Genomic DNA, 42,474 nt, shown 5'->3' on the forward strand with positions numbered 1-42,474 from the left:
GGGGTCGGTGGCCGCCCCGACGACGGCGGTGAGCACGTCGTCCAGGGTGACCACCCCCATCGGCACCCGCCCGTCGCTGACCAGCACCATGTGCCGGCGCTCCCGGCGCATCGACAGCAGCAGGTCGGCGAGGCTGCGCTCCGGCGGCACCACGGCCAGCGGCCGGAGCAGCTCCGTCGGCACCGGCGCCCGGCGGGCCGCACCGGAGTACCCGAGGACGTCCTTGACGTGCACGAAGCCCAGCACCCGGCGGGTGGCCCGCTGCACCACCGGGAACCGGGACCGGCCGGTACGCGTCGCCAGCACCTCCAGGGAGGCCGGGGAGACGTCCTCGGCCACCGTGGTGACCGTGGCCCAGGGCCGCAGCGCGTCGGCGGCGGTACGCCGGTTCAGCGCCAGCGCGCCGGTGATCCGGGCGTGCTCCTCGGAGCCGAGCAACCCCTCGGTCCGCGCCTGCGAGACCAGCCCGGCCAGCTCCTCGGCCGTGAAGACCGTCTTGACCGCGTCGGCGGCCTCGATCCGCCACAGCCGCAGGATCCGGGCCGACGCCCACTTCATCGCCAGCAGCAGCGGCTTGGTCGCCACGCAGAACGCCAGCATCGCCGGCCCGAGCCAGAGCGCGGACGGCTCCGGCCCGGCCAGGGTGATGTTCTTCGGCACCATCTCGCCGATCACGGTGTGCAGGAAGACCACCACGCCGAGCGCGATCACGAAGGCGACCGGATGCACCGCGCCGTCCGGCAGCCCGACGGCGTGGATCGGCTCCTCCAGCAGGTGCGCCAGGGCCGGCTCGGCTATGGCGCCGAGGCCGAGGGAGCAGATGGTGATGCCGAGCTGGGCACCCGCGATCATCAGCGGGATCTGGTTCATCGCCGACAGCGCCCACCGGGCCCGCTTCGACCCCGCCGCCAGCGGTTCGAGCACGGTACGCCGGGACGCGATCAGCGCGAACTCGCTGCCCACGAAGAAGGCGTTGCCGAGCAGCAGCCCCAGGGTGATCAGCAGGTTCATTCGGCGGCCTCCTCGGGCCGGACCACCCGGACCTGCTCGATCCGGTGCCGGACCACCTCGACCACGGTGAACTCGAAGCCCTGCTCCTGCACGGTCTCGCCGGCCACCGGGATGTGGCCGAGCCGGGCCAGCAGGAACCCGGCCAGCGTCTCGTACGGACCCTCGGGCAGCCGGAAGCCGACCTGCTCGACCAGCTCGTCCTCGCGCAGCACCCCGTCGACCAGCACGGTGCGTTCGCCGCCAGGCACCGTCAACTCGACCGCGCTCTCCTCGGCGGCCTCCTCGACCGGCCCCGCCGCGTACCGGGTGGAGCCGTCGGCGACCGGGTCGAACTCGTCGGCGATCTCCCCGACCAGCTCCTCGACCAGGTCCTCCACCGTGACCACGCCGTCGGTGCCGCCGTACTCGTCGACCACGATCGCCAGGTCCGCACCGGCGCCGCGCAGCGCCGCGAGCACCCCGTCCAGGTCCAGGCTCTCCGGCACGTACACCGGCTCCCGGGCCACCGCGGCCACCGTGGTGAAGGCCCGCCGGTTCAGCGGTACGCCGAGCGCGTCGACGACCCCGGCCACCCCGGTGACCAGGTCGACGGTCTCCTCGTAGACCGGGAACCGGGTCCGGCCGGTCTGCTGGGCCAGCGCCAGCAACTCGGCGACCGAGGCGGTGGCCCGCAGCGCGACCACGTCGACCCGGGGCGTCATCGCCTCGGCGGCCCGCTTGTCACCGAACCGGATCGTCCGTTGCAGCAGCATCGCGGTCTCCCGGGGCAGCGCCCCGGCCTGTGCGGAGATCGCCGCCAGCAGACCGAGTTCCTCCGGCGACCGGGCACTGGCCAGCTCCTCCTGCGGTTCGACGCCGAGCCGGCGGACCAGCCAGTTGGCCGAATTGTTCAGGGCCCGGATCAGCCAGCCGAAGATCCGGGAGAAGCCCCGCATCGGCCCGGCGGTGGCCAGCGCGGCCGGCATCGGCCGGGCCAGCGCGGCGTTCTTCGGCACCAGCTCGCCGAAGAGCATCGAGAGGAGCGTAGCCAGGGCCAGCGCGAGCAGCGGGGTCACCCGCCCGGTGGCCTCTCCGGCGAGTGGCCGGAGCAGCGGGCTGAAGAGCTTCGCCAGCGCCGGCTCGGCCAGATAGCCGGTGAGCAGGGCGGTGATGGTGATCCCGAGCTGCGCGCCGGAAAGCTGGAAGGAGAGTTCCCGCAACGCCTTGCGGACCGTACCGGCCCGCCGGTCGCCGCCGGCCACCCGCCGGTCGAGTTCCGCCCGGTCGACGGTGACCAGCGCGAACTCGGCCGCGACGAAGAACGCGTTCCCGCCGGTCAACAGGACGAAGCCGACCAACGGCAACAGGGTGCTGAGGAGTAGGGCGTCGATGATGCGTTCACCTCGACCGTGGTTGCGTCCCGCCCGCGAATATCGAGCACAGTACCGGCCCGACCAGGCGCCGGCTGCCCGGTGCGCGGGGCGGTCCGGCCACCGGGATCGCCGCCGTCACGGCTCCCCGGACCCGCCTCCCGGACGATCCGGTCCAGGCCAGGAACGCGATGTTCAGCGCCGGAAGCAGCGCCAACCGAACGGATCCCGGCCCTCCCGGTTCTCCGCGAACGCGCCGTCGCCGTAGGTGTCCCGACAGGCCCGGTCGATGTCGATCGTCCGGGACGACAGCAGCAGCCGCTCGCACTCCCAACCGCCGTCGCCACGGGTGTCCGCCCAGCTCGCCCCGCCCACGTGCTCGTCGCAGTAGCGGTCCATCATCCGGGCCAGCCCGTCCCGGTCGTCCGGACCGAGCAGTACGGGCTGCGCGGGCGGTGGGGGCGGCGGCGGAGCGGCCGGCGAGGAGGGTGGGGCGGTGGTCGCGGGCGGCGTCGGTACCGCCGCACCCGCTCCGTGCAGCGGTGGCCGCGACGGCGTCGTCGGGGGCGACGCCGGAGCATCGCTGGCCCGGGGGGTCGGGCTCGGAGTCGCCGTCGGGGTCGCGTCGGGCGTACCGGTCGGCAGCGCGGCGTCCGGAGTCGGCCCGGCCACCGGCGACTCCGATGCCGGCGGGTCGGCCACCGCCACCGGTACCCCGACCTCCGGCTCGGTCCCGCCACCCCACAGCGTCGTCCGGAGCGTCTCCGCCCCGAACGGGATGGCGAGGAGCAGCAGCCCAACTCCGAGGCCGACGGTGGAGATCAGCCGGAGCCGGCGTCCCGACCGGTCCCGCCGGTCGACCGGTCGGGCCTTCCGGTGCCGTCCGCTCGACTCCACCGCCATCCGGTCTGGTGCGCTTTCCGCCACGCGGCGCCCGCCTCCTCGCGGTCTGAGGGGCCGTCGCCGGCCACCATCGCCTGGTTGGAGACCGCCACGGCGGTCCAACATCGACAGGTACGAACGAACGCCGTATGTGGTTCACCGCAGTCCGTGACTGTGGCCGCCCGTGGCTGATCGGGCGCCGCTCCACAGGGTTTGGACAGGTGGCACCGGCTAGCGTCGGATTCATGATCGATGATACGGCTCCGACGGCCGCCGAGCCCACCCCGCTGAGCGGGATCGCCGAGTGGGCGACCGACCTGATGGACACGCTCGGCGCCCCCGGAGCGGGCCTGGCGGTGGCGCTGGAGAACCTCTTCCCGCCGCTACCCAGCGAGATCATCCTGCCGCTCGCCGGCTTCGCCGCCAGCCGGGGCGAGATGAGCCTCTGGTCGGCGATCTTCTGGACCACCCTCGGCTCGGTGGTCGGCGCGCTCGCGCTCTACTACGTCGGCGCGCTGCTCGGCCGGGAACGTACCCGGGCCATCGCCGCCCGGCTGCCGCTGGTCAAGCTCGCCGACGTGGACCGTACCGAGGCGTGGTTCGTCCGGCACGGCGTCAAGACGGTCCTCCTCGGCCGGATGATCCCGATCTTCCGCAGCCTGATCTCCATCCCGGCCGGCATCGAACGGATGCGACTGGGCACCTTCCTGCTCTGCACCGCCCTCGGCAGCCTGATCTGGAACACCGTCTTCGTGCTGGCCGGCTATCTGCTCGGCGAGAACTGGCACCTGGTCGAGGAGTACGCCAGCCTCTTCCAGAAGGTGGTGATCGTGGCCGTGGCGCTCGCGGTCGGCTGGTTCGTACTCTCCCGGCTCTCCCGGCGCGACCGGCCGCGCAGCCGCCACCGGATGTGACGAGGTGTAAGGAAGGGCCCCTTCTTATCGTTTTCTGTTGTAGAAGGGGCCCTTCCTTACACCTCAGCCGCCCAGGTAGCGGAGTACCGCGAGCACCCGCCGGCTGTACCCGGTGACGTGCGCCAGGTCGAGTTTGTCGAAGATGGCGTTCACGTGCTTCTCGACGGCGCTCTGCGAGACGTGCAACTGCCCGGCGATGGCGGCGTTGGTGTGCCCCTGCGCCATCAGGTCCAGCACCGCCCGCTCCCGTACGGTCAACCGGCTCAGCGGGTCGGTGTGGCTGGTCCGGGCGAGCAGTTGGCGTACCACCTCCGGATCGAAGGCGGCACCGCCGTCGCCCACCCGGGTCAGCGCGTCGAGGAACTCGCCGACCTGGGCCACCCGGTCCTTGAGCAGGTAGCCGACCCCGCCGCTCTGGCTGGTCAGCAGCTCCACGGCGTAACGCTTCTCGACGTACTGGGAGAGCACCAGGACCCCGACGGCGGGCCAGCGGCGGCGGATCTCCAGTGCGGCGCGCAGCCCCTCGTCGGTGTGGGTCGGCGGCATCCGTACGTCGACCACCACCGCCTCCGGCGGATCGGCCCCGACGGCCGCGACCAGGGCGGTCGCGTCCCCGACGGCGGCCGCGACCTGGTGCCCCTCCTCGGCCAGCAGCCGAACCAGCCCCTCCCGGAGCAGGATCGAGTCCTCGGCCAACATCACCCGCATGGAAGCTCCGCGACGACGGTGGTGGGGCCGCCGACCGGGCTCGCCACCCGGAGTCGGCCGTCCAGGGCGGCGACCCGGCGGGCCAGCCCGGAAAGACCGCCCCCGGTCGGGTCGGCCCCGCCGACGCCGTCGTCGACGACCGTCACGACCAGCCGGCCGTCCCGGACCGCGACCTCGACGTCGACCCGGCTGGCCCGGGCGTGCTTGGCGGCATTCGTGACCGCCTCCGAGACCACGAAGTACGCGGCCGTCTCGACCGCCCGCGCCGGCCGCGCGGTCAGCCGGTGGTCGATCCGGACCGGCAGCCCGGCGTGCTCGGCGACCCGGGCCAGCGCGTCGGCCAGCCCCAGGTTGTCCAGCGCGGTCGGATAGACCCGCCAGGCCACCTCGCGGAGGTCTTCGAGGACCCGGCCGGACTCCTCGTGCGCCTGCCGCAGCAGCTCCGCCGCCCTGGCGGGGTCGGTGGCCCGGCGCGCCCGGCCGACCAGCATGCCGAGCGCGACCAGCCGCTGCTGGACGCCGTCGTGCAGGTCCCGCTCGATCCGACGCCGCTCCGCGTCGACCGCCGCCACCACCCCGGCCCGGCTGGTGGACAGCTCGGTGATCCGGCGTTCGAGCGCCTCCCGGCCGTTCGGCCCGAGGAACCGCCGGGCCAGCCGGCGGTCCAGCGCCGCGACGCCGAGCACCCCCTGCACGGCGAGGAAGAGCAGTACCAGGGCGAACACGGCGAAGTACGCCACGATCAGCGGCGTGGCCTCGATCTCGTCGACCGGGCGTCCGATCACCCAGCCGACCACCACGGCGCAGACCACGACCGCGCCGTACAGCATCATCCCCAGCACGATCCCGCCGAGTACCCCGACCGGCAGCCGGGCGGCCAGGTAGCTCATCGCGCGGGCGTCGGTGACCACGCCTGCCGGGCTGTCGCCGAGGAACCGCTCGACCCGTCGCCGGTCGTACTCGGCGAGCCGGCGGGCCAGCCCACCCAGCCACCGCCGAGCCTGCGGGAAGCGGGCCAGTACGGCGTAGCCGAGCAGCGCGCCGACCAGGTAGCCCAGGCCGGCCGTCGCGGTGGCGGCGCCGAGCAGCACCCCGGTGGCAAGCCGCAGACCGGTACGGAACGACCACCAGGGTGGGCGGCTCTCCGGACGGTCCCATGGCGGCACCCGGCCGGCGGTCTCGTCCGGCCCGCCCGGCACCGCGTCGGTCGTCCCGATCCCCTGCTGTGGCACGTGTCGAAGGCTACCGTTGTGGTTTTCCACAGCCTGCCGGCGACGGAACTCCGCACCGCCCGCCCGACCCCGGGGATGGTCGGGCCGGCGGTCGTCCGGTCGGGCCGGCAGTCGTCCGGTCGGGCGGGTGGTCAGGCGCCCGGCTTGACCGAGCGGAGCAGCACGGTGGCGACGTCGACCACCTCGACCTGGTCCCCGGCCTCCTTGCCGTTGACGCCGTCGCTCAGCATCGTCGAGCAGAACGGGCAGCCGACCGCGATCGTCTTCGCGCCGGTCGACATCGCCTCCTCGACCCGGTCGACGTTGATCCGCTTGCCGATCCGCTCCTCCATCCACATCCGGGCACCGCCGGCGCCACAGCAGAAGGAGCGCTCCTGGTTGCGGGGCATCTCGGTGATCCCGTCGGCCGCCGCCGCGCCGAGCACCTCACGGGGCGGGGTGAAGACCCGGTTGTGCCGGCCCAGGTAGCACGGGTCGTGGTAGGTCAGCCCGCCGTCGACCGGCTGTACCGGGGTGAGTCGTCCCTCGGCGACCAGGTGGGCCAGCAACTGGGTGTGGTGCACGACCTCGAACTGGCCGCCGAGTTCGCCGTACTCGTTGCCGAGGGTGTTGAAGCAGTGCGGACAGGTGGCGACGATCTTGCGCTTCGCCGGCTCGCGGTCGCCGAAGGCCTCGTTGAGGGTCTCGACGTTCTGCTGCGCGAGCATCTGGAAGACGAACTCGTTGCCGATCCGCCTGGCCGGGTCACCGCTACAGGTCTCGCCCTCGCCGAGGATGGCGAAGTTCACCCCGGCCTGGTTCAGCAGGGTGGCCACCGCCCGGGTGGTCTTCTTGGCCCGGTCCTCGAACGCACCGGCACAGCCGACCCAGAAGAGGTACTCGAAGTCGTCGACCTCGCCGACCCGGGGTACCTCGAAGTCGAGGCCCTTGGTCCAGTCCTCCCGGGTGTTCGGCGGGGCGCCCCACGGGTTGCCCTTGTTCTCCAGGTTGCGCAGCATCACGCCGGCCTCGGAGGGGAAGCTCGACTCGATCAGCACCTGGTAGCGACGCATGTCCACGATGTGGTCGACGTGCTCGATGTCGACCGGGCACTGCTCGACGCAGGCGCCGCAGGTGGTACAGGACCAGAGCACGTCCGGGTCGATCACGCCGAGTTCCTCGGCGCCGCCGATCAGCGGCCGGTTCGCCTCGGCCAGCGCCAGCACGTCCAGGTGCGCCAACTGGGCCTCGGTCGCCTTCTCCTCGCCGGTCAGGTCCTTGCCGCCACCGGCGAGCAGGTACGGCGCCTTGGCGTACGCGTGGTCGCGCAGCGACAGCACCAGCAGCTTCGGTGAGAGCGGCTTGCCGGTGTTCCAGGCCGGGCACTGCGACTGGCACCGCCCGCACTCGGTGCAGGTGGTGAAGTCCAGCAGCCCCTTCCAGCTGAACTGCTCGACCTGGGCCACCCCGAACTGGTCTTTCTCGGGGTCGGCCTCCTCGAAGTCGAGCGGCTTGCCGTTGCTGGTCATCGGGCGCAGCGCGCCGAGTCCGGAGCCGGTCCGGCCGGGGTCGCGCTTGAAGAAGATGTTGGGGAAGGCGGCGAACCGGTGCCAGGCAACCCCCATGGTGACGTTCAGCGAGATGACGATGACCCAGGTCATCGAGATCGCGATCTTCACCAGTGCGGTGACGCTGGTGCCCGCGTCCCAGGCCGGCAGCACCGCGCCGACGGCGTGGCTGACCGGGGTGGCCCAGGCCGGGAACTCGAAGTGGTCGGTGGCGACCTTGAAGCCGCGGATCAGGAAGCCGCAGACCAGTACGGCCAGCACCACGGCCTCGACGAAGTAGCCCTGCCACATGGTCGAGCCGGTGAACCGGGAGCGGCGGGCCGGGTTGCTCGGCCGGTTGGCCAGCCGGATGCCGATCAGCACCAGGATCCCGACCACCCCGAGGATCCCGATCAGCTCGGTGACCAGTCCGTAGCCGACCCAGTGCCCGATCAGCGGCAGTCCCCCGGTCGGGGTGACCACCTCGAAGTACGCCTCCAGCACCAGCAGCGAGAGGACGAGGAAGGCGACCATCACGAACCAGTGCGCGGCGCCCACCACGCTCCAGCGCAGCATCCGGGTGTGGCCGAGCGTCTCGACCAGCATGTTCCGGGCCCGGAGACCCCGGTCGCTGAAGCGCGTCGGGTCGGGCTGGCCGAGCCGGATCACCGCGGTCATCCGCAGCACCGCGCGCGTCGCCAGCCACACCGCGACCGCGGTGATGCCGGCGGCGAGGATCGTGGTGACGATCTGGATGCTGCCCATGCCTGTTGGCCCTCCCCGTCCTGCTGTCTGACCTCGTCCGCCGCCGGCCGACCGGCGGCGCCGACGTACGAAGCCTACGCGGAGAGGTTACTCGTTGGTAACGTGACTATCCTCGCAGCGACGGTCAACAGGGCCGAGATGGGCAGCGAGGCGTTCGGCACCGGCAGCCCCGGACGGGACCGCCGGGGCGGGATGTCGGACCGGAGTCAGCGCCAGCGGGAGAGCAGGCCCAGCGAACCGACCATCGCGCCGAAGCCGATGGCGAGGTTCCAGTACCGCCAGGTGGCGACGGGGTACTCCATGTCGGACAGGTAGAAGACCACCAGCCAGCCGATGCCGAAGACGATCAACCCGACCGCCGTGGCCGGCAGCCACACCGGGCTAGGCTTACGGGTCGCCGCGGTGGACGTGGGACGAACGTCCGTCGGCGGGGTGTACACCTTCTTCTTACGTACCTGTGACTTGGGCACGGCGCTCTCCTGAGGGGGTGGTGATCCTCGTCCGGCCTGACAACCGGACGCAAGGGCGACGGTCCATGGCCAATAATGTTCGACAGCTAGCGTAGTCGCGAGAACCCGTTCAGGCCACGGACCCGGGCATCTGGGTACGGACGGTTGAACGCCCGGATCGCCTCGGTAATTCCCGCGATTAGGACATAATTAGCAGATCGGCATGATCGTGAGGGAGAAGGCTCGATGGAGTACACCTCCGGCGTCGCCTCCTGGCGGAAGGTGCTCCGCCGCGCCGCCGTGGGGCTGCTGCCCCGGCGGTCGGCCGAGCGCCGCCCCGGATGGTCGGTGGGCGTACCCCTGATCGCGCTCGCCGCCGGGCTGCTCTTCACCACCACGGCCACCACCGCCGGCGGCACCTCGCTGCGCGAGGACCGCCGTCCGGAACTCGCCCAACTCATCGAGGACCGCCGCGACCAGGTCGCCTCCGGGCAGGAGCGGGCCGCCGCGCTCCGCGACGAGGTGGAGAGCCAGGCCGAGGCGCTCGGCGGCTCCGACGGCCGGGTGGCGGCCCAGCGGGACCGGGCCACCGGCAGCCGGGAGGCGGCCGGGTTCACCGGGCTGACCGGTCCCGGCCTCACGGTCGAACTCGACGACGCGCCACAGCAGGGCGACGGCAAGCTGCCGGCCGACGTCAGCAACGACGATCTCGTGGTGCACCAGGGCGACGTACAGGCCGTGGTCAACGCGCTCTGGGCCGGCGGTGCCGAGGCCATGACAATCATGGGTGTCCGGGTCCTCTCCACCAGCGCGGTACGCTGCGTGGGGAACACCCTGCTCCTGCACGGCCGGGTGTACTCACCACCATTCGAGATCACCGCCATCGGCAATCCCGCCGCACTACAGCGAGCGCTCGCCGCGTCCGAGGGGGTCCGGTTGTTCAGGGACGCGGTCACCCACTACCACCTCGGATACCGCGAAACAGTGGAGCCCAGCGTGACGGTTCCCGCGTACGACGGTCCCGGCGGACTCCGGTCGGCCAAGGTTCCGGGGTGACTCCGGTGGCCGGCGACCCGAACTCCGCCCGCAACGGTCGGCACCGCGCCCCGGACGGCGACGACCCGACCATGTTCATCCCCCGACTGCCCGAGGCCGGCGAGCCACCGGCGGCGGACCGGGCACCCCGTCCGTCCCGCCCCGAGCCGGCGGAGCCAGTCGGCCGACGCCCCCGGATCACGGTCGACCACGTCGTACCGGCGCCGCCGGGCCGGAGACCACGCACGCCCGAGCCGCCCCCGCCGGCCGCCCACGACACCGTCGACCTGCCCGCACCGGAGAGCGTCGTTCCGCCGCCCGCCGCAGGCTCCGGCCGCCATCCGGCCGCCGGCCCGGTCGGGCACGGCCCGGACCTTGGAGCGCCGGAACCCCGCCCGGGGTTCGGACCGCCGGAACCGCGTCCGGGAGAGCACGGCCGGTCCGGTGACCGCCGCGGCCCGGCCGACGGCTACCGCCCGCAGCCGTACTCGCCGGCCGAGCCGGAGTTCCGGCAGCCGTACCCACCGGTCGAGCCCGAGTTCCGGGTCGCCCGTCCGCCGTCGGAGCGCCGGGAACCGGCGCCGGCCCTCCGACCGGGCGCCTGGGAGCCCTCCCGGGCCACCGCCGAGTCCGAAGGCTGGGAACCCGCTGAGCCCGGCCTCCGGCAGCCGTCTCCGGGCGACCTCGGCCGACGGGCCAACGGGGCGGGTCAGGTCGACAGCCCGACCGCGCTCATCCCGACCGTCCCCCCGGCGGACCCCGAGGCAACCGCGCCGATCCCGCCGATGTCGCAGCGGGCCGCCGACGCCGGCACGTCCGCGCCACCGCACCGCGCTGTCGCCGCCGACGCCACCACCGCACTGCCACAGGTCCGGCCCGCGGCAGTAGCCCGGCGGGAGGACATCGACTCGACCGCGCTGATCGGCGCGATCCCGCCCCACCCGGCCACCGACGACGCGGGCGGCTCAGCCGACCCGGACGGCGCAGCGGACGCCGAACAGCGCCCTCGGCGCGGTGAGCGGGTCGTCCAACTCCGTCCCGAGCAGACCGACGAGGGCTACAAGAGCGTCTACTCCGAGCTGACCCGGCCGTCGCTCGGCTCCCGGATCCGGACCGGCATCCGGGCCACCGGCGAGATACTGATCACCTTCGGCCTGGTCGTCCTGCTCTTCGCGGCGTACGAGGTCTGGGGCAAGTCGACCATCGTCAACGCACACCAGGACGACCTCGGCCAGCAGCTGGCACAGCAGTGGGACGAGCCCGACCCGACGGTCGGCCCGACCCCCACCGCCACTCCGAAGCCGACCAAGCCGGTGCAGGGCAAGCCGATCGCCGGGCTCTACATCCCGAAGCTGGACAAGCACTGGGTCGTGGTCGAGGGCGTCACCCAGAAGGACATCCGGTACGCCCCCGGCCACTACCCGACCAGCGCCCTGCCCGGACAGGTCGGCAACTTCTCGGTCGCCGGCCACCGGAACCGGGCCACCTTCTGGCGGCTCGACGAACTCGACGACGGCGACTCGATCGTCGTGGAGTCCAAGGAAGCCTGGTTCGTCTACCACGTGTCGCAGACCCGGATCGTCCGGCCGTCCCAGGTCGAGGTGGTCGCCCCGGTCCCGGGCAAGCCCGGTGCGAAGCCGAAGAAGGCGATGCTGACCCTGACCACCTGCAACCCGAAGTTCGACAACTACCAGCGGTTGATCGTGCACGCCGAGCTGATCCGTACCGAGCCGAAGACGGCGGGCTCGCCCCGCCCACCCGAGTTGGACGGCTGACCCCGCCATGTACGCGTGGATCTGGCGCAAGCTGCCGTTCGGGGTACCGGGCAAACTGATCGGCTCGCTGCTGATCGTGGCGAGCCTGCTCGCCCTGCTCTGGTACGTCGTCTTCCCGTGGGCCGAGCCGCTGCTGCCGTTCGACGACGTCCAGGTGACCCAGGACAACGGAGTTCCCGGCGGGCCGGCCGGTGAGCCCGGGGTCGAGGGCGAGGATCCGGGCGTCGGCGGCGAACCCTCCGGCGACGAGCACGAGTTGCCGTACGACACCACCCGGAACAACACTCCGCCCCCGAGCCCGACCAGGTAGGCCCGATGCGCGTCCTCGTGATCGACAACTACGACTCGTTCGTCTTCAACCTCGTGCAGTACCTCGGCCAGCTCGGTGCCGACTGCGAGGTACGCCGCAACGACGAGATCGACCTCGCCGAGGTTGGCCGGCTGGACGTGGCCGGGGTGTTGCTCTCGCCCGGCCCAGGCACTCCGGACCGGGCCGGCGTCTGCCTCGACGTGATCCGCGAGTACGCCGGCCGGCTGCCGATCCTCGGCGTCTGCCTCGGTCACCAGGCCATCGGCGCCGCCTTCGGCGGGACCGTCGAACGGGCGCCCGAACTGCTGCACGGCAAGACGTCCGAGGTCCGGCACCGGGGCGTGGGCGTACTGGCCGGGCTGCCGGACCCGTTCACCGCGACCCGCTACCACTCGCTCGCCGTACTCCCGGAGACCCTGCCGGCGGAGATCGAGGTCACCGGCTGGACCGAGTCGGGCGTGGTGATGGCGATGCGGCACCGCGAGCTGCCGGTCGAGGGGGTGCAGTTCCACCCCGAGTCGGTGTTGACCGAGGGTGGCCACCTGATGCTCGCCAACTGGCTCGCCGGCTGCGGCCTGCCGGCGGCACTGGACGAGGCTCCCGCGCTGGCCGCCGAGGTCGACGCCCGGCGCCGGGCCGCCTTCGTCACGTCCTGAGCCGGCGTGACGCCCTGAGATCGGCGTCACGGTCTCTCAGGTTGGCCGAGCCCGGCACGTGGTCGCCGACCACCCCGGGGCGACTCCGCCGGGATGGTCGAGCGCGTCGAGGTCAGCCTCGCCGCACCGCCGCGATCACCGTGATTCGGGCCGGGTGACCGGCGGGTTCACCGGTGGGAACAGTCCGCCGCCGCCACCGCCGTCGCCCGGCCCGGTGGGCGTGGGAGTAGTGGGGGTGGGGGGAACCGGTTCGTCCTCCTCCGCCACGCTGACAGTGATCGTCACGGTCGTGCCGGTCGGCTTCTTCTCCCCGGCGGACGGGTTCTGCTTGGTCACCTCGCCGGCCTCGGCCGGCGGCACCGGCTCACCGTCGACGACCCGCACGTTGAAGCCGGCCTTGTCCAGCTGCTCCCGTGCCTCGTCCTCCTGGAGCCCGAGGACCCTCGGCACCTCGACGACGTTGCCCCGGGAGACCGAGACGGTCACCGTGCTGCCCTTGGCGACCTTCCTCCCCTCGGCCGGGTCGACGTCGGTGACGGTGCCTCTGTTCTTGTCGCTGCTCACGTCCGTGCGCTTGACCACCAGGCCCTGCTCCTTGAGCCGGATCTCGGCGGACTCGAAGGTACCGCCGATCAGACCGGCCGGGACGGTCACGCTGCCGGGACCGGTGCAGACCCGGATCTCGACCTCGGTCCCCGCGTCGACCTTGGTGGTCGGTGCCTGACTCTGCGAGGTGACCTGCCCCACCTTGCAGTCGTCGCTGGTGTCCGGATCGCCGACCTTGGCGGTCAACTCCGCCTGCTCGAGGGCGTTCCGGGCCGCCGCCTCGGTGCTGCCGACCACGTTCGGCACCTCGACGCTGGCCGTGGTGCCGGGATCGTTGTTGTCGTTGTTGATCATCAGCGCGGCGACCAGGGCGATCACCGCCAGCACCCCGAGGCCGCTGAGCGTGGCGATCACCCAGGCGGACGCCTTGCGGCGCCGCGCGTCACCGACCCGGGCCGGCGGCATCGGCCGGCCTCCACCGGCCTGGATCTGCCGGGTGGTGGCGGTGTGTGACATCGCCATCGTCTCGTCCTCGCGCAGCACCGGGGTGGCCATCACCGGCCGGCCGGCCGCCGCACGGAGCAGGTCGGCACGCATCTCGGCCGCGCTCTGGTAGCGGTTGAGCGGGTTCTTCGACAGCGCCTTGAGCACGATCGCGTCGATCGGCGGGGTGACGTCCGGGTTGAGGTCGCTCGGCGACGGCGGATCTTCCCGTACGTGCTGGTAGGCGACGCTGACCGGGCTGTCGCCGACGAACGGGGGGTGGCCACAGAGCAGCTCGAAGAGGACGCAACCGGCGGCGTACACGTCCGACCGGGCGTCCACCGCCTCGCCCCGAGCCTGCTCCGGGGAGAGGTACTGTGCCGTACCGATCACCGCGCTGGTCTGCGTCATCGTGGTGGCACCGCTGGCCAGCGCCCGGGCGATGCCGAAGTCCATCACCTTGACCTGGCCGGTCTGGGTCATCATCACGTTGCCGGGCTTGATGTCCCGGTGGATGATGCCGTGCCGGTGGCTGAACTCCAGCGCGGCGCAGACGTCGGCGGTGATCTCCAGGGCCCGCCGGGGCATCAGCCGCCCCTCGGCGGCGAGCACCTCCTTGAGCGTCCGGCCGTTCACGAACTCCATCACGATGAACGGCAGGGTCTCGCCGGTGGGCGCGATCTCCTCGCCGGTGTCGTAGACGGCGACGATCGCGGGGTGGTTCAGCGAGGCGGCGTTCTGCGCCTCACGCCGGAAACGCATCTGGAAGGTGTCGTCACGGGCCAGATCGGTACGGAGCATCTTGATCGCGACATCGCGGCCGAGCCGGAGGTCGCGCCCGCGGTGCACCTCGGCCATGCCGCCGTAACCGAGCAGCTCGCCGACCTGGTACCTGCCACCCAGCAGGCGGGCCTGCGCCGTCATCTCGTCTGTCGTCCTTCGCTCATCTGGTCACCCCGCCGGGGTATCCGGTCCGTTCCACCTGACGGTACGGCGCACCGGGCGGTGCGTCGCGTCCGGCTTCCGGCCGGAATTCCGATATCGCCGTCTGGGGCGCTGACATGCCGCTGTTGTTGTTCTGGTTCTCTTTCCAGTTGAAGGCAACCACGCCCGAGCAGATCAGTACCAACAGGCCCAGTACGACGAAGAGCGCGATCAGCAAGGAGCGGTTCCCGGGCGACGGCGGTGGTACGGCCGGACGCCCCGGATACGAGTATGCGGCCTCCGGGCGAGGCCGGACCGGCTGCGGCACCGGGGCCGCGCCCCGGTTGTAGCCGGCGGGCCCGACCGGCGCCGTACCGGCCGGCGGGCGGGCCACCGGCGCGACGGCCGGCGAGTGCGGCGCGACGGGTGCCACCCGCGCGGCGCCGGGCGGCACCCGGGGCGCGGGTGGGACCGAGGTCGGCCGGGGCGGCATCACCGGCGCGGGTGCCGGCGGCGCGGGACGCTGCGGCGGCACCGGCAGCGACGCGACCGTTCGGCCGGGCTGGTTGGCCATCCCGATCGTGGCGGCGGCCTGCCGGGACACCGCGGCCAGCTCGGCGGCGCTCTGCCAGCGGGCCTTCGGGTCCTTCGCCATCGACCGCTCGACGATCGCCCGGATCGCCGGCGGGATGTCGCCGGGAAGCTGCCGGGGAGTCTCCCGGACGTGCTTCATGGCGATCTCGATCGCGCTGTTGCCCTCGAACGGCCGCCGGCCGGCGAGGCACTGGTACGCGACCACGCCGAGCGCGTACACGTCGGAACAGGCGGTGGCGACCTCGCCGGCCGCCTGCTCCGGCGAGATGTACGACGCGGTGCCGAGTACCGAACCGGCGGCGGTGAGCTGGCCGACCAGGGCCGAGCGGGCGATGCCGAAGTCGGTCAGCACCAGCGTGCCGTTCGGCCTGACCAGCAGGTTGCCCGGCTTCACGTCCCGGTGCACGATGCCCTTGTCATGCGCGGCCTGCAACGCGTCGGCTGCCTGCGCGACCAGTGCCATGGTGCGGGCCGGGGTGAGCCGGCCGACCCGGCTCAGCGTCCGGGAGAGCGCGTCGCCCTCGACGTACTCCATGACCAGGAAGGCGATCTGCTGGTCGCTGCCGTAGTCGTAGACGTCCACCACGCCGGGGTGGTTGATGGTGGCCATCGTCCGGGCCTCGCCCCGGAACCGCTCGGCGAAGCCCGGCTCGTCCAGCAGCGCCGGCAGCAGGATCTTGACCGCCACCGTACGGCCGAGCACCTCGTCGGTGCCCCGCCACACGTCGCCCATGCCGCCGCCGGCGATCCGCTCGTCGAGGCGGTACCGGTTACCGAGCAGCACTCCGGGCTTCAGCATGTCAGCGGCCTCCCCGGTCGGTGATGACCGCCCGCATGATCTGCTGGCTGATCCGCGCCGCCTCGGCGCTGCCGCCCGAGCCGGCGTTCTCCAGGAAGACGCAGACGGCCGAGATCGGCTTACCGGCGCTGTTGATCGCGAACCCGACGAACCAGCCGTGGTCCGCGTTGTTTCCGCCGTTCTCGGCGGTTCCGGTCTTGCCGCCGACCCGGTAGCCGTTGATCCGCGCGTTGGTGCCGGTGCCGTTCTGCACCACGCTGACCATCATCTCTTCGAGCTGGCTGGCCACCTCCGCGCTGACCGGCTGGCGCAGCTCCTTCGGGACCGCGGTGTAGTAGTCGGTGGTGCGGTCCGGGCCGAGCTGCTGCTGCACGAGGTAGGGCCGCATCTGCCGCCCGTCGTTGGCGACGGTGGCCGCGATCAGCGCGCCCTGCAACGGGGTCATCCGGACGTTGTTCTGCCCGATCGACGACTGCGCCACCTGCGGCGGGTCGTCGTTGCCGTCCGGGGTGGCCATATCGCCGGTACGGCTGGCCGCCGCCTTCTGGCCCGAACCGTTGAGCCGGCCGACGGTCAGCTCGTCGTCCTCGAAGCCGAACTGCCGGGCCTCGTCCTTGAGCTTGGCGGCGCCGAGCTTGACCCCGAGCTGGGCGAAGCCGGTGTTGCAGGACTCGGTCAACGCCTGGGTCAGCGTGACCTGGGCCTCCGGGCAGATGCCCGACGACGCGTTGCGGATCGGCTGGCCGGCCGTCGGCGCCAGGTAGCTGGGACCGGCCAGGATCCGGGTGCCGGGGTCGTACCCGTTCTCCAGCGCGGCGGCCGCGGTGATGACCTTGAAGGTGGAGCCCGGCGGGAAGGTCTCGGAGAGCGCCCGGTTCTTCAGCGGCCCGTCCTTGGCGGCGTCGAGCTGGTTGTACGCGGCCTCGGCCTTCTTGGTGTCGTGGTCGACCAGCGGGTTCGGGTCGAAGCTCGGCATCGAGACGAGCGCCTGGATCGCCCCGGTGGTCGGGTCGAGCGCCACCGCCGCGCCCTTGGTCACGTCACTGCGGTTGTTGACCAGCTCGCGGTAGGCGGTCTCCTGCGCCCGGGGCGAGAGGGTGAGCAGGATGTTCCCGCCCGCGGTCTGGTTGCCGGTGAAGAGGTCCCGCACCCGGTCCCCGAAGAGCTGGTCGCTGGTGCCGGCGAGGAACTCGTTCTCGCTCTTCTCGATGCCGGTGTCGGCCAGGTTGACCGGCTTGTAGCCGAGTGCGTGCGCGTACACCTCGCCCTTGGGGTAGGTGCGGAGGAAGTTCAGCTTGCCGCCGGTCTCCTTGCTGGTCGCCAGGGGCGTACCGCCGGCCTCGATGATCCCGCGCTTGCGCTCGTACTCGGCGACCTGGACCCGACCGTTGTAGTCGCTGTTGCGATATTCGTCGGCCTTGTACGCCTGTACGTAGTTGAGGTTGACGAAGAGCAGGCCGAACAGGGCCATCACGACGACGCCCACCCGGCGCAACGGTGCGTTCACGGCCTGATCACCTCCGTTGTGGCGCCGTGCAACTGTGCCGGCGGTCCGGCGGGTGCCCCGCTCGGCCGAGCCGGTGAAGCGGAGTCGACCGGCCGGCGCGCGGCGTCGGAGATCCGGAGCAGAGCCGCGACCAGCAGCCAGTTCGCCATCAGCGACGAGCCACCGGCGGAGAGGAACGGCGTGGTCTGGCCGGTGAGCGGGATCAGGCCGCTGACGCCACCGATGATCACGAAGAGCTGGAGGCAGACCGTGAAGGAGAGACCACCGGCGAGCAGCTTGCCGAACGAGTCACGGACGGCCAGCGCGGCCCGCAGCCCCCGCTCGATGATCAGCAGATAGACCACCAGCAGGGCGGAGAGCCCGAACAGGCCGATCTCCTCACCCAGGCCGGCGAAGACGAAGTCCGTGTGCACCTCGGGAATCTCCGTCGGCTGCCCGGCGCCGGGGCCGGTGCCGAAGAGCCCACCGGTACCGAGTCCGAGCAGTCCCTGGAGGGTCTGCCAACCGCTGCCGTACGGGTCGCCGTACGGGTCGAGCCAGATGTCCACCCGGGTGTAGAAGCTGGCGAACGGCCCCCCGACGGTGCTGCCGAGATACCAGGCGAGCACGGCACCGCCGAAGAAGAGCAGCAGACCGATGATCAGCCAGCTGACCCGTTCGGTGGCGATGTAGAGGGTGACCACGAACATGCCGAAGTAGAGCAGCGAGGTCCCGAGGTCCTTCTGGAAGACCAGCACCGCGAGGCTGATCAGCCAGACCACGATGACCGGACCGAGGTCCCGGCCGCGCGGGAAGTCGACGCCGAGGAAGCGCCGGCTGGCCAACGAGAGCACCTCGCGCTTGCGGACCAGGTAGTAGGCGAAGAAGACCAGCAGGGCCAGCTTGGCGAATTCGCCGGGCTGGATCGTGAACCCGCCGAAACTGATCCAGAGCTTGGCGTCCGACTGGGGGTTGACCTGCGAGTACTTCGCGGGCAACAGGGCAGGGGTGATCACCAGTACGATGCCGGCCAGCACCAGGGTGTAGGCGTACCGGCTGATCGCCCGGTGGTCCCGGATCAACACCAGCAGCCCGGCGGCGAGCGCCACCGAGAGCAGCGTCCAGGCGAGCTGCCGCCCGCCGGTGCCGGAGAACATGGTGAGGTCGGCCCGCTCGTCCGGGGTGGCCTTGCCCAGGTCCAGCCGGCGCAGGAAGGCGACGCCGAGACCGTTGACCAGGGCGACCGCCGGCACCAGCACCGGATCGGCGTACGGCGCCAGGAACCGGACCACCACGTGGATCGCCAGGAAGACGGCGGTGATCGACGCGATCGGTACCCAGAAGTCGAAGGTCACCGTGTCGAGCAGGTTCGCCTCGGCCGTCGCCGCGTACGCCGCCACGACGACCATGGCGAGCAGCAGCAGCGCCAACTCGGCGTTCCGCCTGGACCTGGCGGCGACTCGGACACGTGGCAACTCGCCCGTGGGTGCGGGCGTCGATGCCGATCCAGGCGGGGCGGTCACGTGATTTCCCTCGGATCGTCGGAGCTGACGCTCACTCGATCGACCGGCATCCCGCAGGGTCGGTGACCGGCGGGATCGGGTCGGACGGTGGCGCGTCGGGCGTGTCCGCCGGAGTGGCGGTCGCCCGCACGGTCTGGCCGGGGGTAGGAGTGGGTGTGGTCGGGGGCGCCGGAGTGGCGCTCAGCCTGGGGGTGGGGCCTGGCGTGGCGCTCGGCTGGCAGAGCGGCTTCAGGTTGGGATTGCCCGGGTCCTCGTTCGTCAGCTCCGCGAGCCGGCGTTCCGCGTCCGGCTCGTCGTCGGCCTGGATGCCCTGCTTCACCTGCTCCTGGGCGGCGTCCGTCAGGTCGTCCAGCTTCGTCGGGCTGGTCGCGTGCACGTTCGACAGTTCGAGCCCGGCGATCCGGCCCGGAATGCCCTGGAAGACCGCGAGCTGACCGTCGTCGGTGGCGCCGACATAATACTGCCGCTGGGTGTAGTCCCAGCCGAACCAGAGTCCCGCGCCGACCACCCCGAGCAGCGCCACCACGAGTACGGCGGTGCGCAGCGGGTGCCGGCGGGGCCGCTCGGACTCGTCGTCGGCGGACGGTTCGGGCTCGGGCGGCTCCGGACTGGCCGGACGCGGCGGGGAGAGCGCCGAGGCCCGGGCGGCCGGCGTCGAGTCGTCGGCCGAGGTCGCCATGCCCCGGTCCCGGGAGGCCGCGCCGCCGACGATCGGGGCCGCCTCCAGGATGTCCTGGTCGCTGGCGTCCGCGATGATCACGGTGATGTTGTCCGGGCCGCCGCCCCGGAGGGCGAGCTGCACCAGCCGCTCGACGCACGCCTGGGGATCCTTGACGTTGCGCAGCGTCTCCCCGATGGTCTCCGCGCTCACCACGCCGGAGAGCCCGTCGCTACAGATCAGATAGCGGTCACCGGTGCGCACCTGGCGTACGGAGTATTCGGGGTCGATGTCGCGACCGTCCAGCGCCCGGGTGAGCAGTGACCGCTGCGGGTGGCTGCTCGCCTCCTCCAGGCTGATCCGGCCCTCGTCGACCAGCATCTGGACGTACGTGTCGTCCTTGGTGATCTGGGCGAACTCGCCTTCGCGGAGCAGGTAGGCGCGGGAGTCACCGATGTGCACCATGCCGATCTTGCTGCCCGAGAAGAGCAGAGCGGTGAGCGTGGTGCCCATCCCCTCGAGATGCGGATTGGCGTCCACCGTGTCGCGCAACTGTTGGTTGGCGGTGTCCACGGCCGATCGCAGCGCGTCGACGAGGGCGTCACCCGGGACGTCCTCGTCGAGCGGGGCCATGGCACCGATGACGATGTTGCTGGCGACATCACCGGCGGCCATCCCGCCCATGCCGTCGGCCACGGCGAGAAGCCGCGGCCCGGCATAGACGGAATCCTGGTTGCCGTCTCGGATCAGCCCGCGGTCGCTGTGCGCCGCGTAACGCAGGGTCAGAGTCATGGCCGTAATTCGAGAGAAGTGCGGCCGATCCGGATCGGCACGCCGAGGGGGACGGGGGTAGGTCCGGTGACCTTAGCGCGATCGAGGTAGGTCCCGTTAGTCGAGCCGAGATCTTCGACGAACCACTGCCCGTTGCGCGGCACGAGCCGGGCGTGCCGGGCCGAGGCGTAGTCGTCGGTGATCACCAGCGTCGAGTCCTCCGCCCGGCCGATGGTGATCTGTGCTTCGCCGAGCGTGATCCGCGTACCGGCGAGTTGGCCCCCGGTGACGACCAACTGGTGCGCCGCCCGGCCCCGTTTGACCTTCGCCGGTTTGTTCTGTCCCAGCGCGGCCCCCACCCCGCGCGGCGCGGCGACGAGGCGACTGGACCTCGCGCCCGCGAAGAGATCCCGACGGATCACCCCGACCACCGTGAAGACGAAGATCCACAGCAGGACGATGAAGCCGATCCGGGCAACGGTGATGACGAATGGGGGCAAGGTGATTAGCCGTCCACGCGGAAGGTCAGGGTGGTGGTGCCGAGCTGGATCATGTCGCCCGGGTTGAGCGCCACGGCGGAGACCCGCTGCCCGTTGACCATGGTGCCGTTGGTCGACCCGAGGTCGGTCAGCACCACCTGGGCGCCGTCGAAGTCGAGCCGGGCGTGCCGGCGGGAGATGCCGACGTCCGGCAGCCGCAGGTTCGCCTGGTCGCCCCGGCCGATCACGGTCGAGCCCATCTGCAACGGGTAGGTGCGGCCGTCGCCGGAGACCAGCCGGATGTTGCGACCGCCGGCACCGTGCCCCGGCGGCGGGCCGTAGCCGCCGCCCTGGTCGTACGGCGGGTAGCCGCCGGGCTGCTGGTCGTATGGCGAGGAGTGCACCGGCGCCACGTCGCCGCCGGTGTAGACCTCGGCGGTGACCCGGAACATCCCCGTGTCGAGGCCGTCCCCGCGCTCGATCTCGACGATGACGTCGCCGTAGACCGTCCACGCCTGCTCGCCGATGAACTCCGCCTGCGACTGGGCCAGCTCCTGGGCCAGCGCGGCGGCGTACGGCGCCAGCCGACTGTGGTCGTACGGTGAGAGATCGATCACGTAGCGGTTGGGTACCAGAGTGCGCCCACCGGCGAGGATCGCCTTGTGCGCCTCTGCCTCCCGCTGCATCGCGTTGAGGATCTCGACGGGGTGCACGACCCCTTTGAACACCTTTGCGAAGGCCCCCTCGACCAGGCCCTCCAGACGCTTCTCAAAGCGTTGCAGCACGCTCACCGGCTCCTCCTCGGGTTCCGAGGACATGATGGTATCCGGCCGCCGCACGTGCGGCTCGCACGCCGCTCGGCCGCCTGCACCCGGCCTCTCCTCAGCGGCCGGGGATAGTCGTGCTACTCTTCCATCCGCTGCGAGCGGTAAGGCCCGCAGCGGCAGTAGGGACAGCGTAGTATGTCCCGGCACATGCCGAAGAGTGGGCTCCGGACACGATTGTTATTGTCCTGTGGCGCGCTCGGGGGATGAGCCGGGTTGTCCCGGGCCTCTCGTCGAGAGGACACGGGGCGACGCGGGTCACGCCTCGCAAGGGGAAGTGGCGGAATGGCAGACGCGCACGGTTCAGGTCCGTGTGCCCGAAAGGGCGTGGGGGTTCAACTCCCCCCTTCCCCACCGCTTCGAGGGGCTCCGTGGTGACACGGGGCCCCTCGTTCATATCGGGGCACAGTCGCCATCGCGCTATGCTCCGGTGGTTTTCCGACCCGAGGGCAACCAGGAGTGCGAGTGACAGTCGCGTTGGTGACCGGATCCGGCGGCCTGATCGGCTCCGAGGCGGTCCGGCACTTCGCCGGACTCGGCCTGGACGTGGTCGGAATCGACAACGACATGCGGCGGCGCTTCTTCGGCGCCGAGGCCAGCACCGCCTGGAACGTGCTGCGGCTCACCAGTGACCTCGGTGACGCGTACACGCACCACGACGTCGACATCCGCGACCGGGACGCGCTGGCGGGGATCTTCCGGCGGTACGGCCGCGACATCGGCGTGGTGATCCACACCGCCGCGCAGCCCTCGCACGACTGGGCCCTGCGCGACCCGTTCACCGACTTCGACGTCAACGCGGGCGGCACGCTCAACGTCCTACAGAACGTCCGCGAGCACTGCATCGACGCGCCGGTCATCCACTGCTCCACCAACAAGGTCTACGGCGACCGGCCGAACAGCCTCCCGCTGATCGAGCAGGAGACCCGCTGGGAGCTCGCGGCCGACCACCCGTACTTCGACGGCATCAAGGAGGACATGTCGATCGACGGCTCGCTGCACTCGGTCTTCGGTGCCTCCAAGGTCGCCGCCGACGTGATGGTGCAGGAGTACGGCCGCTACTTCGGCATGAAGACCGCCTGCTTCCGGGGCGGCACGCTGACCGGCCCGGCGCACTCCGCCACCGAGCTGCACGGTTACCTGGGCTATGTGATGCGCTGCAACATGGAGCGCCGGACATACAAGATCTTCGGGTACAAGGGCAAGATGGTCCGGGACGCGATCCACAGCCACGACGTGGTCGCGGCCTTCGAGGCGTTCTTCCGGGAGCCCCGCTCGGCGGCGGTCTACAACCTCGGCGGCGGGCGGCACTCGAACTGCTCGCACCTGGAGGCGTTCGCGCTGGCCGAGCAGATCACCGGGCAGGAGATGGTCACCGAATACCACGAGGCGAACCGGGTCGGCGACCACCAGTGGTGGATCGGCTCGAACGCCGCCTTCCAGCGCGACTATCCGCACTGGAAGCAGATCTACGACGTGCCGATGATCCTCCAGGAGATCTACGCCGCCAACGTCGACAAGTGGGTGCCGCAGCCGTGAGGGCGGCGACCAGCGGGGCAGGGGGAGGACTGTGATCTCGCGGGGTAAGCGGAACGTGCTCGGCGTACTGGTCGACGCGGTCGACTACGAGGCCGCGACCGAGCAGGTGGTGGCCGCCGGGCGGGAACGCCGGCCGATGGCGCTGACCGCGCTGGCCGTACACGGGGTGATGACCGGGGTGCTCGACCCGGCGCACAACGCCCGGCTCAACGCCTTCGACGTGGTCACCCCGGACGGGCAGCCCGTGCGGTGGGCGCTCAACCTGCTGCACCGCGCCGCCCTGGCCGAACGGGTCTACGGCCCCGATCTGACGCTGAGCGTGCTGGCCCGGTTCGCCGACGAGGGGATGCCGGTCTATCTCTACGGTTCCACCGACGACACCCTCGCCCGGCTGATCCCCGAGCTGGAGCGGATGTTCCCGGCCCTGAAGATCGCCGGGGTGGAGTCGTCGAAGTTCCGGCCGGCCCGACCGGGCGAGGACGCCGAGATCGCCGACCGGATCCGTGCCTCCGGGGCCCGGCTCGTGCTGGTCGGGCTCGGCTGTCCCCGGCAGGAGGTCTTCGCGTACGCGATGCGGCCGCTGCTCGACATGCCGCTGATGGCGGTCGGCGCGGCCTTCGACTACCACGCCGGCCTGCTCCGCAAGCCTCCACCGTGGATGCAGCGGGTGGGTCTGGAGTGGCTGTGGCGGTTCGGGCTGGAACCGAAGCGCCTCTTCCACCGCTACATGGTGCTCAACCCGGCGTACGTGGCCCGGCTGACCGCGCAGCGGCTCGGCATCTGGAAGGCCACCCCGCCGGCTCCGGCGAACGACCGCCCCGCCACCTTCGCGGTCTGACCGGCCCGTACGCGGCGGGGTAGGGCTGCCCCTACCCGGGAAAGGCCGGTCGCCGGGAGTGTTTCGGGGCGCACGGTCCGATTGACTCGCTGCCATGGACGCGGTGCGGCTGGCGGAGGTCAGCAGACGGTACGGCTCGGGCGACGGCGCGGTGACCGCGCTGGACCGGGTTACCCTCGGGTTCGCCAGCGGCACCTTCACGGCGGTGATGGGTCCGTCGGGTTCCGGCAAGAGCACGCTGTTGCAGTGCGCGGCCGGGCTGGACCGGCCGACCGCCGGCAGCGTCACGGTCGGCGACGTCGACCTCGGCGGGCTCTCCGAGACCCGACTGACCCTGTTGCGCCGGGACACCATCGGCTTCGTCTTCCAGTCCTTCAACCTGCTGCCCGCACTCACCGCCGAGCAGAACGTCGCACTGCCGCTGCGGCTGGCCGGGCGCCGGCCGCATCGGGGCGACGTCCGGGCCGCACTCGCCGCGGTGGGTCTGGCCGGGCGCTCCGGGCACCGGCCGGCACAGCTCTCGGGTGGGCAGCAGCAGCGGGTGGCGATCGCCCGCGCGCTGATCACCCGTCCCCGGGTGCTCTTCGCCGACGAGCCGACCGGCGCGCTGGACTCGACGGCCGGGCGCGAGGTGCTGCGGCTGCTGCGCGGGCAGGTGGACCGGGCCGGGCAGACGATCGTGATGGTCACCCACGATCCGGTGGCCGCCGGCTACGCCGACCGGGTGGTCTTCCTCGCCGACGGCCGGGTGGTCGACGAGCTGCGGCAACCGACCGCACCGGCGGTGGCCGCGCGGATGACCGCCCTGGAACCGGCCGCGCCGCCGCCCACCGACCCGGAGCCGGCCCACCCCGGAGCGGTCGGGGCGGGGCGGGTCGCGCCGTGCTGACGCTTGCCGGCCAGACGTTCCGGAGCCGCTGGACCGCGTTCGTGGGTACCTTCGTCGCGCTCTGCCTCGGCGTCTGCCTGCTCGCCACCACCGGGCTCGCCCTGGCGTCCAGCGTCGGCGGGACGGACGGGGCCACCCGGTGGTACCGGAACGCCGACGTGGTGGTGGCCGGGCCGAAGTCGGTCAGCGTCAGCACGGGTACCGGCGACGAGCGGTACACCTCGACCACGGGTACCCCGTACTCGCGGCCGGTGCCGGCCGAGTTGGCGGCCCGGCTGGGTACGGTGCCGGGGGTCACCGCGGCGGTACCCGACCGTCAGGTTCCGGTCGACCTGGCCGGTACGGCGGGGATCGTCCGCCCCTGGTCGGCCTCGGCACTGGGCGGGTACGGCCCGCTGGTGGGCGCGCCACCCACTGTGGATGGTGAGGTGGTCTCCACCTCGCCGGGCGGGCACCGGCCGGGTGACCGGATCCCGGTGCAGACGCCGGACGGGCCACGGACGTTCACCGTCAGCGGGGTGCTGACCCCGGCCGCCGGCACAGCGGACGGGCCGGGGAACGAGGAACGGTCGGGCGACGACGAGCGGACGGGAGACGACGAGCGGACGGGAGACGGGGACGCGCCGGTCGTCGTCTTCGCCACCGACCGGGCCGCCGCCGCGCTGGCCGGCGACCGGATCACCGCCGTGGCGCTCCGGGCCGGCGACGGGGTCTCCGCCGGCACGCTCGCCGGGCGGGTCCGGGCCGCCGCGCCCGGGTTCCGGGTCCTCACCGGTGACGACCGGCGGGCCGCCGAGCCGGATCCGGACGACGACGAGCTTGCCATCGCGGCGTCGTTGCTGGGTACCACCGCCGGGGTGGCCACCTTCGTGTCGGTCTTCGTGGTCGCCGGCACCTTCTCGTTCGCGGTCGCGCAGCGGCGGCGCGAGTTCGCTCTGCTCCGTACCACCGGTGCCACGCCCCGGCAGATCCGCCGGCTGGTGCTCGGCGAGGCGGTGTTCGTCGGGGTGCTGGCCGGGCTCGCCGGCAGCCTGCTCAGCCTGGTCACCGCGCCGCCGTACGCGCACTGGCTGGCCCGGTCCGGGTTCGCGCCGGAGGACTTCACCGCAGGGTTCGTCCTCTGGCCGCTGCTCGCGGCCTCCGGGGCCGGTCTGCTGGTCGCCCTGCTCGGCGCCGGGGTCGCGGCCCGCCGGGCGGCCCGGGTACGTCCGGTCGAGGCGCTGCGCGAGGCGTCGGTCGACACCCGGGTGATGGGCTGGGGACGGTGGCTGTTCGGGCTGCTCTTCCTCGGCGGCGCGGTGCTGCTGCTCACCGTGCTGCCGGAGATCGGGGTCTCGGACGGCCTGGCGATGGTGATGCTGGTCGCCCAGCTGGCGCTGGCCGCCGCCGGGCTGCTCGCGCCGGTGCTGATCCGGGTACTGGTGCCGGTGCTCGGCGCTCCGCTGCGCGGGCAGACCGGTGCGATCGCCCGGTCGAGCGCGTTGAGCGCGCTGCGCCGCACCTCCGCCACCGCCGCACCGATCCTGGTCACCGTCGGCATCGCGGCCACCACGCTGCCGCTGACCGCGACGCTCTGGCAGGCTGAGCAGAGTTCCGCGCGGGAGCGGGTCACCGCCGGTGCGGTGGCGACCGCGAGCGGTCCGGTGGGGTTGGCCGAGCCGACGGTCGCGGCGCTCGGCCGGGTCGCCGGGGTACGCGCCGCCGTGCCGAGCCGGCAGACCGAGGTGTACGTGCGCAGCGACGACTATCCCGAGGAGTACTCCGCCCGGTACGTCGGTGCGGGGCTGGACCGGGTGCTGCGGCTGCCGGTGGTGGCGGGTTCGGTCGACGGGTTGGCCGGTACCGACACGGTGGCGGTGAGCCGCTCGATGGGCTGGCGGGTCGGTGAGCGGGTCCAGGTGTGGCTCGCCGACACGACCGAGGTACGGCTGCGGGTGGTGGCCGTACTCGCCGACTCGCTCGACCTGGATCGGACCCTGCTGCTGCCCTGGGAGCTGGGCCGGGCGCACCAGCCCGGCGGCGCCGACGTCGTCTACCTGGACGGCGGTGATCCGGCGGCGCTCGACGCGGTGGCCGTTGCCGGCGGTGGCCGGGTGCTGCCGACCGCCGAGCACCTGGTGGTGGGGGATGCCGCGCAGTACGAGCAGAACCGGGTGGCGCTGCTGGCGGTGCTCGGGATGGCGCTGCTCTACACCGGTATCGCGATCGCGAACACGCTGGTGATGGCTACCAACGACCGGCGACGGGAGCTGGCGGTGCTGCGGTTGACCGGGGCGACTCCCGGGCAGGTGCTGCGGATGGTCGGGCTGGAGGCGGTGCTGGTCGGGTTGGCCGGCACGGCGCTGGCCGGGCTGGTGGGCGCCGCGATGTTGGCGGGGCTGCGGGCCCGGTTGGCCGAGTTGGTGGCGCAGCCGCAGATCAGCGTGCCGTGGGCGCCGATCACGCTGATCGCGGCGGGGTGCCTGCTCGCCGCCGTCCTGGCCAGCCTGGTGCCGACGATGCTGGCGCTGCGTACCCCGGCCGCCCAGCTCGCGGGTGTGCGGGAGTAGGTGTGGTGCCCCCTGTTGCTTGGGATAGCGCTTTCCTATGCTGAGCCGATGATGAGGATCGACCAGAGCCTTACCCCGTCCGCGCTGCTACCCAGGATCGAACGACTCTGGGAGGCCTCCGCCCAGAAAATCGACTCGATCGAGAAGACCTGCCCGCCCGGCGCCGCCTCGCCGGTCTTCACCGTCGACGGGCAGTACACCGCGCGGGGCTGGACCGAGTGGACCCAGGGCTTCCAGTACGGCTCCGCGCTGCTCCAGTTCGACGCCACCGGCGAGCGGCGGTTCCTCGACTCCGGGCGGGAGCAGACCGTGGCGGTGATGGCCAGCCACGTCAGCCACATCGGCGTACACGACCACGGGTTCAACAACGTCAGCACGTACGGGAACCTGTGGCGGCTGATGAACGAGGGGCGGATCCCGGCCGACCGCGCCGAGCGGGACTTCTACGAGCTGGCACTCAAGCTGACCGGCGCGGTGCAGGCCGCCCGCTGGCGTACCACGGCGGACGGCACCGGCTACGTCTACTCGTTCAACGGGCCGCAGTCGCTCTTCGTCGACACCATCCGGTCCTGCCGGGCGCTCGCCGTGTCACACCTGCTCGGGCACGTGCTGATGGGCGAGCGGGACGAGCGGATCTCGCTGCTGCGCCGGCTGGTCGAGCACGCCGGGAACACCGCCCGGTGGAACGTCTACTACGGCGAGGGCCGGGACAGCTACGACATCCTCGGCCGGACCGCACACGAGTCGATCTTCAACGTGAACGACGGCAGCTACCGCTGCCCCAGCACCCAGCAGGGGTACTCCCCGTTCAGCACCTGGACCCGAGGGCTGGCCTGGGCGATGCTCGGCTTCCCGGAGCAGCTCGAATTCCTCGCGATCGTGCCGGACGACGAGCTGGCCCCGTACGGCGGCCGGGCCGAGATCGAGGCGACGATGCTGCGGGCCGCCACCGCCACCTGCGACTTCTACCTGGCACACACCCCCACCGACGGCGTGCCGTACTGGGACACCGGCGCGCCCGGCCTGGTCCACCTCGGCGACTACCTGGACCGGCCGGCCGACCCGTACAACGCGCACGAGCCGGTGGACTCCTCGGCGGCGGCGATCGGGGCGCAGGGGCTGCTCCGGCTCGGCCGTCACCTCGACCAGGCGGGCCGGACCGAGGAGGGCCGGAAGTACTGGCAGGCCGGGCTGACCGTCGCCGACACGCTCTTCGGCGAGCCGTACCTGAGCACCGACGCCCGGCACCAGGGCCTGCTGCTGCACTCGGTCTACCACCGCCCGAACGGCTGGGACCACGTACCGGCCGGGCAGCGGGTGCCGAACGGCGAGTCGAGCATGTGGGGCGACTACCACGCCCGGGAGCTGGCCCTCTATCTCCAGCGGGTCGCCCGGGACGAGCCGTACTACACCTTCTTCGGCCCGGTACGCGGCGAGGTGGCGGCATGAGCGAGCGGAGCGAGCGAATCAGGCAGCTCCGTGCGAGCGAGCCTCACGACACCCCGGAGCGCGGCGGAGGGGTGTCATGAGCGAACGTCCGGTGGCGGTGGTGACCGGCGGGTCGCGTGGCATCGGCCGCGGCGTGGTGCTGGCGCTGGCCGGCGCCGGCCACGACGTGGTGGTCAACTACGCCAGCAACGCCGACGCGGCGGCGGAGGTCGGCAAGGAGGTCGAGGCCCGGGGCGGCCGGGCCCACCTGGTCCGGGCCGACGTCTCCCGGGCCGAGGACCGGCGGCACCTCGTCGACGAGGCGACGGCGGCGTTCGGCCGAATCGACCTGCTGGTCAGCAACGCCGGAGTGGCACCGAGCGTCCGGGCGGACCTGCTGGAGGCCGGGGAGGAGTCCTTCGACCGGCTGGTCGACATCAACCTCAAGGGGCCGTACTTCCTGATCCAGCTCGTCGCCAACACGATGATCGCGCAGCAGGCCGCCGGCCGGGTGGAACGGCCGAAGATCGTGGTGATCTCGTCGATCAGCGCGTACACGGCCAGCGTCAACCGGGGCGACTACTGCGTCACCAAGGCCGGCCTGGCGATGACCGCCCAGCTCTACGCCGCCCGGCTGGCCGAGCACGGGATCAACGTCTACGAGATCCGGCCCGGTGTGATCGAGACCGACATGACCGGCCCCGTCAAGGCCCGGTACGACGATCTGATCTTCAACCAGGGCCTGACCCCGATCCGCCGCTGGGGCCAGCCCGACGACGTCGGCCGGGCCGTGGTGGCGGTCGCCACCGACCTGCTGCCGTTCAGCACCGGCCAGGTGATCGACGTCGACGGAGGCTTCCACCTGCGCACCCTCTGAGGGTGCAAGGAAGGGCCCCTTCTTATACAAAAAGCGATAAGAAGGGGCCCTTCCTTGCACGAGAGCCTAGAGGGTCAGGGTCCAGGCGTTGATGTAGCCGGTGTCCCCGGAGTAGACGTCCCGCACCTGCAACCGCCAGAGCCCGTTGGCGGACTCGGAGGAGAGGTTGACGGTGTACGTCGCGTTCACGTTGTCGGCACCGTCGACGATGCTGCTGTTCTTCAGCCGGTAGCCGCTGCCGTCCGGAGCGATCAGGTCGACGACCAGGTCACCCCGGTAGGTGTGCACGATCTCCACGGCCACCGTGGAGGTGTTGGAGGCGCTCCGGTTGCAGCCGGAGATGGTGATCCCGCTCGTCACGTTGACGTTGGTGTCCGGGATGGCCACGTCGGCCGCGTTGCTGGCCGTGCAGCCGGTGCTGCTACCGGTCACCGTCAGCGTGAACGGGGTGCTCCGGGTGGCCGACGGTCCGCTGCCGGTGATGGTCAGCGGGTACGTCCCCGGCGGGGTGGCGGCGGAGGTGGCGATGGTCAGCGTGGCCGAGCCGCCCGAGGTGACCGAGGCCGGGCTGAACGTGGCGGTGGCGCCGCTCGGCAGGCCGCTCGCCGAGAAGGTCACCGACTGCGCCGAGCCGGCCGTGGTGGCGGTGGCGACGGTGGCCGACACCGAACCGCCCGGCGTCGTCGACCCGGTGCCCGGCGAGACCGAGACCGAGAAGTCGTTGGCCGGCGCCTCGTTGACCAGGTAGAGCAGCCGGTTCGGGGTGCCGGTGCCCGGGTTGGTCACCACGTTCGGGGTGGAGTTGTTCACCAGGTAGTCGCGGACCTGCTGCGGCGACCAGGTCGGGTTGGCGGAGAGCACTATCGCGGCCGCGCCGGCCACGTGCGGCGACGCCATCGAGGTACCGCTGATGGTGTTGGTCGCGGTGTTGCTGTTGTACCAGGCGGAGGTGATGCCGACGCCCGGCGCCAGGATGTCGACGCAGGTGCCGTAGTTGGAGAAGCTCGCCGCCGCGTCGTTGTTCTGGGTGGCGCCGACCGTGATGGCGTTCGGCACCCGGGCCGGGGAGTAGTTGCAGGCATCCTGCCGTACGCCGAGGGTGTTGCCGTTGCCGGCCGCGACCACGTAGGTGATGCCGGCGTTGATGGAGTTGTTGACCGCGGTGTCGATCGCGCTGTCCGCCGAGCCGCCGAGGCTCATGTTGGCCACCGCCGGGCGTACCGCGTTCGCGGTGACCCAGTCCATCCCGGCGACCACCTGGGCGGTGGTGCCCTGACCCGAGCAGTTCAGCACGCGTACGCCGTAGATCCGGGCCGCCTTGGCCACCCCGTACGCGGTGCCGCCGACCGTACCGGCGACGTGCGTGCCGTGCCCGTGGCAGTCGTCCGCGGCGCCACCGTCGATCGCGTCGAACCCACTCACCGCCCGGCCGCCGAACTCGTTGTGGCTGAACCGGATGCCGGTGTCGATGACGTACGCGTTCACGTTCGACGCCGTGTTCGGGTACGTGTACGAGCTGTTCAGTGGCAGGTTCCGCTGGTCGATCCGGTCGAGGCCCCAGGACGGGGGGTTCGGCTGGGTACCGCTGACCTGGAACGTCTTGTTCTGCTCGACGTATGCCACGCTCGGGTCGGCAGCGATCCGCCGCGCGGCCTGCGCGGAGGTGCTGATCTCGAAGCCCCGCAGCGCGGCGCTGTAGGTGCGGCCCACCTTGCCGCCGTGCTTGCCGATCAGGCTCCGGGCCGACGTCGACACGTTGGCCCGGGCGACGGCGGTGTCCTTGAACACCACGATGTAGCTGTCGGCGACGGCGTTCGCGCTGCCGACACCCCGGACCGGTGCTTCCGGTGGAGCCGCGGCGGCCGGCACGGCGGCAGCGGCGATCATGGCCAGAGTGGACACTCCGACGACTACGGACCTACGAGGGAGACTCATCTCCCCTCCTCCCCTCCGATCGGTGCACGACCGCCCGCCCCCGTTGAGTGGCGGGTCAGCACGACCGATCGAGCTGACACTAGTCAGAAGCCTTGCGGAACAGTAGATCCCGAACGTTCTATCTCAACGGAAAGATGGCCGTCGTTGCCTCGACCGCCTGCACCGCGCCCCCTACGGGTGACTTCTCCGGGAATCGGTGGGGGCGGGCCCGGATTCGCCGGAACGGAAACCGGGCAAGGCTGTTTGGCATGGACACCGACCTCGCCATCCTGCTCGCGATCGCCGCCGTCTGGCTCGCGGCCGGTCTCGTCGTCGAGGGGCTGCCGCAGCTACGGGCCGCGCGACCGCTGCGCCGGCGTACCGGGCTGCTTCTCGGGCTGGTCGGGTCCGGCCTGGCCGGGCTGGCCTGGGTACTGCTGGCCGGGCTGGTCGAGGCGGAGCCGACGCTCGCCGACCGTACCGCGGCCGGCATCGCGCTGCCGGCGGTGCCCGCGGTGGTGGTGGCGGCGGTGACCGTACGCCGGCTGCGGCAGCTCTGGGGCGGCGCGGGTGCGTTCGCCTCGGCGCCGGAGATCCCGGCCCCGCCCGCGCTGCGCGCCGCCGCCGCGCACCCGATGGTCGCCCTGCCGGTGCAGGTGACCGGTCTGGTCATGCTGCCGGCGCTGGTCACCGCCACCGGTCTGGTGCCGCTGACCAGCCCGGGGATGATCGGCGTGGTGCTCACCGCGGCGGTGCTCGCGGTCGGCACGATCGGGGTACGGCACGCGCTGCGGCACAGCCGCCTGCTGGAGCGGGCGGTCACCGTACGGTCGCGCTCATCGCGTGCGGCTGGCGTCCTGCACGTATAGCAGTTCGAGGATCGCCCGGGCCGCCTCGAACCAGCGGTCGAGCCAGAGCGAGTTGGGGATGCTGCCCTTGGGCGGCAGTTCCAGCAGCAGTCCGCGCAGCAGCGGGTGGTCGACGAGCGGCTCGGTCGGCGGCACGTCCGGCCAGCCGGCCGGTGGAAAGACCGGCTCGGTCAGGCCGCCCATGTCCAGCGACGGGAGCGTCGGCGCACGCTCCGGCGGGCTCACCGACGTCAGGCCGGCGCCCAGGTCGGTGACCCGCTCCGCCGGGGCACCCTCGGCCGGTCCGAGGTCGGTGTCGATCGGCGTCTCCTCCACCGTGGCGCCGCTGTCCCGGCGGGCACCCCGGTACTTGCCGCCGAACCGTTCCGGCTTGGCGGAACCGTTGCCCAGATTCTCCGAACCGATCGTCATCCGTCTCGCCTGCCTCGCTCGGTTTGCGAATCCCCTGCGGCGGTCGGTCATGCCGACTCCCGCCGTCTGGTACAACGACCCGGCCGGTCACCGGCGACGGCCGGCCGGACCCGCCGACCCGGCCAGGGCTCCGGCCGACTCGGCCAGCAGCTCCACCGACGCGGCCAGCGCGGCCATCCGGGCAGCTTCGCGGGCTGGCCGGGTGACCGCGCTGGGTTGTTCGGGACCGTCAGGTCAGGTCGAATTCGCCGTCCTTGGCACCGCCGACGAACGCGTCCCACTCGTCGGGCGTGAAGATCAGGGCGGGCCCGCTCGGGTTCTTCGAGTCGCGTACCGCGATCGCGCCGCCCGCGAAGGCCACCTCGACGCAGTTGTCACAATTGGGTCCGCTACGCGAACTCTTGTGCCAGGCTGCCCCGCTCAGGTCGACGCGGTACCCCTTTGTCTCCACTTCCACAATGGCTCCTCTGCCAACTTCGAAATCAGCGCGACGGACTCCTCCGGGCGTAGGGCTGCCGCTCGGATATGATCGAAGATGAATATGTATTTCTGCAGCTCATCCCGCTTCTCCAGAAAAAGCCCGCCCGTGGCATTTTCGGCGTACACCACATCCGGATCGCCCGGTTCCGGGAAGCCGAGGATGGTGAAAGTGCCGTCCATGCCGGCGTGCGCACCGGCGTCGAACGGCAGGACCTGGAGCGTGACGTTCGGTAGGTCAGCGGCCTCTACCAGCCGCTCCAACTGGGCCCGCATGACCGCGTCGCCGCCCACCGGCCGGCTGATCACCGCCTCATCGAGCACCACCCACAGATCGATCGGATCGTCTGGGTCAAGTAACGACTGACGACCCAACCGGACACGGACCCGCTGGTCGACTTCCTCGGCGACCCAGTCCGGCCGGGCGGACCGGATCATCGCCTGGGCGTACTCCTCGGTCTGCAACAGCCCCGGCACGGTCTGCTGCTCGTACGCCCGGATCGAGGCCGCTGCCGCCTCCAGCCCGACGTACGCCCCGGCGAGCACCGGGCTGTACGGATGCCACCAGCCCTTCTGCCGGGCCTCCCGGGCGATCTGGATCAGCTCGTCGCACTCGGCGCCCGTCACGCCGTAGATGCCGAGCATGTCCCGCACGTCCCGGACGGTGGCCGTGGTGTGGCCGGTTTCGATCCGGGACACCTTGGACGCGGAGCATTCCAGCAACTCGGCGACGGCCTCGATCGTGACTCCGGCCTTCTCCCGGCGCTGGCGCAGCTCGGCGCCGAGCCGTCGGCGGCGGATGGTCGGGCTCCGGCGCTCGGTCACCGGGTCACCTCCGGGCGATCAATTAGAGAGTCGGGTTGCCGCCGCACCTTCGAGACCGCCGAACGGCGGGGGATCATTCGCGGCGGATGGAGCGATGACCCTGTCGGCCACAGGGGGCCGAAACCGGGTCCAGTCTGCCGCTTCCACGCGCGGCGCATCAAGCGCCGTCCGACCCACTATCGGCATGCCGGAGCAAAGGGCAAACTGCAACTTGCATTGATCATGTTCTTGATGCACCCTGTCCGTATGGCTCGGGCTACGCAGCGTTCCCCTCTGGTCAGGCGACGCAATGCTCCCCCATTCTCGCCTGACCGTGGAGACGGCCGTGCCGGCGGTACGGCGAGAAGCCCCGCTCCGGGGTAAGAGCCCCCGCCGCTGTATGCCAGGGCCGCTACGGCGGCTGGCGCGTCCCGGAGTCGACAGGTGTCGGCCGGGGCGATGTGATGGCAACGACACATCGTCCCGGCCGACGCTCCACTCCGACCGCCCCCTTGGTGTGCCCGCCGAGCAACCCCGTCCGGACCACCACCAGACCCCCGCCCGCCACTCCCGCCGGCCCCCGGCGCCAGTCGGACAGGAGCTGATGTGCCCCTTCCCCGCTCCGGTGATGTGCTCCACGTGACCCGCGCGGCGAGCGTCCAGTTCGCCGAGCCGATCTACTTCCGGGTGATCCGGGTGCACGACTGGCCGACCTACCACGGCTGGGTCTGGCTCGACGGCTACGAACTCAACCCGAGCGGCGACGCGGTCGAGCGACGGTCGATATTCGTGCAGATCAACGGGTTGCGCCACCTCCAGACCAACGCCGGGCGGCACAACTACCCGCAGGCCCGCAGGCCCGCGCTGACCAACTCCAACACGCTGGCCGCGCGGGTCCGGGTCGGCTGAGGCTCATCTGCGGCAAAGGCCGGGCGACAGCCCCGGACACCGCCCTAGACTGGGCGTGTCCACCCCAGGATTGACCAACCCGCACGTCGTCGAGGGCCCCGAACCTGGGAGCCGCCGATGGCAGTTGAGACCTCCGACCGACACCGGACGACGTGTCGGAGCATGCGGGCCAGCGTGCTGCTGATCCTGATCACCGTCGGCCTGCCCGGCTGCGCGAGCGGTACCGGCAGCGGCCGCCCGCCATCCGTACGACACCCGGTCGCCAACCCGACATCGCCGGCCGAGTCGGGTCGTGGCGAGCCCGACCCGGGGCGTACCGAACCCGAACCGGGGCTCACCGACCCCTCCGGGCACGGCGGGGCGGCCGTACCCGCGTCCCCCACCGACACCGAGCGGGGGTGGCCCGGCGCGCGCGTCCGGCCCTGGCACCGGCTGCCGGCTCAGGGCGACCGGGAAGAACCGGACGGCGTCACCATTCCCGACCCGGCCGGCGACCCGGCCGGCGGACCGGATCACGACCACGAGGGTCACCCGGCGCCGACCGGTCCGGACCGAGCGGCCGGCACCGAGGAACATCGGGCCGGCCCAGCGCCGCGCACCGGTGGACCACCGCCGGGCTATCAGCGCTCGCTGGCGTACTCCGGTCTGTTCGGCCTGGTCATCTCCGCCGTCGGGCTGGTCATGGTGGGCACCAGACGCCGCTACTGGTGACCGGCCCCGGCTCGGATTCCGGCATTCCGCCGTCCCGCACTCTCCCGCCACCGATCCGGCCCGGCCGTTCCCGCCTCCTGCCGACCCCGGTTCCGAGCCGGCCCGGTGCCGGACGGAGGATCAGCCGTCCGGGGTGGGCTGCGGCGGGTCGGTCGGGCCGGGCTCGGTGCTCGGCGGCGGGGTCGGCGGCTCGGCGACCACCAGTACGACCTCGCTGCCCGGCTCCACCTCCGTACCGGTCGACGGTTCGGTGTCCAGCACGGTCCCCGGCGGCCGGCGGGAGGTTCGCGGCTCGATCCGGGGCACCAGTCCCAGCCGTTCCAGTTCCGCCACCGCCTCCTGCTGGGACAGTCCGACGAGCGGGGGCAGCGTCACCGGCGCTGCGGTGGTGGCCGCCGGGGTGGGGCTCGGGGTGCTCGCGGGGGTGGTCGGCGGGGGCGTGGTCGGCGCCGCCGGGGTGGTCGCCACCGGCGACGGCGAGGTGGGGGTGTCGCGTCGGCTTGAGTCGACGATCGCCCAGCCGGCGACGACCAGCGCGCCGAGCAGGACCAGCGCCAGGGTCCCGATCAGGATCGGCATCCACCATCGCCGCTCGTCCGGCTCACCGCCGTAGCCCCAGTCGGACTGCGGCTGCCGGGGCGGGGTCGAGCCCGGGGGCGGCACTCCGGCCCGGCCGGACCAGGCCGGCTCGCGGGGCGGCATCGGCCGGGTGGCGTCCGGTTCGCCTGGTTGCCGGTGACTCCCGCCGACCCGGGTCGCATCGTCCCGGCCCGCACCGGCGGCCGTGGGCGGACCGGCGGCCGTGGGCGGACCGCTCGGGTCGTCGGCCCGCGTTCCGCCATCGGGTACGCCACGGTCTCCGTCCAGACCCCGGTCCTCCGGAGGCTGCCGCGGATCGTCGGCCATGCCACGTCCTCTCGCCATCGGATGGGACCGGGCGAACCGCCTCAAACTTATCCGGCGGGACGTGCCGCGGCCATCGTCGCGAGTCCGGGCGTGTCTGCCCGTTCGGCGCCGCGCCGCCGGGCTAGGGCGTCGGCGTCCCGCCGGGTGCGGGACCGTCGGAACAGTAGAGCCGGACCCGCTCGTTCCAGCGCAGCACGGTCCCGCCGGTCGGCTCCTGGTTGCGCACCTCGCCCCGCTCGCCGGTCGGATAGTTCGGATAGAGGCCGTCGTCGACCAGCCGCCGTGCCGCCTGCTTGCAGGACTCACCGACGAGCGCGGGCACCACCACCTCCGGTGCCGCACCGACGACGGTGACCCGTACGGTGATGCCCCGCTTCACCGCCGTACCAGCCCTCGGGTTGGTACTGGCGACCGTGGGGTCGTCGCCGGCCCGGCCGAAGACGAACTGCACTCCGAGGCCGAGCCCGCGCAACTCTTCCCGGGCCTTCTGGAAGTCCTCGCCGACCACGTCCGGCAGGATCATCTGGCCGATCGGCGGCGGGGTGCTGCTCGGTCGGCGGCTCGGGGTCCGGCTCGGCGTACTCCGTGGTGGCTTGCTCGTGACCTGCGCCGTCGGGGTGGTGGTGGCCCCGGCGTCGTACGGCCCCGCCCGCTCCCCGCCGTCGCCGGCCAGCAGGTAGCCGCCGAGGGCACCGACGACGGCACAGACGACCAACCCGACCGCCGCGCCCGCGAACAGGCCCGTCCGGTTCGAGGGACCGCCGCCCAGGTCCGGGTGTCCCGCCACAGCCTCATCCGTCATGCCGACCCTGCCTCACCATCCGGCGTACGAAAGCCACGCCGTTGTTCCGTCCGCCCGGTGCAAGTGTGTGCCCGACAGCATCGGTGGCCCGGCCCTCGGAGCGCAACCGGCCACGGTTCGTGTCGGGACGGCTCCCCTCGGTTGACGGCTCGCCCCCGGCGTCGGATGGACGCTACGCTGCCCCGCATGGCCGCACGAGGCTGGGGAGGATCCGTCGCGACGGCGGTCGGCGTGGCCGCCGGCGCCGGCGCCGCTCAACTGGGCTTCGGCTACGGGCTCGGCATCATCGCCTGGGTCCCGGCGGCCGGCGGCAGCGGGGAGGCGGCCTGGGTGGCCAGCCTCACCTGGGCCGCCTGGATAGCCGCGACCTCGACCGTGGCCGGCGCGGTCTGCGCGCACCGGCTGGGCGCGGGCGGCCGGCGCTCCGCCGGGCGTGCCGCCGATCCGCCGCCGACCCTGGCCACCCTGCTGTGGCGGGCCGCGCTCGCCGTCTCCAGCGCGATCGGCGCACTGGTGACCGTGGTGCTGGTCGCCGTGCCCGCCCGGGCGGCGGTACGGGTCGACACCTCCGCCCCGCAGACCGTCGCGGCCGGCTACGCCATCCTCGGCGTACTGCTCGGGCTGGTGGCGGCGATCTGGGCGATCTCGTCACCGGCCGTCGCCAGCAACGTGCTCGGTACGGTCTGCTGGCTCTGGGCGCTCGCGGTGATCTCGGTCGTCGACGGCGTACTCTCCGGGCGCGGGCTCTCCGCCGCGCAGCTCGGGGTCTGGCAGTTGACCTCCGACGGCGAGCGCTTCTGGTTCCGCGAGTACTTCTACTGGCCCGGTGCGGCGCTGTCGCTCGGCTCGGCACTGCTGATTGGCGCGCTCGCCGCCCGCTCGGCGGCCCGCCGCCCGGCAACCCGGGTCGGTGCCGCCGTCTCGGGGATCAGTGGGCCGTTGCTGGTGGCGGTCGCCTACTTCCTCGCCGCGCCCCGGCTGGTGGGCATCCGTCCCGAGCAGGTCTCGGCGCACCTGATGGCGCCGTACGCGGTGGTCGCCGGTCTCGCCGGCTCGGCGCTGGTGGCGGCGCTGGCACAGCGCGCGGAGACGATGGCCCGGCAGGGGGATTCCGTCGACTCCCGCTCCGAGCCGCTTCCGCCCGGAGCCGGGCCGGAGACACCACCGGCCGACGGCAGCGGCCCGACGTCACCGCCGTCCGGCCCGGACCCGCGCCCGGCGGAGGCCGGCCGGAAGGCCACCTCGACCGATTCCACCGACCCGACCGACCCCACCGACCCGGACCGGCAGACCGAGCGCACCGGCGGTCCCGGAACCGGTTCACCGGGCGGTGGCGGTCGATCGGCACGACTGCCCGGTCAGCCCGGTCGCCGGGCGCGACGTGACGCCGACGAGGCCGGCGCTCCGGGGGTACCCGCGACCGCTGCCGCCCCGCTCCGGGCCGGCACGGAGAGCGGAGCCGCCGCGCCCGCCGACCGGCCGGCCGAGGTCACCGACGGGGCGGCCGGTGATGCCGACGGGGCGGCCGGTTCGGAGGATTCCGCCGGGCCGGTCACCGAGGGCGGTGCCAAGGGCGGCCGGCTGGGCAGGTTCGGTCGACGCTCCCGCTGACCCGGATCAGTCGACCGGCCAGGTGTGCACGGGTTGGTCGGTCCGCTGGAGTTCGCCGTACCGGTGCAGCATGTGGTGCAGCGCCTCGGAGCGGTTCATCCCCCGGCCGCGTTCGGCGGCCTGCACCGTCTCGACCTGCCACACCGCGCCGTTGCGGCGGGTACGGCAGCGCTGCTCGATGATGCCGAGCAGCCGGTCCCGGTGGTCGGCACCGACCCCGAACCGGTCCAGCCCGGCGGCCGCCCTCGGCAGCAGTACGTCGAGTACCAGCTCGGTCACCTTCACCTCGCCGAGCCGGGGCCAGGTGACGGCGGCGTCGATGCCCCGCCGGGCGGCCGCGTGGAAGTTCTCCTCGGCGGCGCTGAAGGTGAGCTGGCTCCAGAGGGGCCGCTCGCCCTCCGCCAGGTCGCGGGCGAGCCCGAAGTAGAAGGCGGCGTTGGCCAGCATGTCGACCACGGTCGGTCCGGCCGGGAGCACGCGGTTCTCCACCCGCAGGTGCGGGCGGCCGTTCATGATGTCGTAGACCGGCCGGTTCCACCGGTAGACGGTGCCGTTGTGCAGCCGCAGCTCGGAGAGGCGGGGAATGCCGCCGTTGTGCAGTACCTCGACCGGGTCCTCGTCGTCACAGATCGGCAGCAGCGGCGGGAAGTACCGGACGTTCTCCTCGAAGAGGTCGAAGATCGAGGTGATCCACCGCTCGCCGAACCAGACCCGTGGGCGTACCCCCTGGGCTTTCAGCTCGTCGGGGCGGGTGTCGGTGGCCTGTTCGAAGAGGGCGACCCGGGTTTCGGCCCAGAGCTGCCGGCCGTGCAGGAACGGTGAGTTGGCGCCGAGCGCTACCTGCACCCCGGCGATGGCCTGGGAGGCGTTCCAGTAGTCGGCAAAGCTGTCCGGTGCGACCTGGAGATGGAACTGGAGGCTGGTGCAGGCGGCCTCGGAGACGATCGAGTCGGTGTGGGTCTGCAACCGTTCGACGCCCCGGATGTCCAGCTCGATGTCCTCGCCCCGGGCGGCGACGATCTGGTCGTTGAGCACCTGGTAGCGCTCGTTGCTGGAGAGGTTGTCGCGGACCAGGTGCCGGGGGGTGAGCGTGGGGAGGATGCCGATCAGGATGATGTTGGCGTCGGACTTGACCGCCAGCTCCTCCGCCCGGCCCAGGCTGGCCCGCAGGTCCTGCTGGTAGTCGGCGAAGCCGGCCCCCTCGATCAGCCGGGGTCGGGCGTTGAGTTCCAGGTTGAACTGGCCCAGCTCGGTCTGGAAGCTGGGGTCGGCGAGGTTGTCCAGCACCTCCGCGTTGCGCATCGCCGGCTCGGCGTCGGCGTCCACCAGGTTCAGTTCGATCTCCAGCCCGGTGGTCGGCCGGTCGGCGTCGAAGCCGAAGTCGTCCAGCATGAGCGCGAAGACGTCCAGGCAGCGGCGTACCTTCTGCCGGTATCGGATCCGGTCCTCCCGGGTGAAGGGGACCTCCGACACGTCCTCGCCCATCGACCCCTCCCGCCGTGCGGCGCTGTCCGCGCAATCCGGAGGGGCTTGCCCAGCGGAAGCGTGTTCCAATCATTACCGTGGGAGCGCCTCGGGCAGGCGACCACGGCACGGCGCCCGCCCACCCGGTGAGCGGGCAGCGGCGCCGCGTCCACGATCGCACACGATCGAGCTGCTCTTTCCACCGGGAGCATTACCCAGCGAGGCGCCCCGGTCACCATGTGATCGATGACCGGGGCGTCCTGGTGCCGACCCGGCGGGTGGCCGGGCGACGGAAGTCAGGCCTGACGGATGGCCTCGCCCTCGATCTCAATCTTGATCTTCTTGCTGACCAGTACGCCGCCGGTCTCCAGGGCGACGTTCCAGGTCAGCCCGAAGTCCTCGCGGTCGATCTCGGTGGTCGCGGTGAAGCCGAAGATGTCCTGGCCGAACGGGCTACGGCCAGCGCCCTCGAACTCGACCTCCAGGTCGACCTGCTTGGTGACGTCCTTGATCGTGAGGTCACCGGCGAGCACGAACCCGTTGCCGCTGTGCGACTTCACCCCGGTGCTGCGGAACTCCAGGGTCGGGTACTTCTCCGACTCCAGGAAGTCGCCGCTGCGCAGGTGGTTGTCGCGGTCGTCCGCGCCGGTGTCGATGCTGGCGGCCTGGATGGTCGCGGTCACCGCGGACTCCAGCGGGTTCTCCGCGACGGTGATCGTCGCCTCCGCCTCGCGGAACTGACCACGGACCTTGCTCACCATCATGTGCCGGGCCACGAACCCGACGCGCTTGTGCGCCTGGTCGAGCAGGTAGGTGCCGGCGGTGGGGATCGTCAGCCCTTCCCACGTACGGGTGGTGGCGGACTCGGCGCTGCTGGTCATGGTGATGCCTTCCCAGGAGATAGGTTGTCTGACCGATGACTGACACAGCAACTATAGACACAGCAATATTCCCCGTGTCAATGACTGCTACGATGGCAGCGTGACCAAGAACCTGTACGACGACGCCCGGATCACCGCCGTGGGCCTCGTCATGGAGGTGTACGCGGGGCTCGCCGCGAGATTTGCCGCCCAGTTCGAGGAGCACGGGCTGTCGACGGTCGAGTTCGAGGTCCTGATGCGGCTGGCCCGCTCACCCGAGCACCAACTCCGGATGACCGACCTCGCCGCGCAGACCTCGCTCTCCACCAGCGGCGTGACCCGGGTCGTCGACCGGATGGAGCGGGACGGCCTGCTCTGCCGCCGCGCCTGCCCCTCCGACCGACGCAGCGCGTACGCGGTGGTGACGGAGTCCGGCATGGCACGGCTCGAGGAGACACTGCCCGGCCACATCCAACTGATCCAGGACTGGTTCGTCGGACAACTCGAACCGGCCCGGCTGGAGAGTCTGCTCGACTCGCTGCGGATCGTCCGGGACGCGGTGCATCCCGGTGCCACCGCCGGCAGTCTCGGCACGCCCGCCGGGGCGACCACCAGCTGTTGATCTCCGGACACGGAGTGCCAACAATCGCCACGGATCCTGATTATCACCTCAGGAGGGGATGAGCCGCACGTCCGGGGAGCACCGGCAGAAAGACCGGCAGAAGTCAGCCGCATATCGCCGCTTCATGCATTAATCAGAAAAAACGGGCGCCGAAGGCTGGTTAATCTTCAGGCAGCCGGGGGGCTCTGGGGACGTGGGGGGGGCGGGGGGGCGGGGGGGGGGGGTGGGGGGGGGGGGGCCCGCCCGCCCCCCCCCCCCCGGGGCGGCCCCCCCCCCCCCCCCCCCCCCCCCCCAC

Annotated in this window: 38 protein-coding genes and 1 tRNA gene (1 of these 39 running past the window's edge); 17 read left to right on the forward strand and 22 right to left on the reverse strand. The window is 72.0% G+C overall.

What is annotated here, in order from left to right:
- The 3 genes from V1634_RS30200 to V1634_RS30210 form a co-directional block, all read right to left on the reverse strand.
- Positions 1–1,011, reverse strand: the 5' portion of a protein-coding gene (locus V1634_RS30200; protein ID WP_331211123.1) for a hemolysin family protein. The gene continues 45 nt to the left of window position 1, outside the view; only the first 1,011 of its 1,056 coding nucleotides appear in the window; it begins with the start codon at positions 1,009–1,011; the stop codon falls past the left edge of the window.
- On the reverse strand, positions 1,008–2,354 hold the full coding sequence (locus V1634_RS30205) for a hemolysin family protein (protein ID WP_331211124.1): 1,347 nt from the start codon (positions 2,352–2,354) through the stop codon (positions 1,008–1,010). The genes V1634_RS30200 and V1634_RS30205 overlap by 4 nt, the downstream gene beginning before the upstream one ends.
- A 201-nt stretch (positions 2,355–2,555) precedes the next feature.
- The gene (locus V1634_RS30210; RefSeq protein WP_331211125.1) at positions 2,556–3,287 is read right to left on the reverse strand and encodes a hypothetical protein; all 732 of its coding nucleotides are present in this window, start codon (positions 3,285–3,287) and stop codon (positions 2,556–2,558) included.
- A 200-nt stretch (positions 3,288–3,487) separates the two neighbouring features.
- Between V1634_RS30210 and V1634_RS30215 the strand changes: the two genes are divergently transcribed.
- Entirely contained in the window at positions 3,488–4,156 is a 669-nt protein-coding gene (locus V1634_RS30215; RefSeq protein ID WP_331211126.1) for a DedA family protein, read from the forward strand.
- A 63-nt stretch (positions 4,157–4,219) separates the two neighbouring features.
- On the opposite strand, the gene V1634_RS30220 is transcribed toward V1634_RS30215, so the two are convergent.
- The 4 genes from V1634_RS30220 to V1634_RS30235 all read right to left on the reverse strand — a co-directional run bounded on the left by V1634_RS30220 (position 4,220) and on the right by V1634_RS30235 (position 8,857).
- Positions 4,220–4,864: a response regulator transcription factor gene (locus V1634_RS30220; protein ID WP_331211127.1), complete on the reverse strand. Its 645-nt coding sequence runs from the start codon at positions 4,862–4,864 to the stop codon at positions 4,220–4,222.
- Entirely contained in the window at positions 4,855–6,096 is a 1,242-nt protein-coding gene (locus V1634_RS30225; protein WP_331211128.1) for a sensor histidine kinase, read from the reverse strand. Before V1634_RS30225 ends, V1634_RS30220 begins: the two co-directional genes overlap by 10 nt.
- Positions 6,097–6,227: 131 nt before the next feature.
- On the reverse strand, positions 6,228–8,387 hold the full coding sequence (locus V1634_RS30230; RefSeq protein ID WP_331211129.1) for a (Fe-S)-binding protein: 2,160 nt from the start codon (positions 8,385–8,387) through the stop codon (positions 6,228–6,230).
- 206 nt (positions 8,388–8,593) lie between these two features.
- Positions 8,594–8,857, reverse strand: coding sequence for a cell division protein CrgA (locus V1634_RS30235; protein WP_101368904.1), 264 nt, complete (start codon positions 8,855–8,857; stop codon positions 8,594–8,596).
- 225 nt (positions 8,858–9,082) lie between these two features.
- On the opposite strand from V1634_RS30235, the gene V1634_RS30240 reads away from it, so the two are divergent.
- From V1634_RS30240 to V1634_RS30255, 4 genes are read left to right on the forward strand one after another with little or no spacing between them, the layout of a single operon-like run.
- Entirely contained in the window at positions 9,083–9,892 is an 810-nt protein-coding gene (locus V1634_RS30240; protein ID WP_331211130.1) for a DUF881 domain-containing protein, read from the forward strand.
- Positions 9,889–11,646, forward strand: coding sequence for a class E sortase (locus tag V1634_RS30245; RefSeq protein WP_331211131.1), 1,758 nt, complete (start codon positions 9,889–9,891; stop codon positions 11,644–11,646). The genes V1634_RS30240 and V1634_RS30245 overlap by 4 nt, the downstream gene beginning before the upstream one ends.
- 7 nt (positions 11,647–11,653) lie before the next feature.
- Complete coding sequence (locus tag V1634_RS30250) at positions 11,654–11,956, forward strand: hypothetical protein (RefSeq protein WP_331211132.1); 303 nt, start codon at positions 11,654–11,656, stop codon at positions 11,954–11,956.
- A gap of 5 nt (positions 11,957–11,961) precedes the next feature.
- Positions 11,962–12,612 (forward strand): aminodeoxychorismate/anthranilate synthase component II, encoded by a 651-nt coding sequence (locus V1634_RS30255; protein WP_331211133.1) that lies wholly within the window; start codon positions 11,962–11,964, stop codon positions 12,610–12,612.
- Between the two features lie 135 nt (positions 12,613–12,747).
- Here the strand turns inward: V1634_RS30255 and pknB are convergent, their stop codons facing one another.
- From pknB to V1634_RS30290, 7 genes are all read right to left on the reverse strand, one after another.
- Positions 12,748–14,565 carry a Stk1 family PASTA domain-containing Ser/Thr kinase gene (pknB, locus tag V1634_RS30260; RefSeq protein ID WP_331211134.1) on the reverse strand — a complete coding sequence of 606 codons (1,818 nt, stop codon included), beginning with the start codon at positions 14,563–14,565 and terminating at the stop codon, positions 12,748–12,750.
- Positions 14,566–14,584: 19 nt separating this feature from the next.
- Positions 14,585–15,958 (reverse strand): serine/threonine-protein kinase, encoded by a 1,374-nt coding sequence (locus V1634_RS30265; RefSeq protein ID WP_331211135.1) that lies wholly within the window; start codon positions 15,956–15,958, stop codon positions 14,585–14,587.
- A gap of 1 nt (position 15,959) precedes the next feature.
- Positions 15,960–17,465, reverse strand: a complete 1,506-nt coding sequence (locus V1634_RS30270; RefSeq protein ID WP_331211136.1) for a peptidoglycan D,D-transpeptidase FtsI family protein — start codon at positions 17,463–17,465, stop codon at positions 15,960–15,962.
- Entirely contained in the window at positions 17,462–18,853 is a 1,392-nt protein-coding gene (locus V1634_RS30275) for an FtsW/RodA/SpoVE family cell cycle protein (RefSeq protein ID WP_331211158.1), read from the reverse strand. Before V1634_RS30275 ends, V1634_RS30270 begins: the two co-directional genes overlap by 4 nt.
- Positions 18,854–18,998: 145 nt before the next feature.
- Positions 18,999–20,417 carry a PP2C family protein-serine/threonine phosphatase gene (locus tag V1634_RS30280; RefSeq protein WP_331211137.1) on the reverse strand — a complete coding sequence of 473 codons (1,419 nt, stop codon included), beginning with the start codon at positions 20,415–20,417 and terminating at the stop codon, positions 18,999–19,001.
- Positions 20,414–20,896 carry an FHA domain-containing protein FhaB/FipA gene (locus V1634_RS30285; protein WP_278065213.1) on the reverse strand — a complete coding sequence of 161 codons (483 nt, stop codon included), beginning with the start codon at positions 20,894–20,896 and terminating at the stop codon, positions 20,414–20,416. Before V1634_RS30285 ends, V1634_RS30280 begins: the two co-directional genes overlap by 4 nt.
- A gap of 5 nt (positions 20,897–20,901) precedes the next feature.
- Positions 20,902–21,693, reverse strand: coding sequence for an FhaA domain-containing protein (locus V1634_RS30290; protein WP_101371703.1), 792 nt, complete (start codon positions 21,691–21,693; stop codon positions 20,902–20,904).
- Positions 21,694–21,970: 277 nt separating this feature from the next.
- Here V1634_RS30290 and V1634_RS30295 point away from each other — a divergent pair.
- From V1634_RS30295 to V1634_RS30325, 7 genes are all read left to right on the forward strand, one after another.
- A tRNA-Leu gene (locus tag V1634_RS30295) sits at positions 21,971–22,053 on the forward strand.
- 111 nt (positions 22,054–22,164) lie between these two features.
- On the forward strand, positions 22,165–23,238 hold the full coding sequence (locus V1634_RS30300; protein ID WP_331211138.1) for an NAD-dependent epimerase/dehydratase family protein: 1,074 nt from the start codon (positions 22,165–22,167) through the stop codon (positions 23,236–23,238).
- 31 nt (positions 23,239–23,269) lie between these two features.
- On the forward strand, positions 23,270–24,076 hold the full coding sequence (locus V1634_RS30305; protein ID WP_331211139.1) for a WecB/TagA/CpsF family glycosyltransferase: 807 nt from the start codon (positions 23,270–23,272) through the stop codon (positions 24,074–24,076).
- A gap of 94 nt (positions 24,077–24,170) precedes the next feature.
- The gene (locus V1634_RS30310; RefSeq protein WP_331211140.1) at positions 24,171–24,965 is read left to right on the forward strand and encodes an ABC transporter ATP-binding protein; all 795 of its coding nucleotides are present in this window, start codon (positions 24,171–24,173) and stop codon (positions 24,963–24,965) included.
- Positions 24,959–27,514: an FtsX-like permease family protein gene (locus V1634_RS30315; RefSeq protein WP_331211141.1), complete on the forward strand. Its 2,556-nt coding sequence runs from the start codon at positions 24,959–24,961 to the stop codon at positions 27,512–27,514. Before V1634_RS30310 ends, V1634_RS30315 begins: the two co-directional genes overlap by 7 nt.
- 48 nt (positions 27,515–27,562) lie before the next feature.
- Positions 27,563–28,963: a hypothetical protein gene (locus V1634_RS30320; RefSeq protein ID WP_331211142.1), complete on the forward strand. Its 1,401-nt coding sequence runs from the start codon at positions 27,563–27,565 to the stop codon at positions 28,961–28,963.
- A gap of 76 nt (positions 28,964–29,039) precedes the next feature.
- Positions 29,040–29,819 carry a 3-ketoacyl-ACP reductase gene (locus tag V1634_RS30325; protein ID WP_331211143.1) on the forward strand — a complete coding sequence of 260 codons (780 nt, stop codon included), beginning with the start codon at positions 29,040–29,042 and terminating at the stop codon, positions 29,817–29,819.
- A 66-nt stretch (positions 29,820–29,885) separates the two neighbouring features.
- Here V1634_RS30325 and V1634_RS30330 read toward each other — a convergent pair whose 3' ends face one another.
- Positions 29,886–31,754, reverse strand: a complete 1,869-nt coding sequence (locus tag V1634_RS30330) for a S8 family peptidase (protein WP_331211144.1) — start codon at positions 31,752–31,754, stop codon at positions 29,886–29,888.
- Positions 31,755–32,002: 248 nt separating this feature from the next.
- On the opposite strand from V1634_RS30330, the gene V1634_RS30335 reads away from it, so the two are divergent.
- The gene (locus V1634_RS30335) at positions 32,003–32,602 is read left to right on the forward strand and encodes a hypothetical protein (RefSeq protein ID WP_331211145.1); all 600 of its coding nucleotides are present in this window, start codon (positions 32,003–32,005) and stop codon (positions 32,600–32,602) included.
- On the opposite strand, the gene V1634_RS30340 is transcribed toward V1634_RS30335, so the two are convergent.
- The 3 genes from V1634_RS30340 to V1634_RS30350 all read right to left on the reverse strand — a co-directional run bounded on the left by V1634_RS30340 (position 32,570) and on the right by V1634_RS30350 (position 34,315).
- Positions 32,570–33,013, reverse strand: coding sequence for a hypothetical protein (locus tag V1634_RS30340; protein WP_331211146.1), 444 nt, complete (start codon positions 33,011–33,013; stop codon positions 32,570–32,572). The genes V1634_RS30335 and V1634_RS30340 overlap by 33 nt on opposite strands.
- 229 nt (positions 33,014–33,242) lie before the next feature.
- The gene (locus V1634_RS30345) at positions 33,243–33,464 is read right to left on the reverse strand and encodes a DUF397 domain-containing protein (RefSeq protein WP_101368887.1); all 222 of its coding nucleotides are present in this window, start codon (positions 33,462–33,464) and stop codon (positions 33,243–33,245) included.
- Positions 33,434–34,315, reverse strand: a complete 882-nt coding sequence (locus V1634_RS30350) for a helix-turn-helix domain-containing protein (RefSeq protein ID WP_107263184.1) — start codon at positions 34,313–34,315, stop codon at positions 33,434–33,436. The genes V1634_RS30345 and V1634_RS30350 overlap by 31 nt, the downstream gene beginning before the upstream one ends.
- 585 nt (positions 34,316–34,900) lie before the next feature.
- Here V1634_RS30350 and V1634_RS30355 point away from each other — a divergent pair.
- Entirely contained in the window at positions 34,901–35,203 is a 303-nt protein-coding gene (locus V1634_RS30355; RefSeq protein ID WP_331211147.1) for a hypothetical protein, read from the forward strand.
- 117 nt (positions 35,204–35,320) lie between these two features.
- On the forward strand, positions 35,321–35,914 hold the full coding sequence (locus tag V1634_RS30360) for a chromosomal replication initiator protein DnaA (protein WP_331211159.1): 594 nt from the start codon (positions 35,321–35,323) through the stop codon (positions 35,912–35,914).
- Between the two features lie 120 nt (positions 35,915–36,034).
- On the opposite strand, the gene V1634_RS30365 is transcribed toward V1634_RS30360, so the two are convergent.
- A complete protein-coding gene (locus tag V1634_RS30365; RefSeq protein WP_331211148.1) occupies positions 36,035–36,820 on the reverse strand; it encodes a PASTA domain-containing protein in 786 nt (261 codons plus the stop codon).
- A 121-nt stretch (positions 36,821–36,941) separates the two neighbouring features.
- Positions 36,942–37,622 carry a PASTA domain-containing protein gene (locus V1634_RS30370; RefSeq protein ID WP_331211149.1) on the reverse strand — a complete coding sequence of 227 codons (681 nt, stop codon included), beginning with the start codon at positions 37,620–37,622 and terminating at the stop codon, positions 36,942–36,944.
- A 186-nt stretch (positions 37,623–37,808) separates the two neighbouring features.
- Here V1634_RS30370 and V1634_RS30375 point away from each other — a divergent pair, with 186 nt between their 5' ends.
- The gene (locus V1634_RS30375; protein ID WP_331211150.1) at positions 37,809–39,233 is read left to right on the forward strand and encodes a hypothetical protein; all 1,425 of its coding nucleotides are present in this window, start codon (positions 37,809–37,811) and stop codon (positions 39,231–39,233) included.
- 6 nt (positions 39,234–39,239) lie between these two features.
- Here V1634_RS30375 and V1634_RS30380 read toward each other — a convergent pair whose 3' ends face one another.
- Both V1634_RS30380 and V1634_RS30385 read right to left on the reverse strand, forming a co-directional pair.
- Positions 39,240–40,718, reverse strand: coding sequence for a glutamate-cysteine ligase family protein (locus V1634_RS30380; protein ID WP_331211151.1), 1,479 nt, complete (start codon positions 40,716–40,718; stop codon positions 39,240–39,242).
- A gap of 275 nt (positions 40,719–40,993) precedes the next feature.
- Entirely contained in the window at positions 40,994–41,578 is a 585-nt protein-coding gene (locus V1634_RS30385) for a YceI family protein (RefSeq protein ID WP_331211152.1), read from the reverse strand.
- Positions 41,579–41,678: 100 nt separating this feature from the next.
- On the opposite strand from V1634_RS30385, the gene V1634_RS30390 reads away from it, so the two are divergent.
- Positions 41,679–42,179, forward strand: coding sequence for a MarR family winged helix-turn-helix transcriptional regulator (locus tag V1634_RS30390; RefSeq protein ID WP_331211153.1), 501 nt, complete (start codon positions 41,679–41,681; stop codon positions 42,177–42,179).
- The last annotated feature ends 295 nt before the right edge of the window (positions 42,180–42,474 follow it).

Origin of the sequence: Plantactinospora veratri, assembly GCF_036421995.1 — a bacterium.
Lineage (GTDB): Bacteria > Actinomycetota > Actinomycetes > Mycobacteriales > Micromonosporaceae > Plantactinospora > Plantactinospora veratri.

What these genes read in the sequence shown, in the direction of transcription:
- V1634_RS30380 (WP_331211151.1), bottom strand. Translation starts at nt 40,718, where the DNA reads ATGGGCGAGGACGTGTCGGAGGTCCCCTTCACCCGGGAGGACCGGATC.
- V1634_RS30340 (WP_331211146.1), bottom strand. Translation starts at nt 33,013, where the DNA reads ATGACGATCGGTTCGGAGAATCTGGGCAACGGTTCCGCCAAGCCGGAA.
- V1634_RS30265 (WP_331211135.1), bottom strand. Translation starts at nt 15,958, where the DNA reads ATGCTGAAGCCCGGAGTGCTGCTCGGTAACCGGTACCGCCTCGACGAG.
- V1634_RS30220 (WP_331211127.1), bottom strand. Translation starts at nt 4,864, where the DNA reads ATGCGGGTGATGTTGGCCGAGGACTCGATCCTGCTCCGGGAGGGGCTG.
- V1634_RS30385 (WP_331211152.1), bottom strand. Translation starts at nt 41,578, where the DNA reads ATGACCAGCAGCGCCGAGTCCGCCACCACCCGTACGTGGGAAGGGCTG.
- V1634_RS30255 (WP_331211133.1), top strand. Translation starts at nt 11,962, where the DNA reads ATGCGCGTCCTCGTGATCGACAACTACGACTCGTTCGTCTTCAACCTC.
- V1634_RS30370 (WP_331211149.1), bottom strand. Translation starts at nt 37,622, where the DNA reads ATGACGGATGAGGCTGTGGCGGGACACCCGGACCTGGGCGGCGGTCCC.
- V1634_RS30240 (WP_331211130.1), top strand. Translation starts at nt 9,083, where the DNA reads ATGGAGTACACCTCCGGCGTCGCCTCCTGGCGGAAGGTGCTCCGCCGC.
- V1634_RS30335 (WP_331211145.1), top strand. Translation starts at nt 32,003, where the DNA reads ATGGACACCGACCTCGCCATCCTGCTCGCGATCGCCGCCGTCTGGCTC.
- V1634_RS30330 (WP_331211144.1), bottom strand. Translation starts at nt 31,754, where the DNA reads ATGAGTCTCCCTCGTAGGTCCGTAGTCGTCGGAGTGTCCACTCTGGCC.
- V1634_RS30320 (WP_331211142.1), top strand. Translation starts at nt 27,563, where the DNA reads ATGATGAGGATCGACCAGAGCCTTACCCCGTCCGCGCTGCTACCCAGG.
- V1634_RS30275 (WP_331211158.1), bottom strand. Translation starts at nt 18,853, where the DNA reads ATGGTCGTCGTGGCGGCGTACGCGGCGACGGCCGAGGCGAACCTGCTC.
- V1634_RS30375 (WP_331211150.1), top strand. Translation starts at nt 37,809, where the DNA reads ATGGCCGCACGAGGCTGGGGAGGATCCGTCGCGACGGCGGTCGGCGTG.
- V1634_RS30365 (WP_331211148.1), bottom strand. Translation starts at nt 36,820, where the DNA reads ATGGCCGACGATCCGCGGCAGCCTCCGGAGGACCGGGGTCTGGACGGA.
- V1634_RS30325 (WP_331211143.1), top strand. Translation starts at nt 29,040, where the DNA reads ATGAGCGAACGTCCGGTGGCGGTGGTGACCGGCGGGTCGCGTGGCATC.
- V1634_RS30310 (WP_331211140.1), top strand. Translation starts at nt 24,171, where the DNA reads ATGGACGCGGTGCGGCTGGCGGAGGTCAGCAGACGGTACGGCTCGGGC.
- V1634_RS30280 (WP_331211137.1), bottom strand. Translation starts at nt 20,417, where the DNA reads ATGACTCTGACCCTGCGTTACGCGGCGCACAGCGACCGCGGGCTGATC.
- V1634_RS30250 (WP_331211132.1), top strand. Translation starts at nt 11,654, where the DNA reads ATGTACGCGTGGATCTGGCGCAAGCTGCCGTTCGGGGTACCGGGCAAA.
- V1634_RS30215 (WP_331211126.1), top strand. Translation starts at nt 3,488, where the DNA reads ATGATCGATGATACGGCTCCGACGGCCGCCGAGCCCACCCCGCTGAGC.
- V1634_RS30230 (WP_331211129.1), bottom strand. Translation starts at nt 8,387, where the DNA reads ATGGGCAGCATCCAGATCGTCACCACGATCCTCGCCGCCGGCATCACC.
- V1634_RS30360 (WP_331211159.1), top strand. Translation starts at nt 35,321, where the DNA reads ATGGCAGTTGAGACCTCCGACCGACACCGGACGACGTGTCGGAGCATG.
- pknB (WP_331211134.1), bottom strand. Translation starts at nt 14,565, where the DNA reads ATGACGGCGCAGGCCCGCCTGCTGGGTGGCAGGTACCAGGTCGGCGAG.
- V1634_RS30290 (WP_101371703.1), bottom strand. Translation starts at nt 21,693, where the DNA reads ATGTCCTCGGAACCCGAGGAGGAGCCGGTGAGCGTGCTGCAACGCTTT.